The following is a 57,671-nucleotide window of genomic DNA, read 5'->3' on the forward strand; positions in this document are numbered from 1 at the left end:
CAGCAACCCGCATATTTTTGGATTGCTCTTGCATATAATAGTTCTCCGTTTTATGCAGCACATTCCGAATTCCATCTTCACTTAAATATTTTATAAGAGGCCTTGATTTTGGCATGGCCCTGTAGGCCCTAAACAAAGCCAAACCGCCTTCTCCTGCCTGATGTCCTGTAGATCCTTCCGTAATGAGCTTGCGCGCATCTGTGAGGTACATGGTAGACAATCTTCTTTGTTCGTTAATAAGTTTTTCAACTTTTGGTTTTAATACATTGTATTCCTGACTCTCTTCATCGAGATCAACCGGTCCTGATATAATCAACGGAGTCCTGGCATCATCTATTAAAACGCTATCGACTTCATCCACCATGGCATAATGATGTTTTCCCTGAACTTTTTCGTCGACACTGCGAACCATATTATCTCTGAGATAATCAAATCCAAATTCATTATTAGTACCATAAGTAATATGGCAATTGTAAGCATTTTTTCGCTGAATAGAGTTTGGTTTGTATTTGTCAATGCAATCAACGGTCAATAACAAAAATTCAAAAATGGGACCAACCCACTCACTATCTCTTCTGGCCAGGTAGTCGTTTACCGTTACGATATGAACACCTTCTCCGGTCAGGCCATTTAAATATGCAGGCAAGGTGGCGACTAGGGTTTTGCCTTCTCCTGTAGCCATCTCTGCTATTTTACCATCATGCAACACCATTCCGCCAATTAATTGCACATCGTAGTGAACCATATTCCAAACGACTTCTCCACCGCCTGCTGTCCAGCTATTTGCATAGCTGGCATATTCCCCATCTAATTTGATATAGGGTTTGGTTACTGCGAGATTTCTGTCGTGTTCTGTTGCTTTCACGCGCAACGTTTGGTTCTCTGTAAATCGCTTTGCGGTTTCTTTAACAACGGCGAATGCTTCAGGTAAGAGTTCCTTCAGAATTTCTTCAATTTGTTGATCGCGTTGCTTTATCGTTTGGTCAATTTGATTGTATATGTCTTCCTTGGCGAATACATCTTCAGTTTCATCGGAAGATTTTCTCAAAGCAGAAAGTTCTTCATCAATAACGCTTAGTTGCGTTTTTATCCGTTCGCGAAATTCAATAGTCTTCTGCCTGAGCGCATCATTGTCTAAATGAAGCAGCCCTTTTGTTGCTTCGTGAACCTCGTCAATTCTACCTGAATAAGACTGTACATCTTTATCTTGTTTCGTGCCAAAAATCTTCTTTAATATACTTCCAAACATGTCTGAAATTTACAAAATTATATCATATCTCACAAATCATTCCAGCCCAAATAATTATGTCAATTTGTCAGAATGTTGCTCTAAAAACTCCATTTAAGTCAAAAAAGGGGCTTGTGCTCTTGTTTTTCAAGTATAAAACGACAAAAAGGCCATATTTATTTAGGCGCTTTGATTTCCTTAAAAGCATTCCAAATATGGCGGGTCTGTAAAAATAAAAACAATAAAAATCCAATTCCGAAAAAGCTATTCCGAATGATTTCAAAGTAAGTCCGAAATTCTGTATAAAACGGAATTATATAAAAAATTAAAATTGCATTAAAAAAAAGAGCTCCCAATAATAAAAGGACCACCACGGCCAATCCTTTTTTTTCTTTTAAATAATTCTGTTGAAAGAGCAAAGAAAACAATGTTCTTCTATATTTTTTATCTTCAGGAACTAATTTTACAAGTTCTTTATAGATCAAAATTGCTTTCTTATTTTGATTGCTGTTGAGATATGCTTTTGCTTTCCAAAATATAGTTTCCAAATAAAAGAACCTGATACTTTCTTCAAATTTTTCATGATTTAATATTTCTTCCAATAATAGATCTGCTTCTTTATGTAAAGATGTATATTCATCCATAAAATAAAGTGCTTTTATAAAATCATGCTTAATTTCAATGTATTCCGCAAAGTCTAGTTGTGCAATTTCCAAGCGATGGGCTTTGTAGAAAAAATAATACTCGTAGTAGGCCTTTTGAGGCAATTTTTTAAATTGTAAGTAAACTGTTCTTGTTTCCGGCATCGCTAAATTTATCAATAGCTATGGATAGAAAAAAGCACTGGTCGCGATGGCGCTGCGTCTGATTCTATTGCTGCTACTTGTAGATTCAATAAATAATATCCGTCTTGAATCTGATCTGGAATAAATACCAATTCTGTAATGGTACAATGTAATTTCCGTTGTTCACTCCAAAAAATATGATGACAAGCCAGCAGCCCGTCATCCATTTCTTTATCTACAGACGGTAGGTCAATTAGTAAATGCTTATAGCCCCTTTCTACCAACCACTTCATGGCTTCCGGATCTACAAAGGGAGGATTGGTGCCTGAATAATGCCTGGATTTTTTTTGCTCATCGTTAGGTAGTGTACGAATGATTAAAAAATCAGTTTGCTGAATTTCGGCCATTAATAATTCCAAGCTGGATTTTAGTATTGACCGGTCTCCATTTTCAGATTGTGTTGGGTAAACAGAAAGCAAACATGCGATCCCAAAAAAATCTTTGAAAATTCCATTGACACTCTCTCTGTTTTCAGAGATATGTCCAATTCCTTCCGTGTGAGTTCCGCCTCCATGAAAATTTATAAAACTATTGTAAAAATTTACGGGTCCGCCTTGTTTCACGCTTCCAATAAAATCTCCACTCTTCACTGCTTGTGAATTATAAAAAGGTGCATAAAAACAATTAACCTGATGATATTCCTCTTTAAATGAAATGGAAATGTCTATTCCTTCATCCAGGTTTGCAGTATATTCGGTTTGATTCCAGGAAAATTTGATCTCCATAGTTTTAATTCCGTTTATCGATTCCCCAATTCAATTTCTCACGTAGCGTTTTAAGAAAACCTGAAGTTTGCAAACGTATCAATCTTATATTGAATGATTCTTTGCGTATGGCCAATTGGTGTTCTGCCGTGATGACCTCATATCTTGAGTCCAACGTACATAAAAAGTTTTCTGCACGACCTTCCACTTCAAAGCTTAAGACAACATCATCCGGAATAACCACCGGCCTCACATTTAAATTATGGGGCGCAACGGGTGTGATGATCAGGTTCTGGGATTGAGGGAACAAAATGGGCCCGCCGCAAGACAGCGAATATCCTGTAGAACCTGTTGGGGTTGCTACAATGAGTCCGTCGGCGTAATAGGAATTTAAATAATCACCATTGATATAGGTATGAATGGTGATCATAGATGAATTGTCTCTTTTTAACAGTGTAAAATCATTTAAGGCAAAAGGTGTTTCGCCAAAAAGTGGTTGACTTGAATCCAGGCGGATCAAACTTCTGTGTTCAATGTCAAACATTCCATTCACCAAAAAATGAACGGCATCGGCGATCAATTTTTTTTCAGTGCTCGCCAGAAACCCTAATCGACCGAGGTTTATCCCTAAAAGTGGCACACCCGAATCCCGAACGTATGTTAGGGCTTTTAAAATCGTACCATCCCCTCCCAGGGTAATTAAAAAATCCGGTTTCTGTTTGACCAAGTCTTCATAACCCTTCCAGGTTTGTACACTTGTAATCCCTGCCTGTTCAGGATATCCTTCATTAAATGAAAAGTTGAGCTTTTGATCTTTGAGTTGTGCAATCAACGCTTTGACATGGGCCGTGTCTTCTTTTCTTACAAACTGACAATAAATAAATACATTCATTAAAACGCTCTTCTTGTATGAAAATACAATCCTCTTTCGCTTATGTGGTTGATGCTATAATAAACATTAAATTCCACCAGATCATTAACCGTAAAATTAAGCCCAATTCCTGTGCTATACAACATTGTATTTACCAAATCGTTTTGTTCGTTGAAAAAGGGGTCATTGACATACGCCATATTGCCTTGCAGGCTGATATCAATATCTGTTTTAATGCGCAATATGGGTTCGTTTTTTAGAATCCTGAAAAAATTCCATTGCAAGCTCGTCAGGTGAAAGCGAATTTGGTTGTTTAAGTAAAAATAGTCCAAACCATCAATAACATATAATTCATAGCCGGAGATATTGGTGTCTGAGTATCCCAATCCTTTGTATAAATTGTATGGTCGTTTTGCTCTATTGATTCCCACCCTTCCTGAAAAAGCAGTCTCCATATAAAAGTGCTTACCAATTTTGCGAGCGGCTTTTATATCTTGACTAAAGCTAGTAAAATTATATGCCTGCCAAATGGGAATTCCAACTTGGCGCAATGAGCTCGTTGTTAGAAATCCTCTACTCGGCCTTAACCGATGATCTAAATTCGCAAATTGGGCGAGCAGAGTAAACTGAGTATAAACCTGCTGTTCTGCAGCATTCAGAAAAAAATCAGGGTAGGTTTTAGAAAAAATATTTTGAAAACTGTTGTGATGATGCCCTGATGCCAATTCAAAATTCCAGAATTTATTAAATTTGAAAAGCGCGTTTGCCGTAATTTCCCGTTTTATAAAAAGTGGATTTGAGCCATCTTTTACAAAAATCTGTTTGTTGTTTTGGGAAATGACCGGTGTTTCTTTATATTCCGTGTAATAATATGCAAGGCCAATCCCAAATTTGGATTTTTTACTTAATGCCGGGCGCAAATATTTTAATACAAAGCGATTGGTGTATCCAAAATGATATTTTACTTGAAAGTCATCATTAACGCCTGTAAAATTAATATGTTGCAGAGCAAGGCCTAAATTGATCCGTTTTAAAGATCTGTTGTATTCATTCCACCAAACATTAAAATTTCTGTCTGCAAGCTCTGCGATCAAACTAGGATATATAAACCAGTTTTCGTGTACTTCGATGCTAAAGCTGACAAAATTTTTATCCGCATAATCTATGAGCGGCTGTATCTTGATATAAGTAAATAAATTCGTTTTGCGTAAGTCGGACTCTATTTGTAGGCTTACCTTTTGTAAGTCTTTGAATCGGAATGTATCGCCTGATTCATATCGGATCTCCCGCAACAGATACCATTCTTTAGTCTTTACAAGGTCGGCAAATTGAAATCCAGAAATTGTCAAAAGGCTATCTGTCTGAGTAAGACCCAGATTCGAAATACCTAAGAAAAAACAAAGTATGTAAAAAAATTTTTGCCCTGCGATATTATTAAACATTAAGATAGCTCATTAGCATATCAAGACGTTCCTGCAAAACATCTTCTTTTTCTGTTTTGCAAAGAAACCGCTCTACTTCTATTTCGTGTCTTTCCAGCGTTTGAATAAATCCTTCTGGTTGTTCGCCTTCAAGATCTAAGTTCACATATATATATTCCGCATCTGCGGAGGAGATGACAAATACATTGATGATATAACACTCTGTTTCCTCAGCCAGACTTGACAATTTTGAAAGTACATAATCCAATTTACGCATTTTTAATACCAACAAACAATTGAATTCTCCAATACCTACCACTTGTTTGTATATCTTCACAAAATCCCAAACACTTGTATAGCCTAAAAATTTTTCTTTTGCATCTTCAAATACTACTGTAGAGCATTGGTTGTCCATGAACTTTTTCCAGATACCCGGAACCGATTCTTCAAGGGTGGATATTACAGCCTTCTTATAATCTTCAGGATTCAATTCCATGGAATCCTCATATGATTGAATGGTTGTTGCAGAAATTGTACCTAAGCATTTTCCTTTTTCGACGATTGGAATTTCCAAAGCCGACCCTTCCTGAAATAATTGTTTGGCGATGCCTGCAGTATCTCCGGGATGTAATACTTTTTTGTTTATGTCTGTCCACCTGCTTAGGTTCATAGGGCTTCTGATTTAAGAATGACGGGTACTTTCTGTTGTAAGTCAAACCGCTCTTTGGTTTGCTTCTCCTCTGTGTCTTTGATAGAAGATTGAATCTGTTGGTTTAATTTAAATTGATTTTCTTTAAACATTTCAAATGCAGGAAATACTCGAATGTAAGCAAGTGTCTCATTGTTTAATATGTTATAGGTGTCTTTATAACCTAGGGCGATGGCCTGTTCGATGTGTTGGAAAGCAAGCATCGCTTGTTCTTCAACAGAATATGCACATGCTATGTTGAAATGGCTTGAAATATCCGCGGGATTGTTTTCAATTGCTTTTTTAAATTCATCAATAGCGCCTTTGGCATCATAGGCTTTAAATTTGCGAATGCCCGCTTCTTTATGCGTTTCCGCTTTTTTCTTGTTTCTCTTATCCTTAAAATAAGAAGATGGCTGTTTTTCTCTACTTAAACTTTCGTCATCAATCAAAATATATTGCCCTCTTTTTTGAAAAGGCCTTTCTTTAGGCTCGTCTCTGCGTCTTCCATAGCGATCTCTGAAATAAGGACTGTTGTATTTTCGATCAAATTCCTGCTCATCCATCATCATGAGTTTATAGGCATCATACCATCCCATGATCGCTGATATTGGAAATCCCAAAAATCTCCCCAGCCAAATATATAGTGCAATATATGCAATGCCCAATTCGGGTTGTTTCAAATAGAATCTGTGAACTCCAAATGCTCCGGCAAAAATGGCTAAAAGAACCGCAACGAGTTTCTTTTTCATTTTTCAAGATATTTAAATGTCATAATAGCGATATCGTCTGGCATTTCTGTATTTTCTCCGAAGCCTACGATCTCATCCATGAGATTCTGACAAAGTTTTGCAGGAACATCGGATTTGTGGTCTAATATAAACTGTTTTAATTGATCCATTGAAAAGTTTACGCCAGATTGGCTTTTTACATCGGTCAATCCATCGGTATAAGCTACTAATATGGTTCCCGGTTCGAGGGGCAGACTCGCTTCCTTCACTCCTGGTAATGGGTCAAAATGCCCAATAATCGTTGAAGTTGCCTTCAATTCCCGGATTTCCCCATTCTGGTAAAATATTGGCGGAATGTGTCCTGCGTTTACATAAAATAAACGCTTCGCTTTAAAATCCGCTACCGCTATAAAAAAGGTCAGATATTTTTCTCCTTTTGTAATTCTCAATACAGCTTGATTTAAAACAAGGACCAAGGTTTCCAAATCTTTGTATTGTTGACCAAGATTTTGGACCAGTGCCTGGAAATTTGCCATAATCATTGCAGCCGCAATTCCTTTTCCCGAGACATCTGCTATACAAAAACACAATTGATGTTCTGAAAACCACAAATAATCAATATAATCTCCGCCTACTTTATAATGTGGCCGGTATACGTTTGCCAGTGAATAATGATTTCCCTCCGGCATTTTGTCGGGAATCAACATTTGAGTCACTTCTTTTGCAAGCTCCCATTCCGTTTCCTGAATAATTTGTTTTCTTACCAACCTTTTATTTTCAATGGCTACAGCAACAATGTTGGTGATAGATGTAATAAATTGAATATTATTATAAATATCTTCTCCGTTTTTGACACCGCTGATTAACGAGTATGCTATGGGGTCCGATTTGTGATAGACCGGAATTATAAATTCAAAATTGTGCAGGGCTTTGGGATCACTGTTTTTGATCGTGTGTAATCTTCGGTAATTTATAAAATATTTTGGCAGTTCTGTTATTGGTGTATCTGCATCCACATTATGACTCACGACCGGAATCCAACTTTTATCGTCTTTTGAAAATAAAATCAATCTTTCAATACTAAGCTCCCAGGTCAGGAAACTTTTATACATGCCAAATAATTGTTCTTGCGGAAGGTTTTCATTAATCGCCTGAGTAATGTTGAGCAATGAGGTAATCTGTAGCTGTTTTAAGCTAAGCTCATTTTGCATTTTTTTGAGAATTTCCTGGTCTCTACTCATCATTTATCGGGTATGCCGCAGGTCACTGCGATCTCTTAAATAATTCGTCAGCACCTGAAAAGATAATATGAGCAAAACTACAATAATAGAGGGAATCAAAGCCAACATAGGTTTACCTGATATTGCATATACATATTGTTCCTGAAGTATATTTCCTAATGTAGGCGTGGGCGGCTGCAAACCGAAACCAAGAAATGAAAGACCGGATTCAAGTAAAACGGCCAGTGCAAAATTTCCTGCTGCATTTACCCAAACCGGACCCATTAAATTAGGAATAATTTCCTGAAAAATGATTTTTAGCTTCGAATAACCCAATGTTTTTGCCGCTTGTACATAAACGTATTCTTTATATTTCATGACAAGGCCTCTGACCAATCTGGCAACGTCACCCCACATCGTGAGACTGATCGCTATAAAAATTGAAAAAAGTGAGCGACCAAAACTCAGAATTACTGCAAAAGCTAATAGAATGGTTGGCAAAGACCAAAACACATTGATAAAGATACTTATCAGTTGATCCGTTTTGCCACCAAAATAGCCGGCTAATCCACCAAGCACCAAGCCGATCATTAAGGACAATAATACCGCACTCAATCCAATCACTAAAGTGTACCTTATTCCTAATACAAGTCTGCTAAAGACATCTCTTCCAAATTTATCTGCCCCAAAAAAATAATAGAAACAGGAAACATCATTTTCGATGCGTTCTTCTGCTTTTACACATTTAAAAGTTGAATTTAATCCTGAAAAATATTTGCTAACAAAATTTTCTTCTTTTGATACCACTCGTTCGCAATCTATACACTGCTTTTGCATAGGATCGATTAACGCCAATTCAGGTATTTGATTGTTGGCATGTTTTGTTTTATCGGGAATAAAAAAATAGGCAAATGTGGCCGAGACCAAGCATAAGATCAAAAAAGAAAAGGCTAGAATCTGGGTTGCTCTTTTTATCAATCGGTTTATTGTTTAAGTTTTTCGTTTGTTATGTGCCTGTCCAGATCCCTTTTGGTCTTTTTAAGAATATTTGCTTCAAAGATACGATCAAGATCGATGTTCATTTGATTCGCCAGGCAAGACAGAACAAATAAAATGTCTGCCATCTCATCTTCTATATGTTCATTTACTTTGTTTGAATCCTCACCGAATTTAAAAGATTGTTCCCCGTATTTTCGCGCGATCAGCCGAGCTAACTCGCCCACTTCCTCAACCAGTAAAAGCATATTCGTTTTTTCATCAAAATAACGAACTCCATATTGTTGAATCCACTGGTGTACTTGTTCTTGCATTTTAATCATTGGATTATTCTTTGTTTTTGCTATCGATCCAAATTGTTACAGGTCCATCATTGGCCAGGTGAATTTGCATATCAGCACCGAATGTTCCTGTTTTAATTTTTTTCCCGATCAATTCTTCAGCCCTTTTAATAAATGCTAAATATAATTCCTCTGCCTTTTCTGGCCTTGCCGCTGATGTAAATCCAGGTCTGTTGCCTTTTTTGGTGGATGCAAATAGGGTAAATTGACTAATGATCATAATCTGGCCTTCAATTTCTTGAATAGACAGATTCATTTTTTGTTTTTCATCAGAAAAAATCCTCATTTGTATCATTTTGGAACTTAACCATTCTACATCCTGTAAATCGTCATCCTCGCAAACACCAAGAAAGACTAATAATCCCTGAGGTATTTCGGCTATCGTTTTTTCACCAATCTCGACCTTGGCAAAAGAGACTCTTTGTATTAAGGCTCGCATCTTATTTTATAAACATGTTAATTTAATCTTACATTTAATACCTTGTATATCAGTAATGGAATTTTTTAGTTTTCAAATATAGTTTTATAAATTCCAATCTTTTCTATTATAGTTTTTAGGACCTTTCAACAATTATCCTCTTTCATGAGGCAATTGCCATTCCTTTTGTTTAAAACAAGATTTTATAATACATTTTTTAACATATTTATTGGTTTCCATTTTTAACAAGCTTGTATACTAACATATGTTAAAAACTATGTAAAAATATTGAATATTAGGATGTAATTATTAAATAATTGTGTTGATAAAATGTTTATAAGTTTAAAATTCATACTTTTCCACATTTTAACAGGCTCTATATTCTTCTTCATTTTATTTAAATTAAATATTATATATATATAGTGATTATAAAAACCTAATGTTTCGCGATGTTGGGCCTATTGCTGATATTTGACCGATGTTTGGAAAGCTAAAGAACGGAATAAATGTGTGGCTCATTATTGGTTTTATAATGTTGCTGGTACAAATTTTACTGGGAGGTATAACCCGTCTTACTGGAAGTGGATTGAGTATTACGCGGTGGGATATTGTGACAGGTATTTTGTATCCACTTTCTGAAGAGGCCTGGAATGTGCATTTTGATCTTTACAAAAAAACGCCGCAATATGAAAAAATTAATGCTGTGTTTAGTTTGAGTGATTTTAAATTTATATTTTTTTGGGAATATGCACACCGACTTTGGGCGCGTCTGATGGGTCTGGTTTTCTTTTTTCCTTTTTGTTGGTTTTTCTATAAAAAGCGATTGGATAAGATATTGATAAAGCGACTATTTGTGCTGATTTTATTGACTTCTTTTGTCGCTAGCTTAGGTTGGATCATGGTGAGTAGCGGACTTATCAACAGACCCTGGGTAAATGCCTACAAACTAGCATTTCATTTAATGGCCGCCGTGATCACCGTTGCTTATCTGTTATATATTATCTGTAAGCGCGAGATGTTTATACGCGTTAAAATTTTTGAGAAACACATTCGCAATTTCTTTATTTTTATTTTAGGCTGTTTGAGTCTCCAGATTTTTCTGGGAGGCGTAGTTGCAGGTATGCGTGCTTCGATTGTGGCTCCAAGCTGGCCTTTACTTCAAGGTAAATGGATTCCAAATCAGGTTTTTGAGGGGTCTGCTTATGTTGAATACGTTTTTGGTGAATATGAAAATTCTGCTATAGGACCTATCATTGTACAATTCTGGCACAGATCAATGGCCTATTTGCTGGTTGTTTTAATATTGGTATTTGTGATTTGGGTGTATAAAATTGTAGGAAAGGATATTGGGAAGGTATGTATGACTCTTGTTATGTTATTGAGTTTACAAATTTTACTTGGAATATTTACAGTTTTAAACAGTGTAGGCTCTATTCCTCTATGGTTGGCAGTTTTGCATCAACTTTTCGGCATCGTTTTATTTCTTTATTGCCTGTTTGTTTACTGGACTCGTTTGTCAAAGTCCAATAATGCATAATTTGTAAATATTTCCATTATTTTTGTTCGAAGCAAGCGTTATTTATGGAGTATCCCATACAAATAGAGGGTAAGTTTAAATTTATTGAATCCGGCACAAATGGACCAAATCTCATGTTATTACACGGGCTGTTTGGGGCACTTAGTAACTTTGAGGGCATCATTCGAAATTTCAGTAAAAATTTTAATGTAATTGTGCCTTTATTGCCCATTTATGAGCTGCCCATACTTCAGGCAACAGTTAGCGGTCTTGTGGATTATGTAGTAGATTTTGTACACCATAAGGATTATCATCAATTGAATTTACTAGGAAACAGTCTGGGAGGTCACGTTGCATTAATGTATACCATCAAAGACGCAGACAGGGTGCAGAGCCTTACTCTTACCGGAAGTTCCGGTTTATTTGAGAGTGGCATGGGCAATACATTTCCCAAAAGAGGTGATTACGAGTTTATCAAAAAGAAAACAGAGGAAACATTCTTTAACCCTGCCGTCGCAACCAAAGATTTAGTTGATGAAGTCTACAATATTGTAAACGACAGAGGAAAAGCGATTCGGGTCATCGCCACTGCAAAGTCAGCTATCAGACACAATATGGGTGACAAACTTCATTTGATTAAAGTGCCAACCTTGCTTATATGGGGAAAGAATGATGGAGTTACTCCCCCTTTTGTAGCGGAAAAGTTCAAAGAGCTAATACCAAATTCAAAGTTGTTCTTTTTGGAAGCATGTGGCCATGCTCCGATGATGGAAAAGCCCGATGATTTTAATGATATTCTGGAAAAATTCCTATTGAATGTCAATGTGTTAAGTTAATATTGTTCTTCTTAAGCAAAAATGAGTTGTCAGGCAGCATTTTCAGGTGATAAAGGGTCATCTATAAAGCTAGTGGTCTCGTGGATTTAGAAAAGATCATACAAGGTTGTCTTCGGGGAGATCGTATCAGTCAGAAGCAGTTGTTTGATCGCTATTCAGGGAAGATGTTAGCGGTCTGTCTTCGCTATTCCAGACACCGGATGGAAGCAGAAGACCTACTGCAGGATGGTTTTATAAAAGTATTTACCAATCTGGAGCAGTACAAATCTGAAGGACCTTTTGAACAATGGGTCCGGAAAATTATGATCAATAATGCGATTAAGAACTGCCATCGCAAAAGTTTTCAAAATGAATTTAATGCGGGAGATGATCTTCCGGATTCTGTTGAAGAGCCGGAAGTTATTGACAAAATGGCAGAAACTGAACTTTTAAACATTATAAGCGAATTGCCGGAAGGGTATAGAATGGTCTTTAATTTGTATGCGATAGAAGGTTATTCTCATAGAGAAATAGCCGAATCTCTTCAAATAGAAGAAAGTACTTCAAGGTCACAATTGGTTAAAGCGAGGAAGGCACTACAAGAAAAACTATTGAAATATCAAAAAACGATAATATGAGTAAATCGGGGCAGGAACATTGGTTGGATAGCTTGTTTAAGAAAAGCTTGGACCATTTTGAGTTGAAGCCAAGCGATGCAGTTTGGGAAAATATCGCTAAACATCTGGATGGTGAAAAAAGAAGACCTTTTCTTTTAGGAAATTGGTTGAACTGGTTATGGGCCTTAATATTTGTTGCGGTCGTTCTTGGTATCGTTGCATTTTTATGGTTTAATGAGAAAAAACAAGACCCTAAGCCTTCAAAACATCCAATGGATTTGCCTTACCGGAACAGTGGCTCTGAAGATAAGGGAACTGCACAATTATTTAATTCACAAAGCGCAGTTTCTTCAGAGAGGCCAGCTCATGAAATTAAAGCAATCCCCGTTAGTTATGTTGAAGAAATGAACAACAATATTGCTGCGGAATTCAATTCAAAAAATCAACAATCTTTAACAGAGGCTTCAAAAAATCCAAATTTTACAAAAGAAAAAGAAATCTCATTAATTCCTGAAAATAAATTTTCTGCTTCAGCAGCCAACATTGAAGAAACCCTTGGGTCCGAGGTTAATAAAGAAGAGTTAAATAACCTCATCGCATCTACAGATCCAATGTTTATGGCTAATGCTCCAAACGAATTAAGTTTTACAGAAACAAATAAAATTCCGAGCAAGCAAAATTACTTACAAACAAAAACCAGAAAATTAGATTTTTCAAAATTGGCCGAGGGATGTAATGTGTATTACGATAATAAAGCACATTTTTTCGTAGATGCATACTACGCACCGGAATTGGCGAAACGAAGTTTTTCTGTTTCAGATCCGGCTATGCTTAACTATGCCGAAAAAAGAGCAAATACCGAGAAACCTATATTATCCTACACGGCCGGGCTAAGAGGTTCTGTTGTTTTTAGTAATGGTCTTGCCTTCAGAACTGGATTGCAGTACTCCAACAATTCTGAGCGATTTGATTATGTAAAAGAGACGCTAACCATTACATACGAACGCAAAGACAAAGATGGAAATGTAATTGGCATTGAGACTAAGGAAATAGATATCATGGATCAATCGTACAATCATTTCAGAAGCATAGATATACCTTTTATTTTGGGTTATGAGAAAGATCTGAAAGATTTTATACTAAGTGTGAATGGAGGAATCGGTTTCAATCTTTTTACAAAACACAGCGGTAAAATCTATAAGGAAGACCAAAAGGCAATTTACAATTTAAGCAGTCCCGGCGAAGGCAGTGACCAAATTTATAAAACAAAAGCCGGCTTAAGCTTTATTACGAGCGTTGGTTTGAACTATAAGTATAATGAGCGAATTATGTTGATGCTGGAACCATCTGCCCGCCTATATTTTAATTCGATAACAGAAGATTCTTATCCAATTCAGCAAAAGTATGTCTTTTTTGGCTTGAATGTAGGATTGAGATATCGCGTATTTTAGATCGCAGAGGAATCTCATTTAGATTCTGAACGATTCTTTTTCTTGCTTAAGGTGAGCTCCTAAATTATGGGATCCTTTTTTGTAATAGACTTCAATAGAAATGAGTTCTGAAATCTTTTGTGTAAACCGTTTATTTAATTTAGCGAAGGGCGAAATATAGAAAAAAACTGTAATGCTGGTTTGCGAATCTAAAATAGTTTATTTGCCAGGATTTTAGCTGTTAAGAAAGTAAAAAGCACACCCTGGCGAGAATTTCATTTCGGGCAACGAATAATTCTTCAGCATTTATATTCTGTTGCTAATGAGATTTTCGTTAGCGTGATTCATGTGAAAAAAGAGCCCAACACAATTCTACGAAAATTATATTTAAACGACCTTAGGGATATATTTTACTTCCACTCAAAGCTATTTATCGTTTCCAGGATATCTTTTTTGACAAATTCTACGATGGGAAGAAGCGAATCTGGCTTCGACTGACTTTTAAAATATAAGGACGCTCTGAAAAAATGTTTGCTGCTGTCGGTAAGGTAAAATTGTAGCGGAGACGCAGCCGGCCCTTCGATGTTGAACACCATGCCATAAACAGAATTGGGTTTTTTAAGTGCTAACTCGTCAATATAATTTGCTTTTTTCTGATGTTCCCGAGCGAGCTTATAAGCGTCTTTAATATATTTTTCTAATTCCTTTTCTGAGTTCAAGGAGTAGTACGAACAATGCAGTGTGCCGTTAAATGCAGGAATCTGTAAGTTGAGCCAACAACTGTTCGTTAATTTTTGATTAAAAAAAGTGGTATCTGTTTCTATTTGAATGTAATCTGCAAAGCGGAAGGAGTAAGGGCAATTTGATGGATTATATTTTTGATAACTAAATTCCGGGTACGAGACAGATGGAAACATCCTTGGTTTGGGCTGTAGATTGGTTTCTTTGCAAGAAACAAAAAATATGAGGCAGAGCAAAGATGCTCTTATAATAAATCGTATAGGTCTTTTTAGAAAAGCATTCATAAGCTATAGACTCACTTTTATTTGTTCAATTCTTTTTTTAGAAACTGCATTTACAGTAAAACGCAAATGATGAATTTCTAATACCTGATCTTTGTAAGGCATTTCTCCGGAGTGTTCAAGAAAAAGCCCGGCAATAGAATCCGCATTACCTCTTGCTTCATCGAAGTTTTCCACATCAAGATTTAGAATGCGGCACATATCATTGATCAGGGTTTTTCCTTCAAACAAATAATTGTGCGGATCCAGTTTTATATAGTTTAAGTTTTGCTGATCATCAAATTCATCTTTTATTTCACCGACGATTTCTTCCATAATGTCCTCCAAAGTAATGAGTCCGTTTGTACCACCATATTCATCAACGACAAATGCCATATGTTTATGATGTTCCCGAAAGTCATCCAATAGTTCATTGATTTTTTTGGATTCAGGAACAAACAAGACATCCTTTCTTATTAGGTTTTGCCACTCAAATTCTTCACTTTCGTGGAGATGAGCAATAAGGTCTTTAGCATAAAGAATGCCAGTGATTTGATCGAAATCTTCTTCGTATACGGGTAATCTTGAAAATCCACACTCTTTTACGGTTTGTAATACATCGGGATAATGAAGACTCATCTCTATACCATAGATTTCGGTTCGGGGAGTCATAACTTGCTTAGACGTGACATCATTAAAATTGATAATTCCACGTAAAATATTTACTTGTTTTTCATTTCCCTTTTCATTTGTAAGTGCCAGATCTATGGCTGCATCAAGGTCTTCTTTAGTTGTTGATTGCAGGCCCAATTTGTGAATTCTTAAAAGTGCTTCTGTTTTCTTGCTAAGTAAAACCATTGTTGAAGTTAGAGGTAAAAATAGCCAATACAATTGTTTAAGAGGAACTGAAAGAAATAAGGATAATTTTCTCGCGTCAGCTAATTCAAAAAACTTAGGCATCCATTCTCTGAAGAGTAAGATAAGTGTTGTAGAACAACAAACAGTTAGAAAAAAGGAAATTGCCTTTGCTATAGTATTTCCAGCCGTTGAGTCATTTATGAACAACTGTGAAATAGACGTTCCCCAGTTTATAAAAACAGATTCTGGAATCCATTTTTGAAGCAGTGTATTCACAAGAAAACAAATGCAAATGGTTACTGCGGTATTACAAGCAAGTATCAAAATTGAAAATTGGCCTTGTCTGTTTTTTAAATAAATCAATGCTTTTACTGCAGGCGAGTTTTTTTTAGCTGGAGATTCTAAATCAGCTTGATTTATAAAAAAGATGGCTGATTGAGTGGCTGTAAATAGACCTAATCCGATGAGAAGAAAGGCCAGTAAAAAAAGGGATCCTAAATCAAGGATGGGAATCAGTAAAAAGAGTGATACCGGGGTTAAATAAAAAGTGTTATAAAAAGGCTCAGGGTCCACAATGGGTATTTAAGTGAAAAAATAGAAGATGTGATTAAAAGGGAAGATCATCTTCTGTGTGTTCCATTGTTTCAAGTGCCGCATCTTCCGGTTTCTTGTCTTCTACAGAAGACGGTGGTCCGGAATATGTTGTTGCGGAGTCCCGCTTTTCAAGTATTCTCAATAAATCTCCAACAACTTCAGTAGTATAATGGTCACGGCCTTCTTTGTCTGTCCACTTGCGATGTGTAAGTTTTCCTTCCAAATAGACGAGCATTCCCTTTTTTAAGGATTTCGCCCTTTCAGCCATCGAACGCCACAATACGATATCATGCCATTCTGTAGCTTTTTGCCAATTACCATTTCGATCTTTGTAGCTTTCATTTGTAGCCAAGGAAAAATTCGCTTTCGTTGCTCCACTTTCGAGTGTACGGAATTCCGGATCTTTTCCTAAATTTCCTATTAAGCATACTTTATTCAACATAAGTCGTTCCTGTTTATTTTTGTTAAAAACCGGGTGATAACTGTAGGAAATGCAAAATTGACCAAGTTTTCGCGGTTTACAAAAGAAAAGGGAGGCTTTATTTTGAATTGGGACCGCGGATCCTGGGCGAAATAAAAGTGGCAATGAAGTTCCTGGTGTGTAAGTTTAATAATTTGGGATTCCAAAAAAGTCAAACTAAAGTTTGTGAGTTTGTTTTTAGCGTTGTTAGTAAGTTGATCTAGAGTAATCGTTTTGAGCGTTTTGTTGCGCGCACTTTCAAAAAGAGGCAACTGATAAAGTTCTTTCCAAATGTCGCTTTCTTTGCGGTGCTGAATCAAAATTTCATTTTTGGGATTGACAAAGTATATGAAGTGAAAATAGCGCAGTTTTAATTTTAGTTTTTTCTTTTTTGCGGGGAAAAGTGGAATCATTTCTGTTACATATGCAGTGCAGTTATTTTTATAAAGGCATTCAGAACATTTTGGTTGGATTGGTTTGCAATGTATTGAACCAAAGTTCATTAAAGCCTGATTGTATAAGGATGAATTTTCGACATCTAGATATTTTGCGAGTATAAACTCCCATTCTTTTTTTTCGTTTTGATGAATCGGGAGATGTGGAATGCCAAGTAGTCTTGCGAAAACGCGAATCACATTTCCATCTAAAACAGATATGGGAAAATTATATGCAAAAGAAGCAATTGCAGCGGCAGTATAAGGGCCGATTCCTTTGAGTTTTTGTAAGACTTCAGGTTCTTTCGGGAACTGACTTTCATTTTGTTCAACAAGAAATTGAGCAGTGATATGTAGATTGCGGGCTCTGCTATAATAGCCTAAGCCCTGCCACTGTTTTAAAACAAGATCCAGCGGCGCGTGCGCGAGTGCATTTAATGTAGGAAAAGTTTTTAAAAAATTTAAATAATATGCTTTCGCTTGTTCAGATCTGGTTTGTTGTAAAAGTATTTCTGATATCCAAATTTTATAGGGATCCCTTTCACCCATCCACGGATAATCTCTTGGGTTGGCTTGAGCCCATTCGTAAAGTTTAGAGCGAAAAGATTTCGCGGAAATCATAAATATGCGCGATGCTTCCGATTTAATTCGGAATATTTTTCTTCCAGAAATAATAGATACCACCGATGCCGCCTACCATGAGCAACATGGCTATGATTTGTGCTTGAGATAATTCATATTGAAGAAGGGTATATCGCGGATTTACCCGTAAAAATTCAATAAAGAATCGCTCAAGTCCATTTAACAAGCAGTAAATAAAAAATAGAACTCCGGCCCTGTGAATTTGAGTTCTCAAAAGCCATAGCACCCCTGTTATGAATCCTGCTAAAATGACTTCGTAAAGCGGTGTTGGAAAGACAGCAGGAAACAGTTGATAACAATAGTTCCAACTACAGTCTTCTATGCGGAGGCCTTCATTTAATACATTGTGTGCATAATTGTAAGCCCACCAGCTATCGGGAAAAATAAACCAGGATGGTTTGGCGAGTTCATTTACTATGCCCCAGTCGCCATCTCCCGAAAAGTGACAACCCATGCGCCCCACGCAATAACCCATCATAAGTGCTGGTGCAACGGCATCCATCACATGTAGGGGTTTTAAGCCTTTTTGAGAAACAAAACGGTACACCATGATAAAGGCAAGAATGAGTCCTCCGTATATGGTTAAGCCGCTTCCGGAGAAGAATTCTCCGATAGGGTCTTTTATAAAAGACTCCAAGTTTTCCAAAATAGAGAACAATTTGGAACCAATAATTCCATATAATGCTGCAATCGTCGTAATGTCAAAGATTCTATCTTTCGGATGAATAAACAGGGTTTGGTATTTGATTTCGGATTCAGTCTGTTTACTTTTTTTATAAAAAAGGTAGACCGCATAAAGTATGGCAACAACCAAAGCGCCTTCAGGAGCTGCTTTTAACGAAAAGAGGACTGAAGCAGGATCCTTGATAAATTCGGAGCCATTTTGAAGGATATAAATGAATTTAGCAAAAACGACAAACTGTATAACAGTCTGGATGATAATGTCAGTTAATTGAAGCGGTTTATAAATTACTATTTTTTCCTCCATTCCTTGAAGAATACCGCGATTTTCTTTTCTCTTTAACTCGAGGTAGGTCAAATATGCACTTGAAACAAAAGCCAGTCCGAGAAAAAGTCCAAAGGTCTTTACTACAGAGAACACATTATCAGGAGGAACTCCGGTAATGCTATGAATAATATACGATAAATCCGGCCACATAATTTCCTGAAGTAGTTGATATTAAAGGGTAATAAATATGAATTATATTTGCTGGCATAAAAGTAAGCTAATTATGCATGCTTTCGCAAGAAGGGTTTTATTCATATGTTGTCTGATTTCGACAACTGTCCTCAAGGGGCAAATCGGGATTGTTGCTTATACAGGTCTTTCTTTGATGTATACACCAAATCCTATTACGAATCCTGAGAATGGCTTTATGAGTGGTTATCATTTTGGAATCAAAGCACTTTACGGCAAAAAACTTTTTGTTGAACCTGGAGTTTCTCTCCATATTATGCAGCAGTCTGCACAAAAGAATTTGGATCCATTCAATGGAAATCCTTCTATTTATCTTCTAAAGATTCCACTGCAAATGGGATACCGCTTGTTGGAAACAAAAGACTTTGGTTTGCGGGCTTCTGCTGGCGGCAACCTAAGCTTTACAACATCTGTTGATGAAAATGTAATAAATTTAAATGGAGGCTCTGTAAAAGATGTCCAGTTTGGAATACTTTTAGGCGGTGGTTTAGATTTTGGAGTTTTGTCTGTCGATGTAGTTTTTGAGAAAGGGATCATTCCTTTTTATGCTTTGAACGATTACAAAGCTGATTTTTTCTTCATATCTGTGGGCTTTTCACTTTGACGCTGATTTTTTTTCTGAGGCTGTAAAAATCTTGAATCTTGTAACAAACAAGCGTTCACTAATTGCCACAGAACCATTTATTACATATGGGAAAAATCAGCAGACGCATTTTAAAATACCGAGCATAAAAAACTACAAACGATTCAAATAAATTAGGGATACCACGCTTTAAGAATGTTTGTAGAAATTAAATTTTTATTTTGTTTTGAGTCTCTTTGTTTTGATTCTCCAAGCCAGCACAATTGGCGGGGAGAAAAGAGATGATCAACGAATTGTTTTTCTGAAAGAAGGCTATTGGATCGCGTTGCCTGTATGGGCATCATGGGAATATATTTATAATCTGTATGGTATAAATAATATTTATTTTGTGCATCGGGTTTAAAAATAGTAGCTTCAGAAATTAGAATTTGTTCCGATATTTTTTGTTGTGTTTTTAAATAAATTTTATCAGCAATTTGATGCTTTTTTCCGTAACGAATGATCTCATCAGGATGAATCATTCTTGGGTCATATTCAATTTCAACAACTTCATTTCCTTGCATGTATCCGGCATTAGTAGAAACAATGCCTTTTAATTTTGCATAAAGTTTTTCACCTGACCAAAAGCAATACATTTGCATATAGATGGTTTCTTTGCCGGTTTCGTTTGCTTTCGCTTCTTCTTCCAAAAGCCTTAGGTATTCTGGAATAACAATTCCCTTTTTAATCAGAAAGGCATTTATTTGGCTAGTAATTCCAAAGACTGAATAATTACCGCTTAATCTTTTGACTACATCTTGGAATTGATGATCTACTATTCTTATCACTGGATTATTCCACGCAGGTTCTCCAAATTTGGCCAAACTTGAAGCATCCTTACCTGATTTATTATTGTAAATGCATAGGGGAACAAAATAGGTTTCAATAGCCTCGACAACCAAAGGATGACTTAAAACATTGCTGCCATAATTTTTACAAGTCATACAGCCCGGGACTTCCTGAAATAATATGAAAATAGCTTTATTTGTTTGGATGGAACGCTGTTGGGCCTCTTCAAGATCCCGAAGCCATTTCACTTTACCTAATTCCGGCGGATCGGCGAGAAGAAAGCAGCCACAGACATTTAGCCAAAGCAGGAGGAGAAAGCCCATTGTTTTAAATTCTGTTCTAAAATTAGACCGATTTTTAACATTCTGTGCAAATCGTTTGTTAGTATTTGTTTTCTTTGCCAATAAATAGAACCTCATTGGGTAAATCTCAGAGTCCGGAGCAAGAACGATTTGAAAGGGAGTTTCTTCCGCATTTGGAGGCCTTACACACCTTTGCATTTCATTTAAGCTTTAATGAAGAAGACGCAGACGATTTGGTGCAGGAAACTTTTCTCAAAGCGTTCAGATTTATAGAAAAATTTGAAGAAGGAACTAATGCGAAAGCATGGTTGTTTAAGATTCTAAAGAATGCCTATATTAATCAATATCGGAAGGAATCCAGGCAACCATCCTTTGTTGATTATGAAGAGGTAAACGTCTATCAGGAGGAAGAAGAGGGTTTATCCAGTAGTTATTATGATCTCAGGGAAGAGGTTTTTGACCAAATGATGGGAGATGAGGTTTCGACGGCACTGAATGCATTGCCTGAGGAATTTAGAACGGTCATTTGGTTGTGCGATATTGAAGACTTCAGTTATGAAGAAATTGCACAGATTACGGAAATTCCAATTGGTACGGTACGTTCCAGATTGTTTAGGGCAAGGAATATGTTAAAGGATAAATTGAAGAAATATGCCGAAACGATGGGATATAAGGACTTGAGAGGGCAAAAGCATCGGAAAGAAACACAGGAAGACGAATAATTCAAATGTTTTAATATACTGTTATGGAAGATTTAGGATTTGCTGAACTCATAAGAAAAATCACCCGGTATTTTGATAAGGAAATGGATAAAAATGACGAAAGTGACTTTCTTCAGGAGATTCAAAATCATCCGGCCGGGCATTCTGCTTTTTTAAAAGAAAAATCCATCCGCGAGAAATTGAGAAATAATTTATATAAACCGGGACATACCCAAAATCTTGCGGAGCAAATTAAGCAACGCATCAAAAGATATCCCTCCTGATGTCCAGATTCCTTGGGCAATTAAGAATCCCCAATTAGCAGATTCGTTTTAGCTTTGCACACTTATTTTCTGTAAAATGTTTTTGGATAAATTAGAATCCATATACGAGCGATTTCAGTACATTGAAGAACGGATGTCAGATCCGTCTGTTGTTTCTAATCTGGAGCAGTATAGTAAAATTTCAAAGGAATATAAAGAGCTCAAACAGTTAGTCGAACTTTTCTTGATTTACAAGAAAAAGGAAGATGAATATAAACAGGCAAAAGAGATGCTTTCGGATGCCGATATGAAAGAGATTGCAGAGAAAGAAATGGCAACTCTTTCAAGCGAATTGGATTCGCTCGAATCAGAATTAAAACAGAAATTAATTCCAAAAGATCCAGAAGATAGTAAAGATGTGATTTTTGAAATTCGCTCTGGCACAGGAGGAGACGAAGCAAGCATTTTTGCAGGTGATTTATACAGAATGTACACGCGATATTTTGATACACACGACATGAAGTACGAAGTATTAGAAATCAGCGAAGGAAATGTTGGTGGTTTTAATAAAATCATAATTGAAGTCAGTGGCGAAAATGTATACGGAAAATTAAAATTTGAATCTGGCGCGCACAGAGTTCAAAGAGTTCCTAAAACAGAATCGCAGGGGCGCGTTCATACTTCAGCAGCCACGGTAGTGGTGATGCCAAAAATGGAAATGGAGGAAGTCAGCATAAACAAAGCAGACCTTCGAGTGGACACTTTCCGTTCGAGTGGTGCCGGAGGACAGCACGTTAATAAGACAGAATCCGGAGTCAGGTTTACACATATTCCAACAGGGATAGTTGCAGAAAGTATGGATAGCCGCAGTCAGCACAAAAACAGAGAAATTGCCTTCAACAGGATGTTGCAAAAAATGAAGGATGCACATGTAGCTCAATACGAAAGCGAAGTGGCCGGACAAAGAAAATCTTTGGTGGGTACCGGCGATCGCTCAGATAAAATTCGCACCTATAATTATCCACAGAATCGGGTTACGGATCATAGAATTAATTTGACCCTTTATAATCTCGACAGTATCGTAAATGGCTACCTCGATGAAATTGTGGAATCTCTTCAGGTCGCAGAAAATGCAGAAAGGTTAAAAGGAGAGACCGAATAAAGCTAGCCGGAGTTTAGGGCCATAGTTTTATAAATAAATGCATACTTTTATGCAAAGCTTTTCCGAATGTCAGCCATAAATAAAACTTTTAATATATTATGTGTAGTATTTTTATCTACACTTTTAGCTTGTAGTATAAAAGAACCAAGTTGGGATACAGAAATTGTTACCCCACTTCTCAAAACCAAACTTAATATACATCAGTTAAGTACAGAAGAAGACCTGTCGAGCGACAGCACTGGTTTGTTGCATTTGGTTTACAAAACTCATTTATATGATTTGGCAATCGATTCATTTTTTGAATTTAGTGATACCAGTTTAAAAAACACTTTTAGAATTGATTCACTTTCATTATATAATTCGACATTTGATTATCCACTGAGTTTAGGAACGCTTGCACGTAATGCCGGACCCGTTGGACAACTACTTTTATTGTTTCATGGGTTTACCCAACCCATTCCGGAAATACAGCCTATAGCAGGTTCGCCTATCGAAATCCGTGCAGACACAATATTTCAAACGATGACATTAGAGTCCGGCACCATGGATCTCAGTTTGCAGAATGGATTGCCCATTGATATCACAAATGTTGAATACTTATTGAAAAATGCTCAAAACGGGGATGTTATCATTTCGGGAAATTTTCCGCTTATTCCGGCTGGTGGATTTGTGACGCGTAGCATCGACCTTGCTGGGAAGACGATTGAAGGAAAACTAACGGCGCAACTTTTAAGTTTATCGTCTCCGGGAAGTAAAGGGATTCCCGTTTTAATTGATACCTCTAACATAGTCGTTGCAAGAATTGTAGTTTCTAATTTACATCCGCTCACCGCTAAGGCATTGTGGCCGGCACAGAATCTCATTAACGATAGCTATTATTTTGGTTTGGAAGGATTGCCGGTTGATCTTAAAGAAGCATTTATAGGTTCGGGAAAAGCCAGGATCCGACTTTCAAGCACGCTTCAGGATTCTGTAAGATTTAGTTACACATTGCCAACAGCCACAAAGAATGGAATTGCATTTCACAAGGATGTAATCTTGCAACCGGCGCCGATTGGTGGAGTATCTCAGCGCATTGAAGAAGAAAGCTTGCAGGGATATCATTTTGATTTTTCAGGTGAAAATGGAGACTCGTTTAATTTGCAGTTTAATAAAGTTGTTGCTTCAATTGATAGCACCGGTGAATTAAAAACCATTAGTAAATCGGACAGCATTTTTGTTGAGTTGGCCTTTGAAAATTTACATCCTGATTACGCCAGGGGCTATTTAAATGATACCATTCTTGGAACAGGACCTACCACGGAAGCTTTAGATATTTTTTCTAATGTTCTTGAAGGAAGATTTGAAATTGAAAAAGCGAAACTACAGGTTGAAGTTACTAATAAAATTGGTGTGGATATGGAAATGAATGTACATAAAATGGAAGGCATTCATCATAAGAGTGGAAAAGCAGTTGAATTGATTGCTGATCCTCTGAAAACCAAAACCTTTATTCCCAGAGCAAAGGACAATGCTGGACATATGCCCATTTATCAGAGCGTTGTAAACATAAGTATCGACGAACAAAATTCAAATATCAGGGATTTTATAGGAAACCTACCTGACGAGATCAGCTATAATATAGATCTGCAGGTTAACCCACAGGGAAATACGTCGAACTGGAATGATTTTATTTATGACGGGGAATTAATGAATATTGATTTGGTACTCGATATTCCGTTAATCGTTTCGGCGGATGGGTTGGTCCTCGCGGATACTAGTACTATTGATTTGGTAAGTGATGATTATGATCGAATTAAAGAAGGCGTTTTACATGCTTTTTTTAAAAATGATTTTCCGGTTGAAAGTAAAATTCAGTTGTATATTTTAAGCGAGAATAATGTGATCATAGATTCTCTTATGCAAAATGATTTTTTTGTAGAGGCAGCTATGACGGGACCGAATGGAAAGACGGTTCAAAGCAAAGAATCCAGAATTGATATTCCGATGGATTATAATAGAATACGGAATTTTTTAAATTTTAAAAAAATATACTTACGTGCAAGTTTTAATACACAACCGAAATCTTCATTTTTAAAAATTTACGAAGATTACAATTTGGAACTTGTTTTGACTGCTGACTTTACCTATGAAGCAGGGAAGTAATAAAATGTTTGGAATGAGATTAAAGTTAAGCATGAAAGCAAGGTTATTGTTTCTACAAGTGATATTATCCTCTTTTTTGGCGGGAGCTCAGGATTATAATTATTTATTTGATCGGGTTCTTGAGCACAAAACTATTTCCTTCGGAGTTAATGCGCATCAGGAATTGGCTTCTAACGGAATTACCGGAAACTTTTTTAAGGAGTATATTTCAGGTGGATTTTTAGATGATGATTTAAAGGATCAAAGTATCGAACATTTGAAGTCTGAAAATTTAGCTGTTGTTCTGTATGGCGGGAGTGCTTTTTTGAAGCTGGGCTTAAGAAATCATTCTTTCAAGTTGACATTTAATATTGATTACAATAGTTTTAATGAGGTTCTTTTTCACAAGGATATTTTCGTCTTATACTTTAAAGGAAATAAAAGTTTTGAGGGGCGGAGTGCAAATTTAACACCCTTCCAAATTGAGCGCTCCGAGTTCAGCGCATTTAAGTTTGGCATTGAAAAGGATTTTAAAAGCTTACAGTTAGGATTAAAAGTAGGTCTGTGCAGTGGTCTTGACTATTTAAGTTTAAAAGCGGAGAATGGATCCTTATTTACAGCTACTGATGGGAAATATGTCGATTTACAAATGTTGCTGAATAGTTATCATGTGACTTCAAAGCCAGCAGGAGTTTGGAATAATAAAGCCCTTGGTTTTGTTTTTGATGGTAAGCTTTTATACCAGGCGACTCAGAATATTCACTTAAGTTTCGAATTGAAAAACCTGGGGTTTATGGATTGGTCCGGAAATATTCGCGAGCGCGTGGTTGATACCTTGTATAGATACAGCGGCTTGGAAATTGATAATTTGCTGGATACATTTTCAATTAAAGTAAAAAATGTTGATGAGATTGAATCTGACTTTGTACGAACAAGATCAGGTCTGAGCAGAAGTAGCCATTTGCCTGCAGAGTGGAGAGCTTCATTGGGGGTAAAATTGTTTGATGATAAATTATATATTGATTTTGGCTGTGGAGGATTTCAAAGTGAATTTTCGAAAACAATTTATTATCTAAATACACAATATCATTTGAGATCTAATTTAGCCGGGGGTTTTATATTGAAAAATAATGCCTATGCGGATTGGGATCTCGGAATGCATTTGAGCTTTAGTGCAGCAAAAACATTTGGGGTACAGGTTTATTGGGAATCCCTTTCATTTTTGGGAAGTTCGGTCAGCAATTTAAAATTGGTGGGCGGAGCAGCTCTGCGAATGAGTTTATAAAAGGGCAGCGTAGATTCAAATAATTTAAAAATCCAGGCCTAGTGAAAATAGCCATTTTGGTTGTGAAAATTTATATCGGTTTACTTGCCAGGCATGATCAATCCTAAGGTAATATCCAAATAAGGATGTTCTGAAACCAAAACCGGAACCGGCAATCCAGGGCTCTCTACTGTATTGAAGATTTATTTTAACAACTGGGTTCTGCGCAGCATAATCTACAGTACTAGTTTTATCGATATCCGGGAAGAAACCATCCCAAACTACAGCAGCATCATAGAAGCAGATCATTTGAAAGTTTCTCAACAAACTGTTTTTATAGTTTTGATTTAAAAGATATTGAAAAATGGGAATGCGCAATTCTGCTGTATATCCAAAAACAGAGGCGGCTTTGCGGGCACCGTATCCATGTCCGCGTACTTCAGTTGCTAGCGCTGAATAAACGTATTCGCCGGAAGTAATTAAGGGATTTTGTGTTTCATATTTTGGAACCAGCCAGTTTTCTGTTGCGCCAACATGATATAATATTCTTTGCTGGCCGAGCGAAATGTTGGTAAACACGCGTTGCGAGAAACTTGATTTTTTGAAAACCGGAATATGTAATCTTCCTTCAAATCCTATTAGAAATAGTGCTCCGGGCAAAAACTTGGTTCGATCTTGAAAATTAAGTTGAAATCTTTTAGAAGCTTCAAAATAGAATTTAACTTGCCAACCTGATTTTAGATTAAGAGACAAATCGAGGGCATTATCAAAAACCCATTCAAGCCGAGTTCCAATTCTTTGTTGTGTATTTTCTGAAGAATCCAACAGTGTCCCGCTATTGGTAGACAAGTATGCAACATGATCATTTCTAAGCGTACTAATCGCGCGCAGGCTAGTATAGTGATCAAGGGGAAATTTAAGTTGATGATTTAAGATAAAAGTATTTGTTTGTTGTTTAATGCTTGCAAATCTGGTATTAGAAGTGGTTTCTGTTTGAGTTTTGAAATATACTGCATAAGTATGATCAAATCTGGCGAGTCTGTTTTCTAATAATAAATAGCTTTCGAGACCATTAAAAGAGGTAGGTATTCTAATACCGGCTTCTAATGAATAATTTTCCAGGATTTCGAGAATTCTGGTTTTAAAAAGAATGCCAATTTCAGGAGGTTCAAAGTCTTGTGATGTTCCAGAGAAAGTGTTGAGGCCTGAAAACAAGAGATCATTATTTAATGTTGTCGAAAGTTCCTCTATGTAGAACCGGTTGCGATAAGCTATAGATTGATTGCTGTTGAATGCTTGTGCAAGAGGCCAACCGAAGTTGTGAGATAATGCTGTAGAATTTTTAAGGAAAGTAGAAGACTTTAATTCCTTTTGTTTAAATTCATTTAAGATCTCCTTTAGATTAGAGGGATTTCCAAAGGGCGCTTGAAAATACAAACTATCTGTCGCGATCGTTTGATCGTTTGATATTTCTTCTGTTTTGAAAGATGGCGGCTCAGTAGAATCGAGCTCTGTTTTAGAAAAATAACTAACAGTTGTTAGTTGATATTCGTTTAATAAATAATTTTTAGATCCAGGATATATTGAAAGTAGCTTTTGCTTTTCCGGATGATGTATTATTAATTCTGGATGTTTTTCCAGGAGGCATTCTGTGGAAGTGTCTTTTGTAATATGAATCCAATGCTGTTCGGATTGATCGTTGATTTCAGCAACGATTTCGTTTTTAAGATCAATCCATTTTAAGACTGAAAATCGTTTATGACTGTAAATATTTTTTTGAGACTGTATCGATTTTTTTTCATTCAGTGTTAGTTCGAATAAGCCAAAGGGATATAGTGGTAAGTGGGCAGTGGAAGAATCTACTTTTTCTAATTTTTGGAGTGGCTTATTAGAACGGAATAGAATTCTTAAGTTACTTTTTTCGCCAAGCACATTAACATCAAGGTCATCCCAGTGATCATTGGTCAAATTGATATATTGTCTAGATTTTAAGGAGTATAGCAGGATATCTGAATAGCCACCAACGTTAGCAGATAGAGCAATATAATCTTTATCATAAACTGCTGCTGAATAAACCCGCTGTATATCTTCAGGTAATTTATGAACCTGGTTTTTGTTGCTTCCGCTAATAAATTTAAGATAAACGCGATTTCGTTTTTCGTAAAGAACAATTCTGCTTTGATCTATTATTCGATCGCAATAAATTGGGTAATTTAAATCAGGCTGATATAATTTGGATTTGCTTCCTTTGCAGAACAGGGTATTTAGTTTATAATTAGACAGATCCAATTGACGGATACGAGACTTACCAAATTGCTGCGTACTTATGATCACTGAATTGGATTTGAAGTTATCGGGAATAACTTTTAATATTTTTTCATCTGGTTTTAATTTTAGTTTCGTATAATTTTCATCAGTTGATCCGACCAACGAGCTTGTTCTTTTTAGTTCGTAGTAATATTGATACCAAAGTCGTTGTAGGTTCTCAAAATCTTCTGAAAATACTATTCTTGCGGCCTCTTCAAAATCTTTTTGGATTCTAGTTAAATAAAGCCAGTTTGAAACCGATTGTTGGCCATAGGTATTCACCAAAAAACTCCAGAACGAAAGTCCAGCTATTTTGGCTTCGCGTTTTGAAAATTTGTCAAAGTTTTTTCCTTTCCAAACTTCAAGAAACAATTGCTCTGTTTGTTTATTCCAACCCGAAGTTAAAAATGCAATAAGTCCGGATTCAAACCATTCTGGTAATTTTAAAGAAATCACTTTTTGAACGGCATCTTGTAGTGCGGTACCATCAAAAAGCGAGGCAAAATAAAGTTTTATGATCCCTGCCCTAAGTAATTGTCGCAAGTTGGCATGATTACCATCAAAGTAGAGTAGGATTTTTTGGTCTTTGAGTTTAGGAGATTCTTGCCAATTTTTTTCGAGCCAGATTCCGTCCAGATTGATATTGGATTGGGAATGATCAGTTGCATCTGCGTAAACGAAGAGCTCAATTTTATCTTTGAGGTGAAATTCAAATAACTTTTGAATCTGTGCGTTTTCTGATTCTGCGATTTCGGAACAAAAACGCGCTGCCGGCCTTGACTTGCCATAATAGTATATAATGAAGTTATTTGTTTCATGTTGCCACCAATCGTATTGGTCATCGGAGAATTGCACTTTATTTTTGCCAAACACTTCTTTAGCATTTTGCCCGTAGGATACCAGACAAAAGGATAATGTGAAGATCAAAACCAAAGAATAAGGACAATTAACTTTTAAAGACATAATCAACGCAAAATAATGACTGCCATCCACATTAAGGCATTCTGTTTTAACCCTTTTTACGAAAACACCTATTTAATTTATAACGATGCCGGCGTATGTTGGATTGTTGATCCCGGGTGTTCCAATCAAGAAGAGCAAGAGAAGCTTTCTTCTTTTATCAGAGAATACGAGCTGAGGCCGGTTAAATTGCTACTGACCCATGGGCATATTGATCATATCCTTGGCTGTGCGTTTGTATATCATAAGTTTGGGCTGTCGCCGGAGATGCACCTTAAAGAATTAGAAATTTATAACTCCGGGAGTTACGTTGGCGCGATGTATGGCATTGAATATATTGCTGGGCCGCCTCCGGGTTTGTTTTTGGTGGATGGACAGACTTTACTCCTGGGGGACTCAAGCTTGACTTGCATTTTGTGCCCGGGACATAGTCCTGGGAGTATATGTTTTTATAATAAGGAGCAAAAATTCCTCATAGGGGGTGATGTGCTTTTTGAAGGCAGTATTGGACGAACAGATTTACCGGGAGGAGATCATGATAGCTTAATTCGAAATATTAAAGCAAGGATTTTCAGTTTGGATAAAAATGTAGTTGTTTACCCTGGCCACGGAGGCGCCACGACAGTTGGTCAAGAAATTTTGACCAATCCTTTTTTTTAAGAGACTATTGCCAATTAATAAAGTTACGAAGAATTGTTCCACGTGGAACATACAGATCTTTTGAAAGCATTGAATTTTTAGATATCATTATACAAGTAGTTAGAAATCCGGAATTGAGAATGGTCTTCATGGAGTGCCTTAGGAATTTAAAATAAAACGCAGCACCCTGCGAGGAATTAATGCTGATCCATAATTTCATTAAATTCAAACGTCGAGATATTGCTGTTTTGAAGCTTTAATGCTTGGTAATCGCTCTTTAATGGCAGCTATGCAATTATATGATTGAGGAGTGTATTGAACCTGTACCTCAAGCCGACTGTTCCACGTGGAACATTTACAAATTATTGGAAACTAGTTTAAGATCTGGCAGACACCCATTTGGCAATAGAAGGCGCAAGCTCTTTTTGAGATTTTGCCCCAACAAATACCCCAATATGGCCACCCGGAAAAGCATAGAGTTGTTTGTCTTTGCTTCCAATATGATCCATAACAGCGATAGTAGATTTGTTTGGAATGATATTGTCTTCTGTAGCGTAAACGTTTAAAAAAGGAACGGTCATATTTTTCAAATCGACTCTTTTTCCATTTAATTCAAATGTACCCTGGATCAGTTTATTGTCGCGAAAGAGATCTTTTATGTATTTTCTGTACATTTCTCCGGATAAATCAGGGCAATCGTTTTTCCAACGCTCCATGCGAAGGAAATTCATAAGTTTGTCTTTGTCCTCCATCATATCCATTACTCCAAAATATTTGGATACGTCTAAACTGGGTTTGAGCATACTGAAGGCATTGTTCAGCATATCGGCGCTCACAACGCCTACCGTGTCGACCATAGTGTCCACATCGAGGTTTTTGGCCCAATTATAAAGGATGTTGCAATGGGAATCCGTAAAATCATATGGGGCAACGAAAGTCGTAAGCGTTTGTAGTTTTTCCGGATGAATGGAGGCATAGATCATGCTAAATAGTCCACCCTGGCAAATTCCCATTTTGTGAATTTTATCAACTTTATGCTGATGTCTGATAAAGTTGACTGCATCATTCATATAACCGAGGATATAGTCCTCCATGGTTATATACCGATCAGCCCTAGTAGGATAGCCCCAATCCATGATATAAATATCGAGACCTTCCTCGAGTAATTTTTTCATGAGACTGCGGTCGGGTTGTAAATCCAAAACATCGTGCCGGTTCATTATGGCAAAGGAAACCAAAACCGGAATATCGCATTTTGGGGGCGTTTCTCTGATGTAATGGTAGAGCTTTACCTTATCGCATTCCCAAACTAATTCTTTAGGAGTTGTAGCAATATCGACTTCTTCGATATCTTGTAAGGTTTTATATCCTTTTTGAAGTTTATCGTTTATTTGTACAAACTCGTTGAAAATGGAAGCGGTATTAATCATGATTTTTAAATTGAAGGGCAAAAATAAAAAAGCCTGAGCGGTTGGCTCAGGCTTTTATTTAATTTCTTGAAATTACTTCTTTTTTGTGGTTTTAGCTTCTGGCTTTAACTCTTCTTTTTCTTTGGTAAGCATCTGCTCCAAATTTCTGTACATTTTCTTAAGATCGTACAAGTTTTTATAAACCTCATCCATTTCTGTACGAGTAGCTACCGGCAAATTTGAGAAAAACATTTTTTCCATTTGGGTATCAAGATCTTGTTTGATTTTAAGTTGCAAACTGCTTACTTCAGTCATCAATTTGCTATAGTCGTCGCCCTGGAAAAGAGTAGTGAATTTTTCATCACCTAACATCATCCATTCCTGGAAAAGCTTCACGATACTGTCGATGCTTTCTCCATTTTCGATGCGCTTAGATAGTTTTTCTGCAACGGAATCCATAACACTCATACTGTTTTGGTAAACCAGATACTGTAACTCGCTATTTTTTAAACTCAATAAGATCATTCTGTCATAAATCTCGTTCCAGGTTTTGGCATTTTTCACATTGCTGTTTTCCTCAAACAATCTGGAAATCGGAGAAGTCGCTTCAACCATTGCATTTTTCCAGTTTGAATACATGTCAACCATCTGATTAAAAGGGCTGGTCTGCATCCATGGATTCTGGTGCATCTGGTTCTTCATTTGATGAAAATTGTTTAAACCAGCTTCAGAAAACTGTTTCATGGAAAGAACAAACTGTTTGTTCATTTCATCAAATTGTTTTCTAGTTTCATCCGGCAGGAAAGAGAAAAATTTATCGACGAATGCTTTATATTTTTCCGGATTCATTAACTCTTTATAAGTAGCAAAATTGAAGCTATTGTTTTCAATGCTTTTGAACATAGGAGCCCACAATTCATAAAACTTGCTCAGACTTTCAGCCATATTATTCATTCCTTTAAAAGAATCTGCTGCAGTCATATTTGGCATTTTTTTCCACCATTCGCCATGCGTGTTATTCATCAAATCAAAATAATTCTTGATTTGACTGCTCCACTGCGTCATTTGATCATTCATGTTGTTTTGCATTTTCATGCTATTCATGAAAGGATTGTTTGACATCATTTGGTTAAAACCAGCCATATTCATGTTGTTGGTCAAATAACTGTTCATTTGATTTGACCAATTTTGCATCGAACCGGCCCAGTCAGCAGGGTTGGTTGAAAAACCATTAGTAGCGGTCTGTTGCTGCATCTGGTAGGTGTTTTTTGCCCAGTTCATCTGATTATCAAACCACTCCTGGAAAAAATTCTTAGCGGTTTCATTGGATTGCTTCATTTGATCGGTTGTTTCATTCATCTGTGATGTTGTTTTTTCAATCATTTCTGCTTGAGCATGTAATGCATCTTTGTACATTTTATTTCCTTTGTCTAGCGTTTCGTGTACGAAAGGAACGTCTTTGGTAAGTTTTTTCGTTGCATCAACGAATTGATCTATTACACTCGATTGTGTTTCTACGACTAAATCTACATAAGATTTGGTGTGATTGTTGTTTTTTGCACTCATGGTTTTCTTTTTTTATGCGTTAGAATGATTTACTTTGTGCCGCAAACATAGTACAAAAAAAACCGCAATCTGCAAAGGATTTATTAATAATCGTTAATATGCTAAAAACAGGAGATCAATTTAAACACAAATTCAGCTACACACAGGATGATGTCAATTTATATGCCAGAATTTCTGGTGACAGCAATCCCCTGCATACCGATCCGGAGGCTGGTAGAAACAGCATGTTTGGTAGAAATATCATTCACGGTTTTTTGGGAGGATCTGTTTTTACCAAAATCTTTGGGGCACTTTGGATGGCAGATGGACATGTTTATTTAAAACAAAGCATGCAATGGCTAAAGCCCATGTTTGTTGACCAGGAATATGAAGCCGTTATTACAGTTAAAGAAATTTTCAAAGAAAAAAACAGGGTCTTATATGAGTGCGCTGTATACGATGTAGAAACAGGCGATCAGACAATGGCCGGAGAAGCGCTGTTGATGAACAAAAAGCAATATATCTGGACGGATTAGACAGGTCGTAACTTTTCGCAGAAACTAACACACGTTAGTTTTGTTGAAACATGCGCAGCAATTGGCTTCAAGTAAGAACGTTGACGACGATCAACTGAAGACTGATCCTAGCCCTATTTCAACTTAGCTCTTAAGATAAATATATAGAAGGTCAAACCTAGAAGAGCGATTTATGATTTGCATAAAAAAGAAAAAGGTCCGGCGTTTAGCGGACCTTTTTCAAATTCTAAATAGTAAAATCCCTGTCTAAAAAACTTATTCCAGTTTAATCAGTTTTCTTGTATGCTGTTTGCTCGCTCCCACCAAACGAATGTAATACGTGGCAGGACTCAAATGAGCTGTGTTTAAGGTATAAATGTTAGTTCCTTCTGAAGACAAAAGATTCTCTTTGCTGACCACACGTCCAAGAGGATCAACGATGTACAATTGTACATTTTGATCAAGAGGGGAATAGAAAGATACTTGCAAACTTTGATCAAAAGGATTTGGAGCTATATTGATGGATTCAATATCTAAGGCAATACCACTATTAGGATCTATGAGACCTCCTGCAGCTTTAATATTGATACTATAATCTTCAACCTCTCCGTATGAAAATGTTTGGCAAGAAGTAGGATAGCCACCATATCTGATAGAAACGCGCATCCTCACTTGTGCCGTAGCAGCTCCTGCAGGGATCGTAATATTTGCACTTTGTAATGCAGTACTGGAGGAGGCCTGAGAAACCACTTGTTCTCCAGCGTCATTAAAAGATTTATTATTGTTAAAATCTATCCAGACCCTGCGATATAAAGTACCGGAACCCCCTGTTGTTCCGCTTTGATGACTTAAAGTATAAGTTGAACCCTTGGAGACATCTGTGACCAAAGCAGTTCCATTATAATAGCCGCCATCAGTGCCAGATATCCGATCAATGCTGCCTAATTTAACTCGGGAGACCCATTCGTAGTTGGCATTGTTTCCTTTTGATGCACAATAACCGGCAAGGGTTTTAAATGTCAGTGTGCTTGTAAACGCACTAGTTCCACTTGGACAAACAGCTTGAACGCGGACATTATAATTGGTATTTGCGGTCATTCCGGTTAGATTAACAGCTGTCGTAGTAACATTGACCTGCTGCCAAGTTCCGGATGTAGCTAATTTATATTGGAAATTGTAAGAAGTTGCACCGGATACGGCAGACCATGAAATGGTTGCTGTCGATTCCGTAATATTACTAGCCGCCAGATTTGTTGGTGTGTTACAGGATCCGCCGCCACTGGTTGTAAAATTTACGGTAGCAGAATAAGCACTTTCACCGGAAGCACAAACGGCTTTTACACGCGTATTGTAAAGTGTTGAAGCAACCAGTCCCGACATGTTATAAGTAGGGTTAGTAGTCGTTACAACAGTCCATGTACCGCCTGCATTGGTTTTGTATTCAAATTTATAAGACGTTGCTCCTGAAACGACATTCCAATTTGCAGTTGCAGTAGTTTGCGTAATGTTGGTAATGTTTAAGCCAGTTGGTACATTGCAACCACCACCACCGCCGCCGCAGCTTTGTCCAAGGCAGGTTGCAGCAATAACCTCGGTTCGAATTTTATCACCTGGTAGTGGACCAAAGCCATTATTGAAGTTGATACCATAATTTGTGAGATGGCAATAACTCATGATAGTTCCACCATTTGGTGGAGCGGGTCCTTTTGCACAGCCACCTTCGGTGGTATAACAGTTGTCAATTGCGCCACCGGGCCAACCACACCATTGTGTATGATTTGAGCCGATGTTGTGCCCCATTTCATGCGTCATGACTTCGACAGTCCAACTATAGGTAGGAACATCCTGGTAAGTAGATGAAATATTGCTGTAAGCGTACTTATAAGACGAACACAGCACATCCAGCCAGGCAACGCCGCCGATATTGTTTCCACCCAGCGCAGCTAAATGTGCCAGGTCTCCATTAAAAGTGGTCCTTAAAGTTTTAAATTGGTTCAGTGCGGTAACACTGTTGGTTTTGGAATAGCCGTCTTCTGAGGTCCATACAAATACTTCTGAGATCGCAGTATTTATTGATTCATTCGCATATAAGGTTTTTACATTGTTAAAAACGGAAGTGATCCAGTTTGTGGTTGCTGTGACCCCGCCTTTATTATTATGTAATGCAAAATCACATTCAATATAAACGCGAATACAATCACCGGCCGCTTGCACGCCTCTTTGTTTTACTTCTTGTTCAACAGGTTGCAATTCGTCGGTGAGACAATCAAAGGGAATTTTGGTGTTTAGGTCTAGGTCATTATAAAGGATCATTTGGCCTGGTGCGTCATAACTGGGTTGGATTACAATATTTCCTTCACCCAAAGTGAAACTTCCCATAATTTCATTTTCGAAAATACTTATGGAAGCAAGGGAATTATACTCGTGTCCTTGAACAATCCCCCGGTAAAAAACTCCTTTAGCATAAGGAAAAGCATTCTTTTCTCCGGAAGTAAAGACTTGAAAACCATCCGCAAATAATTCCACTTTTACGAGTTCGAGCGTCATTACTTCTCGTTCACTCATTGGAATATCAAGACTTATAGCGGCAGGTTTGTTTTTTAAACAAGTACGGAGCACGTTTGGGTCGACCTCGAGAAGTTTCATTTTCGAAGCATCCTGACCTCTGTAGCTAATGAACGGTAATGCAGAAGGGTGCACTGCCTGCATTTTTTCAAATGTAAAATTTTGCTTCTTGGCATGCAGCACTTGGGCAGCTACTGGAGAAATAGATTCCTGATCCTCTGATATCACCCGGATCGTAGGAATGTTTTGGGCAGTTAGACTTAATAATCCCCAAAATAGGGCAATAGTCAACAGTCGGTTTTTTAAACACATCATTGTATTATAAATTATAAAGTTAAAAATGCGAACCTAGCGCCGTAAAATAGGGATAGAGGGGAAATACAAGTGCAAAGCTAATACCAATTCTTATTTCAACTATCAGGGTAAACCCTGATTTTTTAAATATTTTTCTCAGGGTTTACCCTGAGAAAAACGAAGGATTGCTTCTTATAAAGATGGACTAAAAATAAATATATTAAAGTGAGAGCATCAATTTATTATAACGTTTTCGGCGATTAAATATGATATGAATAACATTTGTAAGTTGCTATTTCTATTATAGTTGAACAACTGTTAAAACATCGATATGAGTATGTAGAGAACGACACAGCTTATGAGAATCATTTTAGTCTTCCATTAAAAATGTATTCCCGAAGAAATTCTAGTTCAGGATTTTTACTTTTTAATGCGTTAAAGACAGGAGACCCATTTATGGATTGACCTGCCCTCCGGTAAATTTGAAATCCAAATGTTGATTAATCAAGGCATTCATGATAAAAATGTAAAAGCGCGTAATAATATTTATAAGACTTATTTATTACAAGAAAAGGCTTACGGCTACGATTGAACCAAGGTGTAGTTTGTTTAATTTCTGGATATAAATTTAATTGTTTTTTCATAAATCGTATTGTCAATACAAAAGTAAAGCTAGGGTGTAGATGGGATATCAAATGAAAGACGATAATAGATCTGGTAATCCCGACACGAAGTAATGATTCAATAAAATGCTTATCAGTAGGTGGGTATAATTATAGAGTAAAGAGTATAGTTTATAGAGTATAAAGTTGCGATATATAGTAATTATTTAATCAAAAGAGGATAATGATGTCAGGAGAATTATGGAGCTATAAATAAAATGGATAGACTTTTGTTAAATAATTCCGCCCTCCTAATTTTCTGAAGCAGAATTTACAGAATTAAAGAATTTTCTGAATGATTTGAATTAATCAAAACAACAATACGAACCTTAAAATTTTTGCCTTAATTCGACTGCCAGTTGAAAACGCATCCCCAATATCAAAATTGCAACCAAGAAGACATCCATGTTGGAATTTTAAACTACGTCATTAACGGAATCAGAATTTGATGAATGGGGATAAAACTAAAATGTTAATGCTGATCATAATTTAAGAAAATAATGATATTATCATGATTAATTGGAATTCAGCAAATTTGTTTTTGGAAGATCAAAATTCATTATGATTTTATAACTCCAGCAACATTGATCCATAAAATACTAAAAGTAAAAACCCACAACAAGCAAAATTTCATAAAAACAGTTGAATTTTATTGAACTAACACTCGTTAGTGTGTATTGTTTTCTAACAGACTAACAGACTAACAGACTAACAGACTAACAGACTAACAGACTTCCCTCTACAAGCCTACCCAGATCAAACGTGCAGACGAATCTGTCAGGAATCATCTATTTAGGAAAGATCTTATTTAAGGCTTCAACTTTGGAATGTACTTGCAATTTTTCGTAGATATTGCGAAGGTAAGTTCGCACGGTTTCGATACTGATAAATAGTTGGTCTGCAATTTCTTTATAGGAGAGGCCTTTGGCCAGTGCATGCAAGACTTCTTGTTCTCGGGTTGTAAAACTGTCGAGTAAATGATGATCGGTTTTTTTATTAGGAAAAGAGCTAACGACCATTCTTGCAATTTCAGCCGACATTGGGGAGCCCCCTTGGTGAATGTCGCGAAGGGCTTGAAATACCTGATCCGGACTGGAATTCTTTAAGATATAACCGGTTGCTCCGGCACACAAGGAATCAAAAGTTCGCTCAGCATCATTATGAGAAGTACACATTAAAAACTGTACTTCCGGTCTTTTGGGCTTACATTCTCTGACACATTGAATTCCCGACATCCCGGGGAGAGAAATGTCCATGAGCACGACATCAACCATCATATCTTTAAAGGATTTGGCAAAGTCTTCTGCCCTTTCAAACTCTTTATTGCAGACCAGATCATCAGCCATAGAAATCAGTTCTACCATAGATGCCCGGATGTCGGCATCATCTTCAACGATCGCAACGCGAATTTTTTGCATAAATAAAGCTAAATGTAAAAATAAATAATCAACGTCAATATATCAAGAATCCTATAGAAATATAGATCTGCCGATAAAGATGGAAGCCAATTGTGTTTTACTTAATTTTTTCATTTTGAAATGTTTTCTTAGTGAATAAATAAAGAAATTGAAACCGATTTTGCCCAAACTGCATTTAAATTATAATGGCAAGGGATACTTCTTGACCAGACATCATTTGGATGTACAAAACAGAAGTTTTATCAAATTTATTTTGAGTATAGATTTTTATTTTGATACATCAAAGGGTCAAAAGCCTAAGTTGCCTCACATCACATAAATGTAGATTTCTTTAACGGGTATCATGTAACGCTGAGGTATAACTTAGCATTGAATATGCATAAACAAATTCACCCCCAAAGCTTCTTTTTGAATCGAAATTTGGTTTGCATTAAATCCGGCAGAAATAGCTAATGAAGTCAATTCTTCGGGACTGCGATGGATCAGATACCAGTCGCCAAAAAGCTCCATATAGGGACGGCTTGGATTTTCAAGACTAAAGTTGCCAATGACGATTTCTCCGCCCGGTTTTAAAAAGGTTTGAAACTTTTTAAGAGCCATAACAAATATCCGATCTTCAAAATAATCAAATAGACCGGCCGACCAGACCAGATCAAACTTCTTTTCAGTTTGAAAGCGAAGTATGTTTTTTTGATGGAACTCAATTTGACTTAAAAATGGCGAGCATAACTGTTTGGCATGTGCGATGGCATTGGGATCGAGTTCTACACAGCTAGTTTGCAATTGTTCTGGCCGGGATAAAGCTAAATAAACTTCACAGAGATCGCGAGCGGGACCGCTTGCTACATTCAACAAACTTATCTGAGATTTTTCAAGTTTTGATTTTATCAAGGACTTAAAATAAGTCTTCCTGTTTCTGACAGCAATGGGTGCTGCTTGTTTATGAAAGTACTGATCCCATTTCACAAATTCCGGAAGTTCGGAGGTGTGCTCGGTGTAAATCATATCGATGATTTTAAAATCTCCTGAATAACCATAGGGTTTGCGGATCCCGAAACCTTGCATGGTGTTGTTCATGAACTTTTCATCAAAAAAGGATCTCAAGCCCTTTAATTGTTCTTCAGACAAATCCTGATTCGCTAAATCTTGTAGAATCTTGTCTAAAACCGGATAATCAATTTTGTCTGGCCCACCTTTACTTAACAAATCTTTGATTGCCATTGCCGGATTGGATTGAACGGTCGATTGTAAATAATTGGAAACGATATTCATTTTTTTAATTTTTGTTGATTAATGAGTCAAAAGTAGGAGGCATCAACAAAAGACTCCATCACATGAAAGTGGGTAAAAGTGGATTAGGAAGTTAGTATTACAGGAATAAGGGGAAAGTTAGGATTTTAGATTTTGGAGGAAAGAATCTCTGGAAAGTTCAAATATTATAACAATGATAGGATTAAACTTGTAGCCATTAAGCAAACAGCTTACCTGTAAAAAGAATTTGAGTCCCCTTCCCGAGAACTGAAGTAATTTGAACGGAACCCCCAATGGCTTGCATGCGCCTTTCCATATTTCTCAAACCGTTGCCGGAACCCTGAAGACTGCCTTCTTCAAATCCAATCCCATTGTCTTTAAGGCTCAATTGAAAAATATAATTTTCACAACTAAAATGTACATCAAGTTTACTGGCCTTACTGTATTTGAAAGTATTATGCAAGGCTTCTTTAAACACGAGAAAAATATTTCGCCTTAATTCCGGGTTGATTGGCAACTCGGGTATAGGATCCGGAAATTGGATATTGCAAGTAATTTGCGAATCTTCGAAAAATTTATTTAAAAAAGAACGCATATAGGTTAGCAAGCTTGGTAGGTTATCGCGTTCAGGGTTGGTTGACCAGATGATTTCGCCCAATTTGATGACTGCTTCTCTTGAAAAATTATTAATTCGGTCGATGAGGCTGGAGTCTGAAGTATTTGCGGACTTGGCTTTCAAGGTTTCTGCAAGCCAGGAAATTTTTGTGAGGCCAGAACTAATGTCATCGTGAATGTCTTGAGAGATTTTACTTCTGAGAAAAGCGTTTTCCTTTTGTTTTTCGGTAAAGATCAATTGTTCCTGAGTTTGCTTTAAAGTTACAAGCGTAGAAGTGAGATCGTCATTTTTTGATGCAAGTTCGGCATTGGTAGCTCCAATTTGAGCATTTAACTTTTCAAGAACAAGATTTGATTTTTTCTGATTTTTGAAGTTGCGATAAATGAATAATAAAGAGATAGCCATAAGTGCCAAGCCGATTAAAAAGTAAAGGCGTTCATTTCGCTTTTTCTCAACGGCTAATTTATCCAATTCAATTTGTTTGTCTTTAAGTGCCACTTCTCTTTCTGTGATTAATTTTTGAATTTGTTTTTTGCTTTCAATGTTGTTGAGAGAATCTTTAGCAGCAACGTATTTTTTAAAAACGGGATATGCTTTTTCCTTTTGATCAGTCCGATTGTACAATTCAGTAAGTACGTTTGTAAAATATTTAATGGATTCTAGATCTTGTATCTCTTCTGCAATAGAAATCGATTGTGAAAATAACTGTATTGCTTTTTCAAGGTGTTCAGATTTTTTTCCGGGCAGGATGCTTATTATGGAATCCTGTTGATCATAATGAAGGTAACTTTTATAATGGCAAATACCAATATTACCAATACTTAAAATCATTCCGTTTGTGTATTCAATTTCTTTAAACACCTGATGTGCTTTTTTCAATAATTGATAAGCTTTTAAATAATCCTTTTTACCAATTATTAATGTAGACAGGTTTGAAAGATTCCTGGCTAAACCGTCTTTTACACCAAGCGATTCATAAATTTGTATCGCTTTTTCAAACACCTTTACTGCTAATTCTATATTCCCTTTATCATTAAAAATATTTCCTAAATTGCCATAGACGAGAGCAATGCCGGAAGAGTCTTTTGTTTCCTGGTATAATTGCAGAGCAATAGAATCAAAGCGTAAGGCTTCATCCAGTGAATTCTGAATCATATAAATATTTCCTATTCCGGAAAATGTATTAGCGAGTCCGCTTTTGTAATTTAATTTTTCGAAAACCGGTAAAGCTTTAAACTGATAGGCCAGAGCAGTTGAATATTCTCCCAGGAAATAATAAAGATTACCAAGGTTTCCATATATATCGGCAAGTCCTTTTTCGTGATTTGCTTTTTGATAATAATCAATGGCTTTCAGGTAATTACTTATCGCCTTATCAAAAACAGATAACATCATTAAATGGCTTGCCATGCTATTGGCTGCATCACCGGATTGTTTATTTGCGTTAATTTTTTCAGCGAGAGCCAAAGCCTCTTCTGCTAATTCAAGACCTTTTTTGGTTTGAATACCAATAAGAGCGAAGGAAGCGGAATTGAGTAAATCTATTTTAAGTATTGGATTGTCTGTAGTAGCCGCTAACTGAAGGACAGAATCAATCTTGCGGATCCCGGTGTCCTGAGCAGATAAGGTATAATTTTGAAAGACCAGAAAGACACCGGTGTAAAAACACAGATAAAAGAAATAGTTTTTTGGAATGAAGAATTGCATAAAGTTATAGGATCTAATGTTTTAGCAGAAGTCTAAACAAGCTTGATAAAGATACACATTTGTTTTAAATGAAAGAATTTTGAAAGGATGGAAAACTATAAGATTAGGATAATTTGATCTTTATATGAATCTACCTGACCGTGACATGATGAATATCAAGTCATGAAATGATGCTTGTCACTAAAAGCTAAACTTATGCTTGTTTGTTTTGCCTGATAATGTAGTTGTATGTCTGTGTATCATAAAATGGGTACGATTCCACTTAAAAGGCACGTGGTGTTTCGCCAGAAAACGGGTGCTTTGTACCATGAAGAGTTGTTTGGAACGGAAGGCTTTTCCTCTACTTCGTCATTGGTTTATCATTTAAGACCGCCAACCCGGGTTCGGCAAATCGGGCAAGCCTGGTCAATAAGACCTGAAATAGCGATTGAAGATAATTTGCAGGCTTTGAGTTTTCAGGGATTTCATTTAGAACCCCAATCAGATTATTTAAAGAGCAGGACCAGCCTTTTTATAAATGAGCATCTGGAAGTTAGTCTTGCCGCGCCTTCAGCGTCTATGGATTCCTATTTTTTTAAAAATGCGGATGCAGATGAAATGATATTTGTTCATCAGGGTTCAGGCATTTTGAGCAGCACTTATGGAACAGTTGAATTTGAATATGGCGATTATTTAGTGATTCCACGAGGTACTGTTTATACTATAGAATTTAAAACACAGCAAAATAGATTATTAATTGTAGAATCGAAGGGGCCTATCAGAACGCCGTCGCGTTACAGAAATAATCTCGGGCAATATCTTGAGCATTCCTCCTTTTTGTGAAAGGGATTTTAAATTGCCGCAAGGGCTTCGGACCATTGATGAAGAAGGAGAATTTCATTTACGCATCAAAAAACGCGGTCTTATTTATCCATTTGTTTATGCCAATCATCCGTTTGATGTGGTAGGCTGGGATGGTTACAATTATCCGTATGGATTTTCAATTTTCAATTTCGAACCCATCACGGGAAGGATACATATGCCACCGCCCATACATCAACAATTTGAAGCGCCGGGTTTTGTCATCTGCTCCTTTGTACCCAGACTCTACGATTATCATCCGGACGCAATACCCGCACCGTATCACCACAGCAATATAGATTCTGATGAGATTTTGTATTATGTAGATGGGGATTTTATGAGTCGGAATAATATCCAAAAAGGACAACTTACTTTACATCCGGCAGGCATACCACATGGGCCACATCCGGGTGCTATTGAGCGAAGCATTGGAAAAAAAGAAACGAAAGAATTGGCAGTGATGATCGACCCTTTTAGTCCGGTTAAAATAACCAAAGCGGCGCTGCAATTGGAAGTAAAAGATTATTATAAATCCTGGTTGGAAGAACCAATTCATGTTTAATATGAAATTTTATTTGTTGTTCATTTTAAAATGAAAATTATGAAAGATCTAACAACAGTAAAGAATTACAATTATTCAGGGGAAAAAATATTTGAAAAGGCAAAAGATTTTCTCCCAATAAACGGGACAGATTTTGTGGAGTTTTATGTTGGTAATGCCAAACAAGCGGCACATTATTATCAAACGGCCTTTGGATTTCAGGCACTGGCATATTCGGGTTTGGAAACAGGCAATAAAGATCGAACCTCATATGTACTGAGCCAGGGTAAAATCAGATTGGTACTCACCACGCCATTTGATCCAGACAGTGAAATTTCACACCACATTCGCGTGCATGGCGATGGTGTGAAATATATAGCACTTTGGGTAGATGATGCAAGAAAAGCATATGATGAAACAGTATCAAGGGGAGCAAAAGCATTTCTGGAACCCGTTAGAGTTGCCGATGAATCAGGAGAAATCGTAAAATCAGGAATACATACTTATGGGGATACGGTTCATTTATTTATTGAGCGCAAAAATTATAAAGGACTTTTTCTGCCGGGTTATAAGCCCTGGAACCCGGATTATAAGCCAGGAGAGACAGGATTAAAATACATCGATCACATGGTAGGTAATGTCGAGTTGGGTGGTATGAATTTATGGGCAAAATTTTATGAAGAAGTTATGGGGTTTGCAAACCTGGTCACCTTTGACGATAAAGATATCTCTACCCAGTACACAGCTTTGATGAGTAAGGTTATGACCAATGGCAATGGAAGGATTAAGTTTCCAATAAACGAACCGGCGAAAGGGCTCAAGAAATCTCAAATTGAAGAATATCTGGATTTTTATAAAGGCCCGGGTTGTCAACACATTGCTGTAGCAACAGATGATATTAGGTTTACGGTAGCAGAAATGAGAAAACGAGGAGTTGAATTTTTGTATGTACCCGGCAATTACTACAATACCGTTTTGGAACGCGTAGGGCAGATTGAAGAAGATCTTCAGGAATTGCAAAAATTAGGAATCATGGTTGACCGCGATGAAGATGGTTATTTATTGCAAATTTTTACAAGGCCTGTAGAAGACAGACCAACCTTGTTTTTTGAGATCATCCAACGCAAAGGTGCGAAATCTTTTGGGAAAGGCAATTTCAAAGCCTTGTTTGAAAGCATTGAGGAAGAGCAGCGAAGAAGAGGTACTCTTTAAGCATGGACAATATCAGAATAACGCGGCGATTTGTATTTGATATGGCTCATGCATTGTGGGAATACGATGGTCCCTGCAGAAACATCCATGGCCATAGTTATAAATTATTTGTGACGCTCCTGGGAAAACCCAAAACCCACAAAGGACATCCTAAAGATGGAATGGTTTATGATTTTTCAGATTTAAAAAAAATGGTTGATCAATACATTTTGTCAGAATTTGATCATGCCTTGGTTTTATCTGAACAGGAAAACACTCATTTGGTGGAGACCTTATCAAAGCGATACGAGCGCATTGTAATTTTCCCTGTTCAACCGAGTTGTGAAAATTTGTTACTTCATTTTAGGGATATTTTACAAAAGCAGCTACCGGTACATTTAAAATTAATTGCCCTTCGACTGGATGAAACAATTAACTCGTATGCTGAATGGAAGCTGGAGGATCAAGGGGTGCATTGAATCGAAAATCAGAGAGAGTATTTGTTATTATTGGACTTTTCTTCGCCACGAAGGCACAAAGGGCCACAAAGTATATAATCACCGGATTTATAATTTAAGTAAAAAAAATTTCTGTTTGGAATCAGGCTTAAAGCTCGTTGATTTTGGCTTTTAAGCCACAAAGACTTTCAAGGTTTTTACTGAGAAAAGTAAAGATCCGAGACATATGAATTATACAGAAAGTTATAAATAGATTTTTCAAATTCTTTTCATTTGGTTTTAGTTTACTTTAGATGGATGCTAAATGAACTGTAAGTATTATTTTTAAGGATTACTTGACTTTTATGAAAAAGAAACTTTTTTTTAATTCTGTTTTCATCATTCTATTCATTCGTGGAATTGTTTTTGGACAGAATAGTATTGACGTTTCAAGTAGCGTTTTAAAACTCCACGATGCGCTAGTATCTATGGATACCATTATTCTACATCAAGTGCTCGATGATCAAATGACTTATGGGCATTCGAACGGATGGATTGAGAGCAAGGCAGAATTGATCCTTAATAACTTTACTCGAAAAATGATTTACCAATCTATTACAGAAGACAGTATCTCCATTCAAATAACAGGAACAACGGCGATTGCAAGGTTTAATGCTGTCATCAAAGGAAACGTAGGTGAGAAATCCTTTCACTTGAAATTGCACATATGTCAAACCTGGATCTTAAGGGATGATTCCTGGAAGTTATTGGCCAGGCAGGCAGTAAAACTTGAATTGCCCGGGTAACAGCAATTGTTTGGGAATTAAGAAAAACATTTATCTCCACTTGAGTAGTATTTGTATAGGTCAAATTGTCAGAAAACAGACATTTTCTCATTGAAATTTATATTAAACAAGACAGCCTGTCATAATTTTTAAATTGGTTACTAATTTGTGCTATGATTGAACATAAAATAATAATATGACCTACGAGAACTTTACCATTAAAGCGCAGGACGCCATACTCAAAGCACAACAAATTGCAGCCGGACTCGATCAACAGATTGTAGACACCAGCCATTTGGCAAAAGCCATCATGGAGACTGACGAAAAACTGATTGATTTTTTATTTGAAAAAATGGGCGCCTCCATTCAAAAAATCAAATTTGAACTGGATACGGAGATGCGAAAGATTCCACGCATCATGGATGCGCAAAAGCAATATTTGTCTAATGAGGCCAACAATATTTTATTACAGGCAAAGACGATCAGTAAAGAATTTGGCGATGATTATATTTCATTGGATTCCATGCTCATGGCCTTATTAAAGGGATCCGACAGCACTGCAAAAATTCTGAAGGCAAATAAAATTACAGCTGAAGGTCTCAAACAAGCCATTTTGGATTTGAGAAAAGGTAAAAAAGTTACAGATACAGGTAGTGATGAATCATTTAATGCTCTAAATAAATATGCCGTAAATATTAATGCAGCAGCAGAGAGTGGAAAACTCGATCCAATTGTTGGAAGAGATGAAGAGATTAGAAGGATCCTTCACATATTGAGCAGACGGAAGAAAAACAATCCGATATTAATTGGAGAAGCAGGAGTCGGCAAAACAGCAATTGTAGAAGGAATTGCCTGGAGAATTGTAAAAAGCGATGTGCCAGAAAATCTCAAGGATAAAAAGATCTTTTCACTTGATATTTCAGCTTTAATAGCTGGCGCAAAATACAAAGGTGAATTCGAAGAAAGATTAAAAGCAGTTATTAAAGAAGTTATTGAGTCGAATGGAAAAATCATCTTGTTCATCGATGAGATCCATACATTAATAGGCGCAGGCGGCGGACAGGGAGCCATCGATGCCGCAAATATTTTAAAGCCGGCATTGGCCAGGGGAGAACTTCATACGATTGGCGCAACAACACTTGATGAGTATCAAAAGTATTTTGAAAACGACAAAGCCCTTGTTCGAAGATTTCAAACGGTGATCATTGACGAACCTTCTGTAGAAGATACCATTTCCATTTTAAGGGGTATACAGGACAAATATGAAGTTTATCATAAAATAGCCATTAACGATGAAGCATTGATTGCGGCTGCAGAATTATCGCATAGATATATAACAGAAAGGCAATTGCCGGACAAGGCCATCGACCTCATCGATGAAGCTGCAGCAAAACTGCGACTGGAGCTTGACAGTGTGCCTGACGAGATTGACGAAATGGAGCGCAAGGTAAAGCAGTTGGAGATCGAACGCGAAGCTGTAAAACGCGAGCAGGATGTAAAAAAAGTCGGCGTCATCGAAGGTCTGCTGGCCAATGCAAAGGAAAAACTCGAATCCCTGCGTGCTAGTTGGCAGGCTGAAAAAGAAATCGTAGATCAGATTCAAGGCATCAAAAAACGCATGGATGAAATCGGAATGGATGCTGACAAGGCCGAAAGAGAAAGTGATTTCGGTAAAGTTGCGAAACTTAAGTATGGAGATTTAAAAGAGCAGGAACAATTATTAAAGGATGCAGAAGAGAAGTTGAAAGATTTACCAGAGGGTACTCGCTTTACATCGGATGTAGTAACTGAAAATGATATAGCGGCCGTTGTGAGTAAATGGACGGGAATTCCGCTAAGCAAAATGATGCAAAGTGAGAAACAGAAATTACTCCAGCTCGAAGAAGAGTTGGCAAAAAGGGTGATTGGTCAAAAGGAAGCCGTTACCGCTGTTGCCGATGCTGTGCGCAGGTCAAGATCGGGATTACAGGATCCCAATAAACCTATAGGTTCCTTTATTTTTCTGGGACCTACAGGCGTTGGTAAAACCGAATTGGCTAAAGCGCTTGCAGAAGTTTTGTTTGATGACGAACGTGCCATGACCCGAATCGATATGAGTGAATACATGGAATCACATGCAGTATCCAAGTTGGTTGGAGCTCCTCCGGGATATGTGGGCTATGATGAAGGAGGACAGTTAACGGAAGCCGTTAGAAGAAAGCCCTATTCTATTATTTTGTTGGATGAAATTGAAAAAGCACATCCGGATACATTTAATATTTTATTGCAGGTCTTGGATGATGGCCGACTTACTGATAGTAAAGGTCGAGTAGCGAACTTTAAAAATACCATTATTATCATGACCAGCAATATGGGCTCGGAACTCATATTGGAAAATTTTGAAGACCTGGAAGCCGTTGGAGAAAAACACCGCATTGAAATTTTGGAAACAACGAAAATCGAAGTGTTCGAAAAACTCAAACAAAATTTAAGGCCGGAGTTTCTCAACAGGATTGATGATAAAATTATGTTTTTGCCTTTGACCAAAGATGAAATTAAACAAATCGCAGGCTTACAACTGAAAGCATTAAAATCAACTTTGTCGGATCAAGGAATCCAATTGGAATTAAGCGAAAAGGCTTTAGGACTCCTTGCAGACCTGGGTTACGAACCACAATTTGGAGCAAGACCTTTAAAACGCGTTATTCAAAAGGAACTGGTAAATGAATTGGCCAAATGGATGTTATCAGGCGAATTGGGAAAAGAGGCTAGCATCAAAATTGATACGGATGCAAAGGGATTTACCTTTAATGGAAAATCGTTGAATTCGGTTGAAAAAGGTTTGACCGAACGGGAGAAAAAATTAAAAGAGTTGGATCAAGCAACCAAAGAAGTCGAAGATGCCGCGAAAAAACTGAAACCCAATCCTGAAAACAATTAAGCATAAAGGAAAAGAGTAAAATGGAATTACAAATTGAGGATAGAACCACCATCAATTAAAATATCTTTAATGGCAGCTTTCCCTGAATGAATTCGGATGATGGACTGAACAGACTGCGCACTTTCTGTTCGGGTTCGCAAATTTTTCATAGCTTCGTTAGATAATCGAGATTCTTCTAGAAAGAATTTTTCAAAAGGATATTCCAGATATACCCGGCAAATATCTTCTTTCTGAGTAAATTTAATTTTAGCTTCTACAAAATTTGGAGTAAATTCTGGCTTTGATTTAAACAAGCTATCAATCACAGCATATCCGGAAGAATCTGTTTTAAAGACAACAAAAACAGTTTCACCATTTTGCCAAATGCTATCATGTTCAACCGGAAATTTATCCTGTTCGTAGGAGAGTCGAATATATTTTCCGCTCAGCGTTGCATCGGGATATTCAAGCTTTGCTTTTAAGCGGTATTCTTTTCCTTGAGCGTGTATTTTTTCATTATCCAGTATCATTTTAACCGGAATTGCAATTTGAATCAACGCTAATATGATGAACGAAGGCAAAATATAAGATTTAAGATTCATGGTCTTTTTTAGATTTTAACATTCGATAATTAATAATAAAAAAGCCAAGCCCAATACAAACAAAAAGGACTCCGCGAAGAACAAAACTAAGATCTGAATCAAAAAATCTGCAGATCACCAATCCGGAGATGATGAATAGTCCAGAGTTTAATTCCGAAAGATTGTGCTTTTTTAATCCCTGCAAGATGATTAATAAGCCGATCAAAAAGCAAAGTAAGTTGATAGACAAAATGGATAAAGAGGAACTGAAGCCCAGGAAAAATATAGGTATAAATACCAGATAAACAAATTGTAAAGCTTGGAATTTAGTTAGGATTCCGGTTTTTAATTGAAATAACTGTAACGCCATTGTAAGAAGGCTAATGATGATTGCAAAAAGAAATTCGGGAGTATGCATCCATGAGCTCCATGGAATTATTTTATCTATTAGCGTATTCCAAAAACCATCAAAGCTTAAAATCCACAATAGGATGACAGTTCCAATAGATCCAATATAGGAATATCCATTCTGGATGGGCACTTTGCTATTAAAATAATTCGATTGCCCAACTGCAAGGAAAGCTGCTAAAAGACTGAAGTAAATGATGAAAACATATTCGCCATTATCACGTGCTAAGGTCACAGGCATAAACAGCAAGGATAAAGGGATGGCCCAATGAATCAGCGTTAGTAAAATGTGATCTTGATTTTTTCTGATATTTTGGAAATAATAAGGTAGGACGAATGCCAATAGCAGCAGATATATAAATGCTTTTGTAATTTGTTCGGATTGAACAGAATAATCGATTAAATATGCGGTGATGCCTATTATAAACAGTAACATTGTAACCGAAGATCGCATGAGGTATACAAGGGGCAATGTAAGTAATGACCAAACTAAAATAAATTGTTTGAAATCACCTGAGATATGGTAAATCTGACTGATTAAAGAAATACAAGAACCCAAGGCGAGACTTAAAAATGCAGCAGAACATTCACGCCATACGGCATTGTCGGATTTGCGAAGTAAGGTAAATAAACAAAGTGTCTGTGAAGCCAAAAGTAAAAGGAAAGCCAAGGATGTTTTTGAAATTTTCGATAAAGAATCCCAGTTGTGAGCCAGTATTAATAAAATGCCAGTACCCACTAGCAAAGCGCCCAGAATTCCAAAAATTAAAACAAGTTTGTTTGAAGGCTTTTGGTTTTTTTGATCGTAATAGCTGGTAATCCGTTCAGCGATTTCATGAGATATCACATTTTCCTGTACGAGTTCAGAGAGATCTTTTAGTATGCGCATTGTTTGATGATATAGCGTATTAAAGGTATAACGGGAAACTCCCAATCTAAATATTTTTCTCCTAAATATTTCGATCAAATGGTTTTTTCCATCGGTAAATGATGTAATATACCAGGGCAACTAGTTGCAGCAACAAATGCGGAGACAGGAAATACGATAACCACAACTTTGTCGATGATAGATCTGCCAGCCTGGCACATCCAAACAGCGAGGCACACGAGTACATTGCACAACATTCCGCTAAAAAAGGCATGAGAAAAAGACAAATTGCATTTTGATTGTGCAATGATCAGATATTGTTCTGAGACTCCATTATTATTCATGGACGCGTGGTTCGAAAAAAAGACGAGAAGTGCTACACTGAAAGCGCCTAAGAAGTTTGCTATAAAGACGATAGACCAATTTCTAAAAACTTCAAACATGCTAATTTTACCGTCAGCCCAGGCCATCACCAGAAGATTATTACCGGTAAATAATTCTGCTCCTGCTACCACCACAAGTAGAAGCCCTAATGAAAAAACGAAACCACCCAACAAACGGGATATTCCAAAGCTAATCGCATGATCAGAGAATATGATCGTGCTGTACATAGCCCCAAGGGCAATAAACCCACCAGCCAACAATCCTAGCATCAAAAGTGAAATCATCGGCAACCTTGCTTTTACAAGACCAATATTTTCAATTCTATCTGCAACTTCTCCTGGAGAAAATGCATCAAATCCGTAAATTTCAGTTTTCATTTTTAAAAATAATCTCAGTATAAGCTAATGTAATATTTTTTTTTGAGACTCCGAAATATTATGGTTTAATATTTCTATTAATTCATATCAATTGCTTATCATTGCTATTGTATGCACAAAGGGCCTGTTAGAGATATTATCGAATGGAAGAAAATATTTTCTCCACATGCATTACTATTTACAATACTTGGAGTAATTCTGGCGACGATTGCTTTTAAAGGATTTATGATTCCAAACCGTTTCCTGGACGGAGGAATTACTGGATTATCTATTCTAATTCATGAGTTGTTTCATTTCAACATTGGGCTAGCCTTGTTTTTTCTCAATTTGCCTTTTGTATATATTGGCTATAGAAAAATCGGAAAAACCTTTGCCATACAGACACTGATTGCAATTTCTCTTTTGGTATTTGCCATACAATTTGTGGAGATAAATCCCATTACGCACGATAAAGTATTGATCGCTGTATTTGGAGGTTTTTTTATTGGTTTGGGTATTGGGCTTGTTATCAAAGCAGGGGGTGTCATTGATGGAATGGAAGTGCTGGCAGATTATACCAATAAGAAGTTTGGTTTTTCTACCAGTGAGTGGGTCATGTTATTTAATTCTGCTATTATCATCATTGCTGCATGCAATTTCGGTTTGGAAACGGGCATGTATTCCATCCTGACTTATTTCACAGCTATGAAAACAGTGGATTATGTCGTCGATGGATTCGAAGAATATACAGCCCTCACTATAATTTCTTCAAAAGAGGACGAGATTAAGTCAATGATTGTAAATGATTTTAATAAAGCCATTTCTGTTTATAAGGGAGAACGCGGTTATTTACCAGGAAGTTTTGATATTAAACACGATTGTGAAATTATTGTAACCATCGTTACCAGGTTAGAAATCCACCGCATACAGATCGCTATTAATGAAATTGACCCGAAAGCATTTATTTATATTACAAGTATCAAAGAAGTGTCCGGCGGCATCATAAAACAAAAAGTAAATCGATAATTTTTATTTTTTATTGCGACTGGATTATTATTCATTATATCTTGATAAATCTCATAATTTGTGACAAATCTCCTTCTACAAGTATGGTATAAATACCTACTGGATAATTTGAAATATCCAAGCGACTAAATTCCTGAATTTCAAAATTCAATAAAACATGTCCATGGCCATCAATCAATGTGGCTTGGTGTTTTTGTTTATCAGAAATTTCATTTTTTGCATGAATATGAATCCAATCGTTTGCAGGATTGGGATACAGCATTAAAGCAGAATTATCATTGGATTCATCATCAATATCGCTTGCATTTTTTAATTGTAATACATTTCCAAAATGGCTGCATATATATCCATTGTCTTTGTCGATCAGATCAATTGAATACAGATGTTCATTTCCGAGTGGACTCGTCATTGGGGTCCAACTCATTCCCCCATTTTCGGTTTTTAAAATAGTACCGTTGAAACCACAAACCATTCCAAAATTTTCATCTAAAAAATGCAATTCAAAAAGGGGTTCTTGAGTAATAGAAGGCAATCGATACCAGGTCTTTCCTCCATCATTGGTTTTATAAATTCGTCCGATATCAGCACAAGCATATCCGGTTTGATCATTTACAAATTGGATGCTACGAATCCAGTCGGCCGGAGGTTCGAATGGAAAAAAATCAACTGCTTGCCAGGAATCGCCGCCATCTTCTGAACGCAAAAGGATGTTTGATCCGCTGGCAAAACAAACTCCCGAAGAAGTCACGGTAACTTTATAAAATAAATGGTTGGTCCCACTGGGTCTTATTTCCCAATCATTGCCTGCATTATTTGTGCGCATGATCAAACCATTAGAGCCGACAGCATATCCAATTTTTGCATCGATAAAATAAATACCCCAAATTTGCTCTGTAACATTTGTCGTTAAGGTTTTCCAATTCAAACCACCATCTGTTGATCGAATGATAATGCCATTATTTCCACTCATGTACATGACGGAATCATTGAGGATAGCGATATCCATAAATCGCATAGAGGTATATCCCGAACTCACATCCATCCAAGTTTTACCACCATCCCTGGTAATGTGAATATTTTTTGTTGAACCGTTGTATAAACTACCCACGGTGATTCCAAAATCTTTATTGTGAAATTCAATTTTCTGCAGCGTCTGAGCCGGGTTGAATTGGTGAAGTACGGACCATTCCTGCGAAAACACAGGGCATACTAAAAAACAAAATAAGAAAATGAAAAATAAAATCCGTGTTGAATTATTCATATAAAATACATTTGAGTAGCGAAAATAGGCAATTCGCTGTAATGCATTTCAATTTAAAGTAAATAGATTTTAATGTTCGATGATAGTACCCGGTAAATATATTCTTAAAATACTCCGGCCTCTTCCTGGTAAATTAATTTAACCATTAATCGCCCAACCATATTTAAGCTGTATGGATCAATGACGTCCAATTTATCTTTCAGCGTATGGTGATAATGTGGGAAGCGCTTGCCATCCGGACGATTGATGATGTCGATCATTTTAATTTTGGCAATGGTATTTACAAAATAATGATCATCTATGGTGCCACCTCCTGATGTTTTAGGAAAATTCGCAGCATAACCCATGGCATCTGCTAAATTCCAAACTTTATCTACGATATCTTTCGCGTAATAGACACTAAAATCTTCTGTATAAAATCCGGGATTGGAACCGCCAACGATGTCTAAAAGAATACCATATGCCGGACGGCTATGTGTGAAATGTAAATTCGAAGACCAATATTGTGAACCAAGGCCCCATGATTTATCATTTCCGTTGCTACCATAATCTTCAAGATCAAAAAAGACGATATCAATGCCAATGTTTGATAATGGTTGAGATTGAACGGCGCGCGCGACCTCTAAAAGCACACCTACACTGCTTGGACCATCATCTGCGCTGTCAAATGATTTTTTGCGATTAGCTGGATCAGGATCAGCATCAGCCCAAGGGCGAGTATCCCAATGTGAGGCAAATACGATTCTCCTTTTTGCCTCTTTATTAAATTGGGCTATGATATTGACACCATTGAGAACAGTTCCATCGAAGGCAGTGGCTTTGAATCGTTGTTCGATCACATCTGCACTAAAACTTTTAAATTTCTCAACGATCCAATCTGCACAAGCTTTGTGTGCGGATGTATTGGGAATGCGTGGTCCAAACAAAACCTGTTTGCGAACAAAATGGTAGGCACTATCTTTGTTAAATGACGGATACTTAATTTCCTTTTCAACAGTTGGACTTTTCTGAACTTTATCAGATTTGCAGGAATGTAAAAACAAAGATCCAATAAGGATCAAAATAAAAAATAAAGGCTTAATAAATTTCACGTTTTTAATTTTATTAAATATACATCCATTCGGTTCCATCTTTCCCATCCTTGAGTTGGATTCCACTTTCTTTTAAGCTGTCTCGAATTTTATCTGACATCGCAAAATCTTTTCGCAAACGCGTATCTTTTCTCAATTCGATGATGAGCTGCATCAGTTGATCTAAGGTTTGGGAATTATTCGATTGATTTTCATCTTTCAAACCATAGATATCAAAAACAAAATGCGTCATGTGCGCTTTTATTTCCGCCCATGTATTTTCAGAAATCATGTCTTTAGAAATATGACCGTCTTTTATTGAATTCATCAAACCGGCAAGTTCAAATATGCTGGCCAAGGATTTCGGAACATTAAAATCATCATTCATGTCGGTATAACATTGTTCGATGGCAGCTTTTACTTCGATGTCTTTTGCCCCTTCTTTTGGATGAAAACCCGTCATTTGTGCATTTAAAATGCGCATGGATTCCATCAGCCTTTTATATGCCTTATCTGCGCCCTGTAGTGCATCATCGGTAATATCCAGCGTACTGCGATAATGTGCTTGTAAAAAGAAAAAACGAACCACCATAGGAGTATAAGCTCTGGTGATGTGCGGACTATTGCCACTGAATAATTCTTCAGGTGAAATGGTATTTCCTTCGCTTTTCGACATTTTTCTGCCATTCAGCAACAGCATGTTTGTGTGTAACCAGTAATTGCAAGGCGTACAACCACAGGATCCCACATTTTGTGCTATTTCGTTTTCGTGATGTGGAAATTTTAAATCATTACCGCCACCATGAATATCAAAATGTTCGCCCAAATATTTAGTGCTCATTGCAGAACATTCGAGATGCCAACCCGGAAATCCTACAGACCAAGGCGAATTCCAACGCATAATATGTTCATCACTCGCTTTGATCCACAATGCAAAATCAGAAGGATGTTTTTTCTCGCCCTGATTTTTGAGATCATCTCTGGATTCTGCCAATAAATCATCAACAATTCTACCTGATAATTTTCCGTAAGGATTTTTTTCTTCAATAAATTTCAGCGTATCAAAATAAACGGAACCATTTTTTTCATATGCGAATCCTCTATTGAGGATAGCCTCCACCATTTCAATTTGTTCGATGATGTGACCGGTTGCCCTTGGTTCAATACTCGGAGGAAGCACATTAAAAATGCGCATCATTTCATGAAAACCATTGGTGTATTTCTGGGCAACTTCCATGGGTTGCAATTGCTCCAGTCTTGCGCCTTTCAACATGCGGTCTTCTCCGTCATCGAGCAAATGGCCTACGTCTGTGATGTTTCTTACATATCGAACTTTATATCCGAGTTGTTTGAGGTAACGGAAAATGATATCAAAAGAAACAAAGGTGCGGCAATTGCCCAGATGGGCATCATAATAAACCGTTGGTCCACAAACGTACATTCCGATGTGTCCCGGGATCAGCGGATTAAAAACTTCCTTTTCTCCGCTTAAACTATTGTGCAAAATGAGGGATCTCGACTCCATTTGGCAAAGATAAATTCAGGAAGAAAATAAACTGTGAATGTTTTACAAATGAATTAGAGTCAATGGTCAATAGTCAACAGTTAATAATAAAATATTCCTATAAGCCTAAATGCCAATTAGCCTACATTCCTTCAAGTAGGCAACAGTCAAAAATAAAATATTCCTACAATCCTAAACGCCTAAATGCCTATAGGCCTAGATGCAGGCAATAGTCAACAGTTAATAATAAAATACTCCTACAAGCCTAAATGCCTCCCGACATTCTGCAGTTATTGCAAATAAGAAGTTTATTTATGTCGGGAAAGCCTACACTCCTCCTGACATCATCCCGCCCAACCCTCCCGGTCCAGACTTCTGAAGTGAATCGCTTCCGATAAATGTTCGATTCGGATCGAATCACTGTTGTCCAAATCTGCGATCGTGCGCGAAACTTTCAAGATTCGGTCATAAGCCCTTGCTGATAACTGTAACCTGTTCATAGCATTTTTTAAGAGGGCGGAGCCATCTGCACTGATCTCACAAATTTTATAAACAGCACCCGAGGGAATTTGCGCATTAAAATGAATGAAAGGGTTGGTTTGGAAACGATGTTGCTGGCGTTCTCTGGCGAATAAGACCCTTTGTCGGATTTGAGTAGAAGCCTCCAGTGTTGCATTGCGGTCCAACAATTGTTCGGAACTAACGGGCGTTACTTCGACATGTAAATCAATGCGGTCTAATAAGGGACCGCTGATACGGCTGAGGTATTTTTTGACAACGCCGGGGCCACAAACGCATTCTTTTTCGGGATGATTGTAATATCCGCAGGGGCAGGGATTCATGCTCGCTACCAACATAAAACTAGCGGGATAGTCTAGCGATGTTTTTGCGCGGGATATGGTGACTTTTCGATCTTCCATGGGTTGGCGAAGGACTTCTAAAACGGCCCTTTTAAATTCGGGCAATTCATCTAAAAACAAAACCCCGTTGTGCGCCAGTGAAATTTCTCCGGGCATCGGATTAGAGCCACCCCCAACCAATGCAACATCGCTGATCGTATGATGCGGTGATCTGAAGGGCCTGTAGCGCACCAATCCGCTGTTTTGTGGGAGAATGCCTGCAACGGAGTGAATTTTAGTCGTCTCCAGAGCTTCTTCCATGGATATCGGTGGCAGAATTCCGGGTAGCCTTTTCGCTAACATGGTTTTTCCGGCACCCGGCGGACCAATGAGAATCAAATTGTGTCCTCCTGCTGCTGCGATCTCCATGGCCCGTTTGATATTTTCTTGTCCGCGGACATCGTTAAAATCATCTAAAGGGATATTTAATGGATGATGAACAATCTCTGAATCTGTTTCTTTAAAGGGTTCAATCGAA

General features: G+C 37.1%; 48 protein-coding genes and 1 pseudogene (2 of these 49 only partly in view). 18 read left to right on the plus strand and 31 right to left on the minus strand.

Annotated elements, in window-relative coordinates:
• From secA to IPM92_13890, 11 genes are all read right to left on the minus strand, one after another.
• Positions 1 to 1,249, minus strand: partial view of a preprotein translocase subunit SecA gene (gene secA / locus IPM92_13840; GenBank protein MBK9109413.1) — the beginning only. It extends 2,060 nt beyond the left edge of the window; the window shows 1,249 of its 3,309 coding nt (coding positions 1-1,249); the start codon lies at positions 1,247 to 1,249; its stop codon lies off the left edge, out of view.
• Between the two features lie 155 nt (positions 1,250 to 1,404).
• Positions 1,405 to 2,034, minus strand: coding sequence for a hypothetical protein (locus IPM92_13845; GenBank protein MBK9109414.1), 630 nt, complete (start codon positions 2,032 to 2,034; stop codon positions 1,405 to 1,407).
• Between the two features lie 11 nt (positions 2,035 to 2,045).
• The gene (locus IPM92_13850; protein MBK9109415.1) at positions 2,046 to 2,798 is read right to left on the minus strand and encodes a cyclase family protein; all 753 of its coding nucleotides are present in this window, start codon (positions 2,796 to 2,798) and stop codon (positions 2,046 to 2,048) included.
• 4 nt (positions 2,799 to 2,802) lie between these two features.
• Positions 2,803 to 3,669, minus strand: a complete 867-nt coding sequence (locus IPM92_13855; GenBank protein MBK9109416.1) for an NAD kinase — start codon at positions 3,667 to 3,669, stop codon at positions 2,803 to 2,805.
• Complete coding sequence (locus IPM92_13860; protein MBK9109417.1) at positions 3,669 to 5,090, minus strand: hypothetical protein; 1,422 nt, start codon at positions 5,088 to 5,090, stop codon at positions 3,669 to 3,671. The genes IPM92_13855 and IPM92_13860 overlap by 1 nt, the downstream gene beginning before the upstream one ends.
• The gene (locus IPM92_13865) at positions 5,083 to 5,739 is read right to left on the minus strand and encodes a hypothetical protein (GenBank protein MBK9109418.1); all 657 of its coding nucleotides are present in this window, start codon (positions 5,737 to 5,739) and stop codon (positions 5,083 to 5,085) included. The genes IPM92_13860 and IPM92_13865 overlap by 8 nt, the downstream gene beginning before the upstream one ends.
• Entirely contained in the window at positions 5,736 to 6,509 is a 774-nt protein-coding gene (locus IPM92_13870; protein MBK9109419.1) for an NINE protein, read from the minus strand. The genes IPM92_13865 and IPM92_13870 overlap by 4 nt, the downstream gene beginning before the upstream one ends.
• Positions 6,506 to 7,732 carry a PP2C family protein-serine/threonine phosphatase gene (locus tag IPM92_13875; protein ID MBK9109420.1) on the minus strand — a complete coding sequence of 409 codons (1,227 nt, stop codon included), beginning with the start codon at positions 7,730 to 7,732 and terminating at the stop codon, positions 6,506 to 6,508. The genes IPM92_13870 and IPM92_13875 overlap by 4 nt, the downstream gene beginning before the upstream one ends.
• Positions 7,733 to 8,686, minus strand: coding sequence for an ABC transporter permease (locus IPM92_13880; protein MBK9109421.1), 954 nt, complete (start codon positions 8,684 to 8,686; stop codon positions 7,733 to 7,735).
• A gap of 5 nt (positions 8,687 to 8,691) precedes the next feature.
• On the minus strand, positions 8,692 to 9,018 hold the full coding sequence (locus tag IPM92_13885) for a nucleotide pyrophosphohydrolase (GenBank protein MBK9109422.1): 327 nt from the start codon (positions 9,016 to 9,018) through the stop codon (positions 8,692 to 8,694).
• 13 nt (positions 9,019 to 9,031) lie between these two features.
• Complete coding sequence (locus IPM92_13890; protein MBK9109423.1) at positions 9,032 to 9,484, minus strand: D-tyrosyl-tRNA(Tyr) deacylase; 453 nt, start codon at positions 9,482 to 9,484, stop codon at positions 9,032 to 9,034.
• Between the two features lie 487 nt (positions 9,485 to 9,971).
• Here IPM92_13890 and IPM92_13895 point away from each other — a divergent pair, with 487 nt between their 5' ends.
• The 4 genes from IPM92_13895 to IPM92_13910 all read left to right on the plus strand — a co-directional run bounded on the left by IPM92_13895 (position 9,972) and on the right by IPM92_13910 (position 13,862).
• On the plus strand, positions 9,972 to 11,000 hold the full coding sequence (locus tag IPM92_13895; protein ID MBK9109424.1) for a COX15/CtaA family protein: 1,029 nt from the start codon (positions 9,972 to 9,974) through the stop codon (positions 10,998 to 11,000).
• Positions 11,001 to 11,044: 44 nt separating this feature from the next.
• Positions 11,045 to 11,815: an alpha/beta hydrolase gene (locus IPM92_13900; GenBank protein ID MBK9109425.1), complete on the plus strand. Its 771-nt coding sequence runs from the start codon at positions 11,045 to 11,047 to the stop codon at positions 11,813 to 11,815.
• A gap of 80 nt (positions 11,816 to 11,895) precedes the next feature.
• Positions 11,896 to 12,432, plus strand: coding sequence for a sigma-70 family RNA polymerase sigma factor (locus tag IPM92_13905; protein MBK9109426.1), 537 nt, complete (start codon positions 11,896 to 11,898; stop codon positions 12,430 to 12,432).
• Positions 12,429 to 13,862, plus strand: a complete 1,434-nt coding sequence (locus IPM92_13910) for a hypothetical protein (GenBank protein MBK9109427.1) — start codon at positions 12,429 to 12,431, stop codon at positions 13,860 to 13,862. Before IPM92_13905 ends, IPM92_13910 begins: the two co-directional genes overlap by 4 nt.
• 389 nt (positions 13,863 to 14,251) lie before the next feature.
• Here the strand turns inward: IPM92_13910 and IPM92_13915 are convergent, their stop codons facing one another.
• From IPM92_13915 to IPM92_13935, 5 genes are all read right to left on the minus strand, one after another.
• The gene (locus IPM92_13915; GenBank protein MBK9109428.1) at positions 14,252 to 14,758 is read right to left on the minus strand and encodes a hypothetical protein; all 507 of its coding nucleotides are present in this window, start codon (positions 14,756 to 14,758) and stop codon (positions 14,252 to 14,254) included.
• Positions 14,759 to 14,869: 111 nt separating this feature from the next.
• Positions 14,870 to 16,273: a DUF21 domain-containing protein gene (locus tag IPM92_13920; GenBank protein MBK9109429.1), complete on the minus strand. Its 1,404-nt coding sequence runs from the start codon at positions 16,271 to 16,273 to the stop codon at positions 14,870 to 14,872.
• A gap of 34 nt (positions 16,274 to 16,307) precedes the next feature.
• Positions 16,308 to 16,736: a single-stranded DNA-binding protein gene (locus tag IPM92_13925; protein MBK9109430.1), complete on the minus strand. Its 429-nt coding sequence runs from the start codon at positions 16,734 to 16,736 to the stop codon at positions 16,308 to 16,310.
• Positions 16,730 to 17,809, minus strand: coding sequence for an A/G-specific adenine glycosylase (locus IPM92_13930; GenBank protein ID MBK9109431.1), 1,080 nt, complete (start codon positions 17,807 to 17,809; stop codon positions 16,730 to 16,732). The genes IPM92_13925 and IPM92_13930 overlap by 7 nt, the downstream gene beginning before the upstream one ends.
• A 22-nt stretch (positions 17,810 to 17,831) precedes the next feature.
• The gene (locus tag IPM92_13935; GenBank protein MBK9109432.1) at positions 17,832 to 18,989 is read right to left on the minus strand and encodes a prolipoprotein diacylglyceryl transferase; all 1,158 of its coding nucleotides are present in this window, start codon (positions 18,987 to 18,989) and stop codon (positions 17,832 to 17,834) included.
• A 73-nt stretch (positions 18,990 to 19,062) separates the two neighbouring features.
• On the opposite strand from IPM92_13935, the gene IPM92_13940 reads away from it, so the two are divergent.
• Positions 19,063 to 19,632, plus strand: coding sequence for an outer membrane beta-barrel protein (locus tag IPM92_13940; GenBank protein ID MBK9109433.1), 570 nt, complete (start codon positions 19,063 to 19,065; stop codon positions 19,630 to 19,632).
• Positions 19,633 to 19,784: 152 nt separating this feature from the next.
• On the opposite strand, the gene IPM92_13945 is transcribed toward IPM92_13940, so the two are convergent.
• A complete protein-coding gene (locus IPM92_13945) occupies positions 19,785 to 20,762 on the minus strand; it encodes a thioredoxin family protein (GenBank protein ID MBK9109434.1) in 978 nt (325 codons plus the stop codon).
• Between the two features lie 80 nt (positions 20,763 to 20,842).
• On the opposite strand from IPM92_13945, the gene IPM92_13950 reads away from it, so the two are divergent.
• The 5 genes from IPM92_13950 to IPM92_13970 all read left to right on the plus strand — a co-directional run bounded on the left by IPM92_13950 (position 20,843) and on the right by IPM92_13970 (position 26,276).
• Positions 20,843 to 21,463, plus strand: coding sequence for a sigma-70 family RNA polymerase sigma factor (locus tag IPM92_13950; GenBank protein MBK9109435.1), 621 nt, complete (start codon positions 20,843 to 20,845; stop codon positions 21,461 to 21,463).
• A 23-nt stretch (positions 21,464 to 21,486) separates the two neighbouring features.
• A complete protein-coding gene (locus tag IPM92_13955; GenBank protein ID MBK9109436.1) occupies positions 21,487 to 21,726 on the plus strand; it encodes a hypothetical protein in 240 nt (79 codons plus the stop codon).
• A gap of 76 nt (positions 21,727 to 21,802) precedes the next feature.
• Positions 21,803 to 22,867, plus strand: a complete 1,065-nt coding sequence (gene prfA, locus IPM92_13960) for a peptide chain release factor 1 (GenBank protein ID MBK9109437.1) — start codon at positions 21,803 to 21,805, stop codon at positions 22,865 to 22,867.
• Positions 22,868 to 22,933: 66 nt separating this feature from the next.
• Positions 22,934 to 25,012, plus strand: a complete 2,079-nt coding sequence (locus IPM92_13965; protein ID MBK9109438.1) for a hypothetical protein — start codon at positions 22,934 to 22,936, stop codon at positions 25,010 to 25,012.
• A 13-nt stretch (positions 25,013 to 25,025) separates the two neighbouring features.
• On the plus strand, positions 25,026 to 26,276 hold the full coding sequence (locus IPM92_13970; GenBank protein ID MBK9109439.1) for a hypothetical protein: 1,251 nt from the start codon (positions 25,026 to 25,028) through the stop codon (positions 26,274 to 26,276).
• 24 nt (positions 26,277 to 26,300) lie between these two features.
• On the opposite strand, the gene IPM92_13975 is transcribed toward IPM92_13970, so the two are convergent.
• Positions 26,301 to 29,525 (minus strand): hypothetical protein, encoded by a 3,225-nt coding sequence (locus IPM92_13975; GenBank protein ID MBK9109440.1) that lies wholly within the window; start codon positions 29,523 to 29,525, stop codon positions 26,301 to 26,303.
• 15 nt (positions 29,526 to 29,540) lie between these two features.
• On the opposite strand from IPM92_13975, the gene IPM92_13980 reads away from it, so the two are divergent.
• Positions 29,541 to 30,182 carry an MBL fold metallo-hydrolase gene (locus IPM92_13980; GenBank protein ID MBK9109441.1) on the plus strand — a complete coding sequence of 214 codons (642 nt, stop codon included), beginning with the start codon at positions 29,541 to 29,543 and terminating at the stop codon, positions 30,180 to 30,182.
• 356 nt (positions 30,183 to 30,538) lie between these two features.
• Here IPM92_13980 and phaC read toward each other — a convergent pair whose 3' ends face one another.
• Positions 30,539 to 31,591, minus strand: coding sequence for a class III poly(R)-hydroxyalkanoic acid synthase subunit PhaC (gene phaC / locus IPM92_13985; GenBank protein MBK9109442.1), 1,053 nt, complete (start codon positions 31,589 to 31,591; stop codon positions 30,539 to 30,541).
• Positions 31,592 to 31,663: 72 nt separating this feature from the next.
• Positions 31,664 to 33,136, minus strand: coding sequence for a hypothetical protein (locus IPM92_13990; GenBank protein ID MBK9109443.1), 1,473 nt, complete (start codon positions 33,134 to 33,136; stop codon positions 31,664 to 31,666).
• A gap of 98 nt (positions 33,137 to 33,234) precedes the next feature.
• Between IPM92_13990 and IPM92_13995 the strand changes: the two genes are divergently transcribed.
• A complete protein-coding gene (locus IPM92_13995) occupies positions 33,235 to 33,651 on the plus strand; it encodes a MaoC family dehydratase (protein MBK9109444.1) in 417 nt (138 codons plus the stop codon).
• A 255-nt stretch (positions 33,652 to 33,906) separates the two neighbouring features.
• Here the strand turns inward: IPM92_13995 and IPM92_14000 are convergent, their stop codons facing one another.
• From IPM92_14000 to IPM92_14015, 4 genes are all read right to left on the minus strand, one after another.
• A complete protein-coding gene (locus IPM92_14000) occupies positions 33,907 to 36,486 on the minus strand; it encodes a fibronectin type III domain-containing protein (GenBank protein ID MBK9109445.1) in 2,580 nt (859 codons plus the stop codon).
• 1,453 nt (positions 36,487 to 37,939) lie between these two features.
• On the minus strand, positions 37,940 to 38,569 hold the full coding sequence (locus IPM92_14005; GenBank protein ID MBK9109446.1) for a response regulator transcription factor: 630 nt from the start codon (positions 38,567 to 38,569) through the stop codon (positions 37,940 to 37,942).
• 363 nt (positions 38,570 to 38,932) lie between these two features.
• A complete protein-coding gene (locus IPM92_14010) occupies positions 38,933 to 39,841 on the minus strand; it encodes a class I SAM-dependent methyltransferase (protein ID MBK9109447.1) in 909 nt (302 codons plus the stop codon).
• Positions 39,842 to 40,037: 196 nt separating this feature from the next.
• Positions 40,038 to 42,143 carry a tetratricopeptide repeat protein gene (locus IPM92_14015; GenBank protein ID MBK9109448.1) on the minus strand — a complete coding sequence of 702 codons (2,106 nt, stop codon included), beginning with the start codon at positions 42,141 to 42,143 and terminating at the stop codon, positions 40,038 to 40,040.
• 228 nt (positions 42,144 to 42,371) lie between these two features.
• Here IPM92_14015 and IPM92_14020 point away from each other — a divergent pair.
• The 5 genes and pseudogenes from IPM92_14020 (at position 42,372) to clpB (ending at position 48,857) form a co-directional block, all read left to right on the plus strand.
• Positions 42,372 to 43,545: pseudogene (locus IPM92_14020) on the plus strand (homogentisate 1,2-dioxygenase).
• Between the two features lie 39 nt (positions 43,546 to 43,584).
• On the plus strand, positions 43,585 to 44,736 hold the full coding sequence (gene hppD, locus IPM92_14025) for a 4-hydroxyphenylpyruvate dioxygenase (protein ID MBK9109449.1): 1,152 nt from the start codon (positions 43,585 to 43,587) through the stop codon (positions 44,734 to 44,736).
• 2 nt (positions 44,737 to 44,738) lie between these two features.
• Positions 44,739 to 45,194 (plus strand): 6-carboxytetrahydropterin synthase, encoded by a 456-nt coding sequence (locus IPM92_14030; protein ID MBK9109450.1) that lies wholly within the window; start codon positions 44,739 to 44,741, stop codon positions 45,192 to 45,194.
• 323 nt (positions 45,195 to 45,517) lie between these two features.
• Positions 45,518 to 45,958: a nuclear transport factor 2 family protein gene (locus tag IPM92_14035; GenBank protein ID MBK9109451.1), complete on the plus strand. Its 441-nt coding sequence runs from the start codon at positions 45,518 to 45,520 to the stop codon at positions 45,956 to 45,958.
• 175 nt (positions 45,959 to 46,133) lie between these two features.
• A complete protein-coding gene (gene clpB / locus IPM92_14040; GenBank protein ID MBK9109452.1) occupies positions 46,134 to 48,857 on the plus strand; it encodes an ATP-dependent chaperone ClpB in 2,724 nt (907 codons plus the stop codon).
• A 26-nt stretch (positions 48,858 to 48,883) separates the two neighbouring features.
• On the opposite strand, the gene IPM92_14045 is transcribed toward clpB, so the two are convergent.
• From IPM92_14045 to IPM92_14055, 3 genes are all read right to left on the minus strand, one after another.
• Complete coding sequence (locus IPM92_14045) at positions 48,884 to 49,417, minus strand: GDYXXLXY domain-containing protein (protein MBK9109453.1); 534 nt, start codon at positions 49,415 to 49,417, stop codon at positions 48,884 to 48,886.
• Between the two features lie 10 nt (positions 49,418 to 49,427).
• Complete coding sequence (locus IPM92_14050; protein ID MBK9109454.1) at positions 49,428 to 50,714, minus strand: DUF2157 domain-containing protein; 1,287 nt, start codon at positions 50,712 to 50,714, stop codon at positions 49,428 to 49,430.
• 74 nt (positions 50,715 to 50,788) lie between these two features.
• Positions 50,789 to 51,454: a formate/nitrite transporter family protein gene (locus IPM92_14055; protein MBK9109455.1), complete on the minus strand. Its 666-nt coding sequence runs from the start codon at positions 51,452 to 51,454 to the stop codon at positions 50,789 to 50,791.
• A 111-nt stretch (positions 51,455 to 51,565) separates the two neighbouring features.
• Between IPM92_14055 and IPM92_14060 the strand changes: the two genes are divergently transcribed.
• Entirely contained in the window at positions 51,566 to 52,459 is an 894-nt protein-coding gene (locus IPM92_14060) for a YitT family protein (GenBank protein MBK9109456.1), read from the plus strand.
• Between the two features lie 34 nt (positions 52,460 to 52,493).
• Here the strand turns inward: IPM92_14060 and IPM92_14065 are convergent, their stop codons facing one another.
• From IPM92_14065 to IPM92_14080, 4 genes are all read right to left on the minus strand, one after another.
• Positions 52,494 to 53,720: a T9SS type A sorting domain-containing protein gene (locus IPM92_14065; GenBank protein MBK9109457.1), complete on the minus strand. Its 1,227-nt coding sequence runs from the start codon at positions 53,718 to 53,720 to the stop codon at positions 52,494 to 52,496.
• A gap of 104 nt (positions 53,721 to 53,824) precedes the next feature.
• Positions 53,825 to 54,778 (minus strand): M28 family peptidase, encoded by a 954-nt coding sequence (locus tag IPM92_14070; GenBank protein MBK9109458.1) that lies wholly within the window; start codon positions 54,776 to 54,778, stop codon positions 53,825 to 53,827.
• A gap of 46 nt (positions 54,779 to 54,824) precedes the next feature.
• Positions 54,825 to 56,315, minus strand: coding sequence for a cysteine--tRNA ligase (locus IPM92_14075; GenBank protein MBK9109459.1), 1,491 nt, complete (start codon positions 56,313 to 56,315; stop codon positions 54,825 to 54,827).
• A 323-nt stretch (positions 56,316 to 56,638) separates the two neighbouring features.
• On the minus strand, positions 56,639 to 57,671 hold the 3' portion of the coding sequence (locus IPM92_14080; GenBank protein MBK9109460.1) for a YifB family Mg chelatase-like AAA ATPase. 524 nt of this gene lie beyond the right edge of the window; the window shows 1,033 of its 1,557 coding nt (coding positions 525-1,557); its start codon lies beyond the right edge, outside the window; it ends in the stop codon at positions 56,639 to 56,641.

The organism is Saprospiraceae bacterium, from assembly GCA_016719615.1.
Lineage (GTDB): Bacteria > Bacteroidota > Bacteroidia > Chitinophagales > Saprospiraceae > Vicinibacter.

What these genes read in the sequence shown, in the direction of transcription:
- IPM92_13845 (MBK9109414.1), bottom strand. Translation starts at nt 2,034, where the DNA reads ATGCCGGAAACAAGAACAGTTTACTTACAATTTAAAAAATTGCCTCAA.
- IPM92_13850 (MBK9109415.1), bottom strand. Translation starts at nt 2,798, where the DNA reads ATGGAGATCAAATTTTCCTGGAATCAAACCGAATATACTGCAAACCTG.
- IPM92_13855 (MBK9109416.1), bottom strand. Translation starts at nt 3,669, where the DNA reads ATGAATGTATTTATTTATTGTCAGTTTGTAAGAAAAGAAGACACGGCC.
- IPM92_13860 (MBK9109417.1), bottom strand. Translation starts at nt 5,090, where the DNA reads ATGTTTAATAATATCGCAGGGCAAAAATTTTTTTACATACTTTGTTTT.
- IPM92_13865 (MBK9109418.1), bottom strand. Translation starts at nt 5,739, where the DNA reads ATGAACCTAAGCAGGTGGACAGACATAAACAAAAAAGTATTACATCCC.
- IPM92_13870 (MBK9109419.1), bottom strand. Translation starts at nt 6,509, where the DNA reads ATGAAAAAGAAACTCGTTGCGGTTCTTTTAGCCATTTTTGCCGGAGCA.
- IPM92_13875 (MBK9109420.1), bottom strand. Translation starts at nt 7,732, where the DNA reads ATGATGAGTAGAGACCAGGAAATTCTCAAAAAAATGCAAAATGAGCTT.
- IPM92_13885 (MBK9109422.1), bottom strand. Translation starts at nt 9,018, where the DNA reads ATGCAAGAACAAGTACACCAGTGGATTCAACAATATGGAGTTCGTTAT.
- IPM92_13890 (MBK9109423.1), bottom strand. Translation starts at nt 9,484, where the DNA reads ATGCGAGCCTTAATACAAAGAGTCTCTTTTGCCAAGGTCGAGATTGGT.
- IPM92_13900 (MBK9109425.1), top strand. Translation starts at nt 11,045, where the DNA reads ATGGAGTATCCCATACAAATAGAGGGTAAGTTTAAATTTATTGAATCC.
- IPM92_13910 (MBK9109427.1), top strand. Translation starts at nt 12,429, where the DNA reads ATGAGTAAATCGGGGCAGGAACATTGGTTGGATAGCTTGTTTAAGAAA.
- IPM92_13915 (MBK9109428.1), bottom strand. Translation starts at nt 14,758, where the DNA reads ATGTTTCCATCTGTCTCGTACCCGGAATTTAGTTATCAAAAATATAAT.
- IPM92_13925 (MBK9109430.1), bottom strand. Translation starts at nt 16,736, where the DNA reads ATGTTGAATAAAGTATGCTTAATAGGAAATTTAGGAAAAGATCCGGAA.
- IPM92_13930 (MBK9109431.1), bottom strand. Translation starts at nt 17,809, where the DNA reads ATGATTTCCGCGAAATCTTTTCGCTCTAAACTTTACGAATGGGCTCAA.
- IPM92_13935 (MBK9109432.1), bottom strand. Translation starts at nt 18,989, where the DNA reads ATGTGGCCGGATTTATCGTATATTATTCATAGCATTACCGGAGTTCCT.
- IPM92_13940 (MBK9109433.1), top strand. Translation starts at nt 19,063, where the DNA reads ATGCATGCTTTCGCAAGAAGGGTTTTATTCATATGTTGTCTGATTTCG.
- IPM92_13945 (MBK9109434.1), bottom strand. Translation starts at nt 20,762, where the DNA reads ATGGGCTTTCTCCTCCTGCTTTGGCTAAATGTCTGTGGCTGCTTTCTT.
- IPM92_13955 (MBK9109436.1), top strand. Translation starts at nt 21,487, where the DNA reads ATGGAAGATTTAGGATTTGCTGAACTCATAAGAAAAATCACCCGGTAT.
- prfA (MBK9109437.1), top strand. Translation starts at nt 21,803, where the DNA reads ATGTTTTTGGATAAATTAGAATCCATATACGAGCGATTTCAGTACATT.
- IPM92_13965 (MBK9109438.1), top strand. Translation starts at nt 22,934, where the DNA reads ATGTCAGCCATAAATAAAACTTTTAATATATTATGTGTAGTATTTTTA.
- IPM92_13970 (MBK9109439.1), top strand. Translation starts at nt 25,026, where the DNA reads ATGAGATTAAAGTTAAGCATGAAAGCAAGGTTATTGTTTCTACAAGTG.
- IPM92_13975 (MBK9109440.1), bottom strand. Translation starts at nt 29,525, where the DNA reads ATGTCTTTAAAAGTTAATTGTCCTTATTCTTTGGTTTTGATCTTCACA.
- IPM92_13980 (MBK9109441.1), top strand. Translation starts at nt 29,541, where the DNA reads ATGACTGCCATCCACATTAAGGCATTCTGTTTTAACCCTTTTTACGAA.
- phaC (MBK9109442.1), bottom strand. Translation starts at nt 31,591, where the DNA reads ATGATTAATACCGCTTCCATTTTCAACGAGTTTGTACAAATAAACGAT.
- IPM92_13990 (MBK9109443.1), bottom strand. Translation starts at nt 33,136, where the DNA reads ATGAGTGCAAAAAACAACAATCACACCAAATCTTATGTAGATTTAGTC.
- IPM92_13995 (MBK9109444.1), top strand. Translation starts at nt 33,235, where the DNA reads ATGCTAAAAACAGGAGATCAATTTAAACACAAATTCAGCTACACACAG.
- IPM92_14005 (MBK9109446.1), bottom strand. Translation starts at nt 38,569, where the DNA reads ATGCAAAAAATTCGCGTTGCGATCGTTGAAGATGATGCCGACATCCGG.
- IPM92_14010 (MBK9109447.1), bottom strand. Translation starts at nt 39,841, where the DNA reads ATGAATATCGTTTCCAATTATTTACAATCGACCGTTCAATCCAATCCG.
- IPM92_14015 (MBK9109448.1), bottom strand. Translation starts at nt 42,143, where the DNA reads ATGCAATTCTTCATTCCAAAAAACTATTTCTTTTATCTGTGTTTTTAC.
- hppD (MBK9109449.1), top strand. Translation starts at nt 43,585, where the DNA reads ATGAAAGATCTAACAACAGTAAAGAATTACAATTATTCAGGGGAAAAA.
- IPM92_14030 (MBK9109450.1), top strand. Translation starts at nt 44,739, where the DNA reads ATGGACAATATCAGAATAACGCGGCGATTTGTATTTGATATGGCTCAT.
- IPM92_14035 (MBK9109451.1), top strand. Translation starts at nt 45,518, where the DNA reads ATGAAAAAGAAACTTTTTTTTAATTCTGTTTTCATCATTCTATTCATT.
- clpB (MBK9109452.1), top strand. Translation starts at nt 46,134, where the DNA reads ATGACCTACGAGAACTTTACCATTAAAGCGCAGGACGCCATACTCAAA.
- IPM92_14050 (MBK9109454.1), bottom strand. Translation starts at nt 50,714, where the DNA reads ATGCGCATACTAAAAGATCTCTCTGAACTCGTACAGGAAAATGTGATA.
- IPM92_14055 (MBK9109455.1), bottom strand. Translation starts at nt 51,454, where the DNA reads ATGAAAACTGAAATTTACGGATTTGATGCATTTTCTCCAGGAGAAGTT.
- IPM92_14060 (MBK9109456.1), top strand. Translation starts at nt 51,566, where the DNA reads ATGCACAAAGGGCCTGTTAGAGATATTATCGAATGGAAGAAAATATTT.
- IPM92_14065 (MBK9109457.1), bottom strand. Translation starts at nt 53,720, where the DNA reads ATGAATAATTCAACACGGATTTTATTTTTCATTTTCTTATTTTGTTTT.
- IPM92_14075 (MBK9109459.1), bottom strand. Translation starts at nt 56,315, where the DNA reads ATGGAGTCGAGATCCCTCATTTTGCACAATAGTTTAAGCGGAGAAAAG.